Raw genomic sequence first — 57,227 nt, 5'->3', positions numbered from 1 at the left:
ACGCCCGGCACGAGCCGGCCGTTCTCGATATGGGCGGGAACGTAGGTCGAATCCGGCGCGGCGCCGGAGAAATGCGCAAGGCCGACCAGCCCGGCGATCACCAGCACGATCGCGGCGAGCGCAAGGCGCGCGACGATGGCGACCGGCCAGGACGATCGTGCGAACAGGCCGGACCGCGTGGCGGCCAGGAACAACGCATAGACGGCAAAGGGGATGAGGAAGATTCCGATCTCGGTCAGAACCGGCCGGATCATGATGAATAGATCCGCTCATACAGCACACGCAGCATTCCGGCCGTCGCACCCCAGATGTAGCGCTCCGCGAACGGCATGGCGTAGTAAAAGCGCTCCATGCCGCGGAATTCCTTGCTGTGCACCTGGTGGTTCGCCGGGTTCATCAGGAAGGATAGCGGCACCTCGAAGGCGTCATCAACCTCGGAATGGTTGATGGTGAGCTCGAAGCCCGGCCGGACCCTCGCGACCGTCGGCAGGATGCGGAAGCCGAAAGCGGTGCCGTAGAGATCGAGATAGCCGATCGGCTCGACGAAGTCTCTGGACAGGCCGACCTCCTCCTCGGCCTCGCGCAGCGCCGCATCGAGCGGCGAGTTATCGGTCGCGTCGATCTTGCCGCCGGGGAAAGCGATCTGGCCGGCGTGGTCGTTGAGATGCGCCGAGCGCTGCGTCAGCAGGACGGTCGGCTCGGGATGGTCGACCACGGCGATCAGGACCGCGGCGGGGCGCACCGGCTGCTCGCGCGCGACGATCTCGAGCATCTTGTCGGTGCCGGGATCGCCCGAGGCGGGGATGACGTTCGGATCGTAGAGGCCGGGCGGCACGTCGAAGCCGAGCTTCGCCCTGGATCGGGCGAAGAAATCCTCCGCGCCGATCACGACCGGACCGCTCTTCAGGATAAGCTTGCTCAAAGCGCGGCCCTCACCTGCTCCGCATCGGCCATGGCGAAGAATTCGCCGGCCGACTCGACGCCGAACATCGGCTGGCCATCGACCATCCGCTCCTCACCCATGTCAACCAGATCGTAGTAGAGCGCGCGGGTGACCTTGGCCCAGAGATCGGCGCGGACATGCAGGTATGGCGTCAGCCCGCCGTCACTGGCCTGCTCGAAACGCAGCCGGTGCGCGGCGTCGCAGGTGACCCAGTCGTCGACATTGGTGCGGAAGCTGAGCACGCGATGGTTGTCCTCGCCGCTCCTGAGCATCTCGACCGCCATGAACGGCGCGTCGTCGACGCGAATGCCGACCTTCTCCACCGGCGTGACCAGGAAATGCTTGTCGCCCTCGCGCTTGAGGATGGTCGAGAACAGGCGGACCAGGGCGTGACGGCCGATTGGCGTGCCCATGTAGAACCAGGTACCATCTGATGCGATTCGGATGTCGAGATCGCCGCAAAACGGCGGATTCCACAGATGCACCGGAGGCAGGCCCTTTTTGGCGCCTTCGGCATTGGCTGCACTTGTGGCGGCGGCAGTCAGCCCCTCTAGACCTCGATCGGCGCTCTGCCCTTGCTTCGCCATGGTTTGCCCTGACTCTGTCATTTGGCACGATTGGTGCAGGTTTACGTTGTACCCGGGTGCGCGGTTCCACTCCGGAATAGTCCGGTGCGGAGGTCGCCACTTCGTGATGCCCTACATATCCCTAAGCCGATAAGGTGGGGATAGGTTAATTCAACGAATACATGGCCTTCCTGCAAGTCTAGCATAGGGCCCATGTGCGACTTGTGATGATCTGACGACGCAAGCGAGCCGCGTGGCGGACTTTAAGGAGCTGACGGATGGCGGAAAGTGTCGAGAAGCTGGAAGACGGAATCGTCCGTTCGGCCGAGCAGGTGTCGGGCCAGATTCGCGCGGCGAAAGAGGCGATCGCCTCCGTCATCTTCGGCCAGGATCGCGTGATCGAGAACACGCTCGTCACCATCCTCTCCGGCGGCCATGCGCTGCTGATCGGCGTGCCCGGCCTTGCCAAGACCAAGCTGGTCGAGACGCTCGGCGTCACGCTCGGTCTCGATGCCAAGCGCATCCAATTCACGCCCGACCTGATGCCGTCGGATATTCTCGGCGCCGAAGTGCTCGACGAGAGCACCGCGGGAAAACGCTCGTTCCGCTTCATCGCCGGTCCCGTCTTCGCGCAGCTGTTGATGGCCGACGAGATCAACCGCGCCAGCCCGCGCACCCAGTCGGCGCTGCTGCAGGCGATGCAGGAGCAGCACATCACCGTGGCCGGCGCGCGTCATGATCTGCCGAAACCGTTCCACGTGCTCGCGACGCAAAATCCGCTGGAGCAGGAAGGCACCTATCCGCTGCCGGAAGCCCAGCTCGACCGTTTCCTGATGGAGATCGACGTCGATTATCCCGATCGCGACGCCGAGCGCCGCATCCTGTTCGAGACCACCGGCGCCGAGGAGACGCTGGCAAAGGCATCATTGACGGCGGATGCGCTGATCACGGCGCAGCGGCTGGTGCGCCGCCTGCCGGTCGGCGATTCCGTGGTTGAAGCCATCCTCTCGCTGGTGCGTTCCGCCCGTCCGGGCCCTGACAGCGGCGAGGCCGGCAAGTTCATTGCCTGGGGTCCCGGCCCGCGCGCCAGCCAGTCGCTCATGCTCGCCGTGCGCGCCCGCGCGCTGATCGACGGACGTCTCGCGCCTTCGGTCGACGACGTGCTCGACCTCGCCGAACCCATTCTGAAGCACCGCATGGCATTGACGTTCCAGGCGCGCGCCGAGGGGCGCACGATTCCGGACGTGATCAAGCAATTGAAGACACGGATCGGTTGATGGCCGCAGAGACCGGGCACACAGCGAAGGAGATCATTGCGATCCGACGTGCCGATGGCGAAAGCCGTACGCTCGCCGCTTCGCTGCCGCGCCTGGTGCTCGAGGCCCGCCGCATCGCCGCCAACGTCATCCACGGCCTGCACGGACGGCGCCGCGCCGGCTCCGGCGAGAACTTCTGGCAATACCGCCGCTTCGTGTCGGGCGAGCCGTCGCAGAATGTCGACTGGCGCCGCTCAGCGCGTGACGACCATCTCTATGTCCGCGAGCTCGAATGGGAAGCGTCGCACACGGTCTGGATTTGGCCCGATCGTTCGCCGTCGATGGCCTTCGCCTCCAAGACCGCGCGTGAATCCAAGCTGGAGCGCACGCTGATCGTTGCCTTCGCGCTGGCCGAGCTGCTGGTCGCGGGCGGCGAGCGCGTCGGCATTCCCGGATTGATGGCGCCGACCGCAAGCAGCAGCGTGATCGACAAGATGGCGCAGGCGATGCTGCATGACGATGCCGACCGGCTGAGCCTGCCGCCATCCTTCGTCCCTGCCGCGCTCGCCGAGACGATCGTGCTGTCGGATTTCTGGTCGCCGATCGCGGAGATCAGGACGACGCTCGCAGGGCTCTCCGGCTCCGGCGCCCACGGCACGATGGTGCAGATCGTCGATCCCGCCGAAGAGTCGTTCCCCTATTCCGGACGCGTCGAGTTCGTCGAGCCGGAAGGCTTTGGCATGATCACCGCCGGCCGCGCCGAGAGCTGGGCGCAGGATTACACCGCGCGGCTCGCGCTGCACCGCGACCAGATCCGCGCCGAGACCAACAAGCTCGACTGGCTTTTCACGACGCACGCGACCGACCGCTCCGCCGCCGAGCTCCTGCTGTTCCTGCATGCCGGCATGCAGGTGAGCAAGTCGGGCGCCCGCACCACGACGATCAAGGCGGGGCCCGCCGCATGATGGGATTGCCGCTCGCCTTCACCGAACCGCTGCTGCTGATCGGCCTCGTCAGCCTGCCCGTGCTGTGGTGGCTCTTGCGCGTGATGCCGCCGCGGCCGCGCCGCATCGAGTTTCCGCCGACGCGCCTGTTGTTCGACATCGCACCAAGGGAAGAGACGCCCTCGCGGACGCCGTGGTGGCTGACCGCATTGCGGCTCCTGGCTGCGGCCCTCGTCATTTTCGCCGCCGCCGGCCCGATCTGGAATCCGCAAACAGGCCTCGCCGGCAGCAAGGCGCCGCTGATGATCATGTTCGACGACGGCTGGAGCGCCGCATCGCACTGGGACATCAGGGTCAAGGCCGCCGACGAGCTGATCGCCAATGCCGACAACGACCGCCGCGCGATCGCGCTGGTGCCGCTGTCCGAGCCGAACCGCGACATCACCCTGATGCCGGCGGGTGCTGCGCGCGTCGCGCTGCGCCAGCTCGCGCCAAAGCCCTATTCGATCGATCGCGTTGAAACCCTCACCGCGATCGACCGCTTCCTGAAGGCCACCGGCGACTGCGAGATCGCCTGGCTTTCGGACGGTGTCGATACCGGGCGCGGCGAGGACTTCGTGCAGGGCCTCGGCAAGACCATCGGAGATCGCAGCTTGACGGTGTTCGAAGGCGGCACGTCCTCCCCGCTGGCGCTGGTCGCCGCCGAGAACGCCGCCGCCAAGATGACGGTGAAGGTGCTGCGCACCGACAGCGGCATCGCGGCAGGCACCGTGCGCGCGCTGGACCAGAAGGCTTCGCCGATCGGCGAAGCCCGTTATTCGTTCGGCCCGCAGGACAAGGAAACCGAAGCCTCGTTCGACCTGCCGGTCGAGCTGCGCAACGACATCACGCGGCTCGACATATCGGGCGAGCGCTCGGCCGGCGCGGTGCAGTTGCTCGACAAGCGCTGGCGCCGCCGCGCCATCGGCATCGTCACCGGCACGACCAGCGAAACCGCGCAGCCGCTGCTGGCGCCGACCTTCTACCTCACCCGCGCGCTGGCACCGTTCGCCGATGTGCGGCTCGCCGACCGCGGCTCGCCGCAGCAGGGCATCACGCAATTCCTCGACCAGAAGCTGCCGATGATCATCCTCGCCGATGTCGGGACCGTCGCCCCCGAAATCCGCGAGCGCCTCAACGCCTGGATCGATCAGGGCGGCGTGCTGGTGCGGTTCGCCGGCCCTCGCCTCGCGCAGGCCGAGGACGATCTGGTTCCGGTCAAGCTGCGCAAGGGCGGCCGCACCCTCGGCGGCAGCCTGACCTGGGAGAAGCCCCAGCATCTCGCATCCTTCGCCGCCGACGGTCCCTTTGCCGGCGTCGCGGTCCCCAAGGACGTCACCATCAGCCGGCAGGTCCTGGCCGAGCCCGACGCGGTGCTCGCCACCAAGAGCTGGGCCTCGCTGGAAGACGGAACGCCGCTCGTCACGGGCGAGCATCGCGGCAAGGGCATGGTCAGCCTGTTCCATGTCAGCGCCGACATGCGCTGGTCGGATCTGCCGATGTCGGGCACCTTCGTCGAAATGCTGCGCCGGGTCGTCGACATGTCCGGCTACACCGCCAAGCCGGGCCCTGGCGTTGCCGGCGAAGCAACCACTGAGACAGTGGCGCCGCTGCACATCCTCGACGGCTTTGGCGCGTTCGGGCCGCCGCCGGCCACCGCAAAACCGTTGCCCGCGGATTATCGCGACCGCGCCACGCCCGATCATCCGCCCGGCTTCTACGGTCCGGCAGAAGGACCGCTCGCCGTGAACACGCTCGCCGCCTCCGACCGCATCGCCGCGCTGAACACCGCAAGCCTGCGTGCGCGGCACGCGACCTACACCAATGCCGAGCCGCGCGACCTGCGCGGCTGGCTGCTGTCGACCGCGCTCGCGCTGTTCCTGATCGATGCCATCATCGTCGCGGTCCTCGGCGGCGGCATCGCCGCGCTGCTGCGCCGGCGCGCCGCGACAGCCATGATCGTGTTCGGGCTGGCGCTTGCAGGCGCCGTGTCACTCGTGCCCGCGCCCTCGCATGCCGACAGCGCCTCCGACGAGTTCGCGATGAAGGCGGTGTCGCAGACCCGCCTCGCCTATGTCGTCACCGGTAATGCCGACGTCGATTCCATCGTCAAGGCCGGCATGTCCGGGCTGACGCAGTTTCTGGCGCAGCGCACCGCGCTCGAGGCCGGCGATCCCGTCGGCATCGATCCCGGCCGCGACGAGCTCGCCTTCTTCCCGCTGATCTACTGGCCGATCGTGCCCGGCGCGCCCAAGCCGCCGCAGGATGCCATCAACAAGATCGACGCCTACATGAAGCAGGGCGGCACCGTGCTGTTCGACACCCGCGACGCGATCGAAGCGCCGCCGGGCGAGAACGGTGCCGCGCAGACCCCGGCCATGCAGACGCTGCGCGAGATCCTGTCGTCGCTGGACGTGCCCGAGCTCGAACCGGTGCCGCGCGAGCACGTGCTGACCAAGACCTTTTATTTGCTGCGCGACTTCCCCGGCCGCTTCAGCACCGGCCAGACCTGGGTCGAGGCCTTGCCGCGCGACGAGGACGAGGACAGCGCGCAGCGGCCGGCCCGCGGCGGCGACGGCGTGTCGCCGATCATCATCACCTCGAACGATCTGGCCGGCGCCTGGGCCCAGCGGCTCGACGGCCAGTTCATGCTGCCGATGGCCGGCGGCGACGCCCGCCAGCGCGAATTCGCCTACCGCGCCGGCGCCAACATTGTGATGTACACGCTGACCGGCAACTACAAGGCCGACCAGGTGCACGCACCGGCCCTGATCGAACGGTTGGGGCAATAGAGATGCACGTCACGAGCTTGAGCCACACGCCCCGTCATTCCGGGATGGTCCGAAGGACCAGACCCGGAATCTCGAGATTCCGGGTTCGATGCTTCGCATCGCCCCGGAATGACGTTGATAGGTTTGTCCGATGAATTACGGCATCGCTTTCACGCCGCTTGTTCCCGCGATCGTCCTGTGGCTCGCGCTGGCCGCGATCGTCGTCGTTGCGCTCGTGCTGCTCGTGTCGCGCGCGCGCGGCGCCGCCGTGCGCGTGGCCGCGCTGGCACTGTTCCTGCTGGCGCTCGCTAATCCCTCGTTCACGCGCGAGGACCGCGATCCGCTCACCTCGGTCGCCGCCGTCGTCGTCGACAAGAGCCCGAGCCAGAATTTCGGCAACCGCAACAAGGAAGCCGCGCAGGCGCAGGAAGCGCTGATCGACAGCCTGAAGAAGATCAAGGGCCTCGAGGTCCGCGTCGTCGACGCCGGACAGGCCGACGGCGAAACCGACGGCACGAAGCTGTTCGGCGCCCTCGCCTCCGCACTGTCGGACGTGCCGGTCGACCGCGTCGCCGGCGCATTCCTGATCACCGACGGCCGGGTCCACGACATTCCGGCCAACGCCGCCGGGCTCGGCTTCCAGGCGCCGGTGCAGGCGCTGATCACCGGGCAGAAGGACGAGCGCGACCGCCGCATCGCGATCACCGCGGCGCCGCGCTTCGGCATCGTCGGGCAGAGCCAGACCATCACCTACCGCCTCGACGACCAGGGCGTCACCGGCGAACGCGCCAAGGTCACGATCCGCAGGGACGGCGAGGTCCTGAGCGAGCGCACGCTATCGAGCGGCCAGAGCGCGAGCGTCGACGTCGATATCAAGCATGCCGGCCCGAACATCGTCGAGATCGAGGCCTCGCCGCTCGAGCGCGAGCTGACGCCGGTGAATAACCGCGCGGTCGTCGCCATCGACGGCGTGCGCGACAAGCTGCGCGTGCTGCTGGTCTCGGGCGAGCCGCATTCCGGCGAGCGGACCTGGCGCAATCTGCTCAAGTCCGACGCCAGCGTCGATCTCGTGCACTTCACCATCCTGCGTCCGCCGGAGAAGCAGGACGGCACGCCGATCAACGAATTGTCGCTGATCGCGTTTCCGACCCGCGAGCTGTTCCAGCAGAAGATCAACGAATTCCAGCTGATCATCTTCGACCGCTACGCCCGCCAGGGGGTGCTGCCGATCGCCTATTTCGACAACATCGCGCGCTACGTCCGCGCGGGCGGCGCGGTGCTGGTCTCGGCCGGCCCCGACTATGCCTCCAACACCAGCATCTGGCGCACGCCGCTGGATTCGGTGCTGCCGGCAGAGCCCGTCGGCGTGACCGAGAAGCCGTTCTATGCGCATCTGTCCGAGATCGGCAAACGCCATCCCGTCACGCGCGGCCTCGAAGGCTCCGCCTCCGAGCCGCCGCACTGGAGCCGCTTCTTCCGCACCGTCGACACCCGCAACGCCGTCAACCCGCCTGTCATGACCGGCGTCGACGGCAAGCCTCTCTTGTTCCTGTCGCGCTTCGGCGAGGGCCGCGTCGCGCTGCTGCTGTCCGACCACATCTGGCTGTGGGCGCGCGGCTATGAAGGCGGCGGTCCGCATCTCGACCTGCTCAGGCGGATGTCGCACTGGCTGATGAAGCAGCCGGACCTCGATGAAGAGGCGCTGCGCCTCCAGGTGCAGGGCAAGGACCTCGTGGTGGTGCGCCAGACCATGTCGGACAGCGTCCAGCCGGTCAGCGTGACGTCGCCGTCGGGCGTGTCGCAGGACCTGACGCTCAGTCCCGGCGATCCCGGCGAGTGGCGCGCCAGGCTGCCGGCGAGCGAGCTCGGCCTGTGGCAGGCCACCGACGGCACGCTGAAGGCGCTGATCAATGTCGGCCCGACCAATCCGAAGGAGTTTTCGGAAGTCACCTCCACCACCGACACCCTGAAGCCGCTGACGCAGGCGACCGGCGGCAACGCCGTGCGCGTGGTCGACGGCAGCAGCGTCGAGTTGCCGCGCATCGTGCCGGTGCGCTCGACGAGCGTCTTCGCCGGCGACGGCTGGATGGGCGTCAGGATGCGCGACGCCAGCGTGGTGAAGGGCGTCGGCGTGCTGCCGATCTTCGCCGGCCTGATTGGACTGCTGCTGCTGCTCGGCGCGTTTGCTGCGACGTGGGTGCGCGAAGGGCGCTGACGATCAGCGCTCTCTCCGTTCCCTCCGCCCTGTGGAGGCGGAATATCGCATGTGAGCTTGGCGGGGTCTGAGCAAGCGCCTCGTCCTTCGAGACGACCGCTTCGCCGTCTCCTCAGGATGAGGCTGAGCGGCAGCTTTGCTTGTCCAAATTGCAGCCACGCACTCCGACCTCATCCTGAGGGCCCGCCGCAGGCGGGCGTCTCGAAGGATGGGCCACAGGCAAGCTGCCTAGTTGCCGGAACGACACATCGGGTTGGCTGTCTGCGACAGCCGTCGGACCACGGTTGACATCCACTGATCGATCAGGCGATGTTACATTATAACATCGCGGCATCAGGGGATTGGTGCCTCGCGATGTGGGGTGGCTTTTCCAGATGAAGTGGTTCCGGTCAAATATCAGGCACGGCGCCCGGCTCGCGTTGTTCGCGATGCTGGTGCAGCTCGCGCTGACATTCGGCCATAGCCATTGGTTCGCCCAGGCGGCTCCTCTCGCCCAGTCCTCGCTTCAGCAGATCGACAGCGGCAAGAGCATTGCCTCGATCGACCGCGCCGCGGTCGAGAAGCAATCACCCGGGGTCCCCGACCGGGAGCAGCCGGGCGAGGACAATTGCGCGATCTGCGCCGTCGTCGCGATGGCGGGCACCGTGGTGTCCGCAACGCCACCTCTGTTGCTGCTGCCGCAGGCGATCGACCTGCTCTACCGCACCACTGATGCCGAATTCCTTCATCTGAAATCGGCCGGCACGGCGTTCCAGCCCCGCGCCCCTCCCGCGTCCTGACTTCCAACATTGCTTGATCACGCCCGGCTCGCCGCTTTCAGGCGAATGTCCGGGAGCAGTTGAAGTCGAATTCCGTCGCGCTGCGACGGCAGGCCGCCACCGATCAACGCCAAAGCCTTCGGACGGCGCCTGACTGGAATCAGGACCATGTCATTTGAATTGCGACGCGCGCAGCGTCTGGGTGGAGCAAGCCTGCTCCTGCTCGGCACCGCCGCCACCTCGGCATTCGCCCAAGAACCTGCACAAGTTAAGTCCTCGACCGAGATCCCGTCCGTCACCGTGACCGCCCCGAGCCCCATCGTGCGCAGGGTGGTGCCGACCCGCAGCCCGGTCCGCGTCGCGCGCTCCGGGCGATCGCGTAGCCAGCAGCGCACGGCGGAAGCCACGCCGGCCGCGCCTGCCGCAGCTCAACAGGGCGTGCTGCCTATTGTGACCAACCAGTTTGCCACCGTCACCGTGGTACCGAACGAGGAAATCCGCCGCGAGGGCGGCGGCCAGCTCGGCGACCTCCTGTTCTCCAAGCCCGGCATCACCGGCTCGAGCTTTGCGCCCGGCGCCTCCAGCCGGCCGATCATCCGCGGCCTCGACGTCAACCGCGTCGGCATCGTCGAGAACGGCACCAATGCGAACGGTGCGTCCGATCTCGGCGAGGATCATTTCGTGCCGATCGATCCGCTCGCGACCAACCAGATCGAGGTGGTGCGCGGGCCGGCGGCCTTGCGCTACGGCTCGACCTCGATCGGCGGCGTCGTCAGCGCCACCAACAACCGGATTCCGGATGGGCTGCCGTCCTGCGCGCCATCGTTCCAGACTTACGGCCTGCCGACCAAGGCGCCGCTTGCAGCGGCCGCAACATCGCCTTGCGTCACCGCCGAAACACGCACCGCGTTCAGCTCGGTCGATCGCGGTGTCGAGAGCGGCGTGCTGCTCGATACCGGCGGCGGCAATTTTGCGTTCCATGCCGACGCCTATGGCCGCACGACGTCGGACTATGCGATCCCCGGCTATCCCTATCTGAACGACCCGTCGCAGCCCGTGAACGGCCGCCAGCCCAACTCGGCGACGCGTTCGGACGGCGCCTCGATCGGCGGCTCCTACTTCTTCCAGGGCGGCTATATCGGCGCGTCGATCACGCAGAACGACTCGCTCTACCACATCCCCGGCATCGACGGCGCCGACCACAACACCCGGATCGACGGCCACCAGACCAAGATCAACGTCAAGGGCGAATACCACCCCGACGCGGCCGCGATCGACGCCGTGCGCTTCTGGGCGGGCGCGACCGACTACCGGCACAACGAGATCGGCCTCGCCGATCCCGCCGATCTCAACAGCGACGGCATCAGGCAGACCTTCACCAACAAGGAGCAGGAGATCCGCACCGAGGTGCAGCTGATGCCGTTCAACGCGCGCTTCGCCGAGGTGACGACGGCGCTGGGCTTCCAGGTCGGGCATCAGGAGCTGACCGCGCCGAGCCCGGACAATCCCGGCACGCTGTTCAACGGATTGTGGGACCCGAACAACAACACGCGCGTTGCCGGTTACGCCTTCAACGAATTCAAGTTCACGGAGGCGACGCGGGCGCAGATCGCCGGCCGCATCGAGCATGTCGAGCTGCACGGCACGACGCCGAACTTCCCGGCGGATTACCTGCCCGACGGCACGCCGCAGGTGGGCATTGCGCGCAATCCGTCCTTCACGCCGAAGAGCGGCAGCATCGGCCTGTTGCAGGACCTGCCGGGCGGCATGGTCGGCAGCATCACCGCGCAATATGTCGAGCGCGCGCCGAAGGCGGCCGAGCTGTTTTCCCGCGGCGCCCATGACGCAACCGCGACGTTCGACATCGGCAATCCGAACCTCACCATCGAGACCGCGAAGTCGGTCGAGGTCGGCGTGCGCAAGGCGACGGGGCCGTTCCGCTTCGAGGCGACCGTCTACTACACGCACTTCGACAATTTCATCTATCGCCGCCTCACCGGCGTGATGTGCGACGACGATTTTGCGTCCTGCGGCACGCCGGGCGCCGAGTTGAACCAGGCGGTCTACTCGCAACGCAATGCGAATTTCCGCGGCGGCGAGTTCCAGTCGCAGCGCGATGTCGGTGCATTCCGGGGCGGCATCTGGGGCATCGAGAACCAGCTCGACTTCGTCCGCGCCACCTTCACCGACGGCACCAACGTGCCGCGCATTCCACCGTTGCGGATGGGCGGCGGCGTGTTCTGGCGCGACGACAACTGGCTGATGCGTGTCAATCTGCTGCACGCCTTCGCGCAGAACGACGTCGCCGTGATCGCGGAGACGCCGACGGCGGGTTATAATTTGTTGAAGGCCGAGGTCAGCTACAAGACCAAGCTCGACCGCAACTGGTTCGGTGCGCGCGAGATGATGGCCGGCATCGTCGGCAACAATCTCCTCAACGCGAACATCCGCAACTCGGTGTCCTACACCAAGGACGAGGTCCTGATGCCCGGCATCGGCGTGCGGGCGTTCGCCAATTTCAAGTTCTAGGCTTGAAGTTCCGGCTTTGGCTGCAGTCGGGGCCCAAGGGCCCCGGCTGCAGGTGCAGTTGCGACCGACGCGTCTTCGGCGCGTCGCAGTGCCAGCGTGTCGAAGCCGCTCAGGCCGCGCGTGCGGACGGATGTTCCGACCGCCGCTCCAGCATCGCGGTCGAGGCGCGCAGATTGTCCAGCCGGGCCCGCAGCGACAAAGCAAGCATGGGATAGGTTTCGCTGCCGGGATCGGCATTTCCGGCCTTGCGTTCCTCGTCCCGGATATCGGCCTCGAGCATCTGGATACGCCAGCGCAGGTCGGAGATGAGCGCATGGAGGTGAAGGGACGCAGCTGCGTCGGAACGGAACGTCGGTTGCATGTTATCGCCTCAATCTGGGACAGACCCAATTGCGGGGCTGCGGTTTCTTGCAGGCTCAGCAAATGGGATGCCAGGATCAGCTCGCGACGTTGGGGAAATTCTCGCGTCTTACGGGGCTCCCAGCCGCTTCTCGAAGCGCCATTGGTCTTTGGGGAAAGGCCCGTTCGACGTCTCCGAAAACATCACGAACCTGCCGGCGTTGCGCCAGCCGCTCTTTTCGTAGAACCGCGCAGCGCGCGCATTGCCGACCGCACATGCGAGCCACGCCAGCTCCACACCGCGCGCGGCGAGCCGGGCCTCGGCGTCGGCGATCAGTGCAGCAGCCACACCCGCGCCGTGCGCCTCGAACGACACGAAGAGCTGGTACAATTCGTCGCCCCTGATGGCGCAGAAGCCCAAAGGCGTGCCGGCCGGGCCGACGACGCTGATGTTGGGAAGCATGACCGCGAGCCGATCGCGAAAATTCGGGAGGGTGCGGAGGCGGACCAGCTCGGGCGGCGCAAGCGAGGCATGCGATCCATGCCAGGTGTCGTGCCACAGCTGCGCGAGATGATCGATCTCACCGGCCTCAGCGGGACGCACCTGCATCGTCGAAACTCCATAAGAGAGTGTCGTAGCTACCCTGCCCGCGCCTTGCTCCAGTCCGGACCGACCTGTCCCGACACGCCCTCGAAGGCGCCGTCGACGAGCTCGAACACCAGGACGCGCGCGGCGTCGACCGGGCCCGGCATGGTGATGCGGCCCTTGGTGACCTGCTTGAATCCGATGCGGCTGTAATAGGGCTCGTCGCCGACCAGCAGCACCAGGCGGTGACCTTTCTCCTTCGCGTCCTTCAGCGCGCGCTCCATCAGGAGACGGCCGATGCCGCGGTCGCGGAACGGCGGCTCGACGGTGAGCGGTCCGAGCAGCAGCGCCGGCGTCTCGCCGACCAGGATTGGCAACTGCCGGACAGAGCCGACCAGGAGCGTGCCGATGCGGGCGGTGAAGGACAGTTCGAGCAGATGGTCGACGTGCTCACGGATGCGGTAGGCGCTGAGCACGAAGCGGCCGGGGCCGAAGGTGCGTTCGTGCAGCCGCTCGATCGCCTGGGCGTCGCCGGCAGCTTCAGGAAGGATGGTGAGCGAGAGATCGGTCATGGCAGCATGCGTCTTCGAGCGAATTGGGCCCCGGTTCGCGTCAGGAAAACGCGTCAATGTCAGACGCGGGATAACATCTCGGCGCGCCGCGGTCCATCGGGCTCGTGGGCGATAAACTCCCGTGCCGGGCCGCGGCTGAGGACGGCCGCGAACAGCAGCGTCCAGAGCGACAGCATCAGGGCCGGGATGACGTAATACTGCGTGAAGACCGGATGCGTGGCAAAGAACGCCAGATTCAGCGCGAGATTGCTTGCCACCAGCAACGCGAGTTTGCGGACGCCATCATCGCCAGCGAAGCGCCACAATAGCGCGGTCCCGACGCAGGCGATCACGATCAGCGGGAACTGGGTGTCGCGGAGATAGGCCAGCAGCACGGCGGGGTCGAGGCTCGGCGGCGCAGTATCCTGACCGCCATAGGCCGAGACCAGCGGATGGCCCGAATTGACCAGGTTCGCCACAAACACCGGCAACAGCCCGACGAGGGACGAAAGGCCAAGCACGAGGCCCGACACGAACGTCTCGCGGTTACGCCAGATCAGGAACGACAATCCGAAGAACAGGAAATAGCCGGCCGACAGAACGACGTTCGCGATCCGGAAGCTCGCGGACAGGCCGAGCAGGACGCCGATGGCCGCGACCATCAGCACGCGGCGCCTCCCCTCGTCGACGAACAGCCGCGCGGTAAGCAGACCTGCGAGGGCGCAGACGACAATGGTCGGCGCCATCGAATAGCTCGCCTTGGTCGGATTGATCATGAAGTAGATCGAGAGCGCGCCGAACAACGCGGCTGATGTCAACGACAACGGCTCCCGCGCGCGCCACAGCCCGTACAGCGCAACGGCCGCGATGATGAAATTCGCCGCCATATAGAGCGGAATGACCTGGAACCCCTCCGGGAACAGCGCCAGCACGAAGCCCGTGCCCGGCGGCGGCGTCATCACCCATTTGCTGCCGTCGGCAGTCTGGGTGTGGCAGGGTGCCCGCGTCGGTTCGTTCCAGTTCGGAAAATCGATGCTGCGCAGCTTGGCCGCGAGATAGCCGTCGGTTTCACGGGCGAGGCTGGTGTCGAGCCCTTGCCAGCCGAAGCGCTGGAACAGATGCGCCTGCCTGAGATAGCAGATGTCGTCATAGACGCCGCGGCTCTCGTTCCAATGCGAGATCAGCCTGATGTTGCTGGCCAGAATTGCCAGAAACACAATTGAAAAAAATACTTTAACAGCTCTGATCGGCATTCGCCGGGCCGCCCCCGCAGCTTGAAATGGCCCGCTGCCTGTACAGGAAAAGCCTCGGCAAGTATAGCAAAGGCGGGCAGTCAGGAGGTGAGGCAGACGTGGCCGACATGGGCTTGGGTACGGGTATAAATACGGACTTGGCTTCGGCCGACACGTACCGGGACGGTGCCGCCGCACCGCCGGCCGCTGCGGCACGGATCCTGCTCATCATTCCCTGCTTCAACGAGGAGGCCTCGGTCGGCGGTCTGCTGAGCGAGATCGCGGCAACCGGCTGCGGCTACCACACCCTGGTTGTCGACGACGGCTCGTCTGACGCGACGTCCGCGGTGGCAAGCCGCCGCTCGCCGGTCGCCCGCCTCGCGCAGAATCTCGGCATCGGCGGCGCCGTGCAGACCGGCATCAAATACGCGGCGCGTCAGGATTTCGATTTCTGCATCCAGATCGACGGCGACGGCCAGCATGATCCGCGCGCCATCGAGACGCTGCTGGACGCCCATCGCAAGGACCCGACCAACATCACCATCGGAAGCCGCTTCATCGACCATGCCGGCTTCTGCTCGACGCGGATGCGGCGCGCCGGCATCAGGATGATCGTGCTTGCGCTCAACGGTCTGTTCAGCGGCGGCGGCCGCATCACCGATCCGACCAGCGGCATGCGGCTGATGGATCGTTCCGCCATCGCCTTCTTCGCAAAAGCCTATCCGACGGATTTTCCGGAGCCGATCTCGCTGGCCTGGGCGATGCGCGCGGGACTGACGGTCAAAGAGGTTCCCGTGGAGATGCGGGCGCGGGAGACCGGCGCCAGCTCGATCGATGGATTGAAGTCGGCGAGCTACATGATCCGCGTCCTCGGCTATATCCTGCTCGCGCGTCTCGTGAGATCGCGATGACGCCGGGCAGCTCCCCTCCGATTTGCACTCCCATCACAGCGCCAAACATTTTGAGGACGCAGCCGTGACAGATGCCCTTCCGAGTCCAGAGACGGTCGTCGTCATCTCGGCCTTTGCGCTGATCTACATGCTGGTGCTGCTGCGCAAGACGCTGCAAGGCAAGTTCGATCTCTATGACTTCCTGATGCTGTCCATGGTGGCGATCATCCCCGCGGGCTTCGCGCTGTTTCCGACGCTGGCCTATCTCGTCAGCCACCTGACCGGTGTCGTGTTTCCGTTCGTCGTGATGTTCGGCGCGCTGTTCCTGGTGGTGTTCGCCTTCATGCACAACATGACGGCGCGACTGCACCGGCTGGAGCGGCAGAACTGCGCGCTGATCCAGGAGCAGAGCCTGATGGCGCTGGAGATGAAGGCTAAGGAGAGCGGCCAGAACGGCGGCTGAGTGCTCAACGCCGAATTTCTTCAGCGCCACGTCGCGGTCGGCGGCTTGCCGTCAAGCACTTCCGCGAGCCGTTGCCGCGTCCCGTGCGTGGTGCCCTCGGGCAGCGCCGTGATCGCGAAGAAGCCGCATTCGACGATCTCGTGGTTGGGCGCGGGCAGGCGATCCTGCCTGAACTGCCTGACGACGTAGACCGCGACGTGGTCGCGGCGGGAGACGTGGTTGTTGAGGAAGATACCGTGCAGCACGGCATCACCCGTGAGATCGATATCGCCCTCCTCCTTGAGCTCGCGCCGCATCGCCTGCTCCATGGTCTCGCCGAGATCGACGCCGCCGCCGGGCAGATACCAGCCGGCGATGTAGCTGTGCCTGACCAGGAACACCCGGTTCTCGGAATCCAGCACCACGGCGCGGACGCCGAGCGTCATGCCGCGGACCAGCAGGAAATAGGCGTGAAAGATCCGCCGCAGCAGCGGCTCGAATTTCCGTCGGATACCGTTCAGACGATCCCCCATCAGGCTCCCAAACAAACTCCCGAGAAAACTCCCAAGAAAATTCCCAACAGGCCCCGGTCCGGGCCCCGCTTGCACAGTGCCCGCGACCTTGCCATTACAGCGGACGAATAGCGAGGCAATCGCGCGCCATGACTCACCACACGTTGGCTCCCTACACGCTCGCCCACCTGTCCGACCCGCATCTGCCGCCAATGCCGAAGCCGCGGCTGATCGAGCTCGCGGGCAAGCGCGCTCTCGGCTATGTCAACTGGACGCGCAACCGCCACAAGTACCAGCGCCGCGAGGTGCTCGACGCGCTGGTTGCCGATGTCCACGCGCAGACGCCCGACCACATCGCGGTCACGGGAGATCTCGTCAATCTGGCGCTGGAGGCGGAGTTCGCGCCGGCGCGCGCCTGGCTCGACGGCGTCGGTCCGCCCGACCGCGTCACCACCATTCCCGGCAATCACGACGCCTATGTGCGCGCCACCTCTCACCGCTTCGGCGAGACCTTTGCACCCTATCTTGCGGGCGACGACGGCCGCATCGGCTTTCCCGGCGTGCGCCGGCGCGGGCCGCTCGCGCTGATCAGCCTGTCCACGGCGGTGCCGACCCTGCCGCTGATGGCGACGGGCACGCTCGGCCGCGATCAGCTCGCAGCCCTCGAAGCGGTCCTCGACCGCCTCGCAGCCGAGGACGTCTTCCGCGTGCTGCTGGTGCATCATCCCCTGAAGTCCGGCACGCGCCAGAAGCGGATGACCGACGCGGCCGCGCTGCTGGCACTGATCAGGCGCCACGGCGTCGAGCTGATCCTGCACGGGCACGACCACATTCATTCGACGATGTGGTTCGAGGGCCCCAACGGCAACATCCCCGCGATCGGCGTGCCGTCGGCCTCCGCGCTCGCCCACGGGCGCTACCCGGCGGCCGCGTATAACCTGTTCACGATCGAGAAGGACAATGCCGGCTGGCGCTGCGAGCAGACGGTGCGGGGCCTCGGGTCCGGATTTCAGATCCGGCAGATCAAGCAGGCACGGCTGATTTAGTTCACCAACGGAAAAACCGTCACCAGCTCCGCAGGGCCGCAACCACGGCGATGCCGAACAGCGCGGCGGCACCGAGCACGAACCCGAACACGAACGGCCATACCCGCGAACGGCGCGGCGGCGGGGCGACCTCGGGCTTCGGCTCGGGCAACACCACCATGGCATGCTCGCGCTCGATCATGCGGCGGGCGACGTAGTCCGTCACGGCTTCGACGATCACGGCGGTGTCGTGCGATTCGGCGAGCACGATGCGGCCGAAGCGGGTGTCCTGAACGAAGCGGTACTGCCGCTTGTCGCGCCCCATCATGATGTGCGCGACGACATCGATCCAGAGTCTCGGCGTATCGCCCTGGCTGATGCCGCGGTCGAACAGGTCGATCTGGTCGGGCACCTGCGCGAACAGGGGATCGAGCGCGTCGTTGAGGATCTCCAGCCGCGCCAGCTCCGCATCGCGCAAATCGACGACCACGCCGGTCCGGTCGGCGGCCTCGATCCGTGCGCGCAGCAGAGCATCGCGCAGCCGCACCGGGCGCGGCTGGCTGGGCTGGGTCCCGCTGGTCTCGGGCTCTGACATTGTCGGCCTCGTCCTCACTTGCCGCCATTAACCTATCAGCAACCACACCCTCCGCAAAGGGTCCACAATTCCAGAGGCTTACGCCGCCCACAACCGGTTCGCCTGTGCCAAAAACAGACGATCCCACCCGGCTTGCGCCGGATGGGACCCTCCGTCCTTGGACGTCTTCTTAGATTTTAGGTCGGCGGCCGGGCGTCAGGCCGAGACCCGCGACGGCTCTTCCACGATCGAGAAGCGGACGCCGGCCTTGTGGCGGCTCTCTTCCGACACTTCCCTCCAGCAGTCCTCGGCTTCCTTGCGGGACTTGAAGGGGCCTTTGACCTGGGCAGAGCCTTCCACGAGCTTGTGGAAGTTCATCGAACCGAACTCGCCGCCGATCACCCAGAAATTGCTGTTGGTCATTGTCGCTCTCCTCTCAAGCGTTCTGCGTTTAGCCGAACTGGTTCATCGTATTGTGGGCGCCGCCCGCCTTCAGGGCGGCTTCGCCCGCGAAGTATTCCTTGTGGTCGTCGCCGATGTCGGAGCCGGCCATGTTCTGGTGCTTGGCGCAGGCGATGCCCTGACGGATCTCGGCGCGCTGCACGTTCTTGACGTAGCCGAGCATGCCCTGCTCGCCGAAATATTCCTTCGCCAGATTGTCGGTCGAGAGCGCAGCCGTGTGATAGGTCGGCAACGTGATCAGGTGATGGAAGATGCCGGCGCGCTTGGCCGAATCCGCCTGGAAGGTGCGGATGCGCTCGTCGGCCTCGATGGCCAGCGGCGTATCGTCGTATTCCGGCTTCATCAGCTCGGCACGGTTGTACTTGCTGACGTCCTTGCCCGCTTCCTTCATCGCGTCGTAGACCTGCCAGCGGAAGTTGATGGTCCAGTTGAACGACGGCGAGTTGTTGTAGGCGAGCTTGGCGTTCGGAACGACCTTGCGGATGCGATCGACCATCTTGGCGATCTGCTCGATATGCGGCTTCTCGGTCTCGATCCAGAGCAGGTCGGCACCGTTCTGCAGCGAGGTGATGCTGTCGAGCACGCAGCGGTCTTCGCCCGTTCCGGCGCGGAACTGGTAGAGGTTGCTGGGCAGGCGCTTCGGACGCATCATCTTGCCGTTGCGGTTGATGATGACGTCGCCGTTGCGGGCGTTCTCCGGCGTGACTTCCTCGCAATCGAGGAAGCTGTTGTACTGGTCGCCGATGTCGCCCGGCTTGTGGCTGACCGCGATCTGCTGCGTCAGGCCGGCGCCGAGCGAGTCGGTGCGGGTCACGACGACGCCGTCTTCGATGCCGAGCTCGAGGAACGCATGGCGGCAGGCGCGGATCTTCGCCAGGAACACCTCGTGCGGCACGGTGACCTTGCCGTCCTGATGGCCGCACTGCTTCTCGTCCGAGACCTGGTTCTCGATCTGGAGCGCGCAGGCGCCCGCCTCGATCATCTTCTTGGCGAGCAGATAGGTCGCCTCGGCATTGCCGAAGCCGGCGTCGATGTCGGCGATGACGGGAACGACATGGGTCTGGAAGTTGTCGATCTTCTCGATCAGCGACTTCTCCTTCGCCTTGTCGCCTTCCTTCCGGGCGGCGTCGAGCTGGCGGAAGATGTCGTTGAGCTCGCGCGAGTCGGCCTGACGCAGGAAGGTGTAGAGCTCTTCGATCAGCGCCGGCACCGAGGTCTTCTCGTGCATGGACTGGTCGGGCAGCGGTCCGAACTCGGAGCGCAGCGCCGCGATCATCCAGCCCGACAGGTAGAGGTAACGGCGATCGGTCTTGCCGCCGAAATGCTTCTTGACCGAGATCAGCTTCTGCTGGGCGATGAAGCCGTGCCAGCAGCCCAGCGACTGGGTGTACTTGGTGGGATCGGCGTCATAGGCCGCCATATCGGCACGCATCAGCGCCGCGGTGTAGCGGGCGATGTCGAGGCCCGTCTTGAAGCGGTTCTGGAGGCGCATGCGCGCGACGGCCTCGGCCGACACGCCGTTCCAGGTCGGCTGCTTCTCGAGGAGCGCCTGGGCCGCGTCGAGTTCGCTCTGGTACGACGCCGGACCCTGGAGGGTGATGCCACGGGGCTGATAATTCATCTGTTCGATCCTTTCGCTGATGACAAAGCGCGAAGCCTTCTCACGACATTTTTGACAGTGCATTGCGAAATGCGTGTCATGAGCTAAACGCCAGAAAGAGAAGTTCGTACAGATGGCTTGTCTTCGAATGGTGATGTCATGTAACATCGGAACATGTAATAGATGTTATTTTGTAAATTTTGTAAAAAATATAGGTCATATATGCTGACCTTGCCGCCTCTGGAGATCTGACAATGCCCGCTGAGTCCGGGAAGAAACTGTTCGTCGGCCCGCGCTTTCGGCGGATCCGGCAGCAATTGGGGTTGTCGCAGACCCAGATCGCCGAGGGGCTCGGGATCTCGCCGAGCTACGTCAATCTGATCGAGCGCAACCAGCGCCCGGTGACGGCGCAGATCCTGCTGCGCCTGGCCGAGACCTATGACCTCGATTTGCGCGACCTCGCCACCGCCGACGAGGACCGCTTCTTCGCCGAGCTGAACGAGATCTTCTCCGACCCGCTGTTCCGTCAGATCGACGTTCCCAAGCAGGAACTGCGCGACCTCGCCGAACTCTGCCCCGGCGTCACCCATGCGCTGCAACGGCTCTATGCGGCCTATGCCGAGGCGCGCCAGGGCGAGACCCTGGCCGCGGCGCAGATGGCCGACCGCGACGTCGGCACGCGCTATGAGGCCAATCCGGTCGAGCGCGTGCGCGAGCTGATCGAGGCCAATCGCAACTATTTTCCGGAGCTGGAGCAGGCCGCGGAGACCCTTCGTGACGAATTGAACGTGCCGGCCGAGGGGCTCTATGCCGCGCTCGCCGCGCGCCTGCGCGAAAAACATTCGATCCAGACCCGCATCATGCCCGTCGACGTGATGCGCGAGACGCTCAGGCGTTTCGACCGCCATCGCCGCCAGCTCCTGATCTCGGAGCTGGTCGATCCGCCCGGCCGCGCCTTCCAGCTCGCCTTCCAGCTGGGCTTGGGTGAATGCGCGCAAGCCCTCGAGACCATCATCGGCCGTGCCGGCCCGCTCGACGACGCGCCGCGGCGGCTGTTCCGCATCACGCTCGGCAATTACTTTGCCGCCGCCGTGATGATGCCCTACCCGACATTCCTGGCGGCGGCAGAAGCGCTCAACTACGACATCCATGTGCTGGCGCAGCGCTTCAATTCCGGCTTCGAGCAGGTCTGCCATCGCCTCACCACCCTGCAACGGCCGAACGCGCGCGGCATTCCGTTCTTCCTCTTGCGCGTCGACAATGCCGGCAACGTGTCGAAACGCTTCTCCTCCGGAACGTTCCCGTTCTCGAAATTCGGCGGCACCTGTCCGTTGTGGAACGTGCACTCGACCTTCGACACGCCCGATCGCCTGCTCAAGCAGGTGATCGAGCTCTCCGACGGCACGCGCTATTTCTCGATCGCGCAGATGGTGCGCCGCCCCGTCGCGCCGCATCCGCTGCCGCAGCCGCGCTTCGCCATCGGCCTCGGCTGCGAGATCCGTCACGCCGCCCGCCTCGTCTACGCCTCCGGCATGGACCTGGAGAAAACGGAGGGCACACCGATCGGCGTCAACTGCCGCCTCTGCGAACGCGAAAACTGCGCCCAGCGCGCCGAACCGCCGATCACGCGCACGCTGATCTTGGACGAGACGACGCGGCGGGTGTCGAGCTTCGCGTTCTCGAATGCGCGGGAGTTGTGAGACTCACCGCTGTCATGCCCCGCCTAGTGCGCAATTGCGCACGGGGGGCGGGGCATCCAGTACGCCGCGGCCCGTCGGCTCAATCACTGCTGTCACGGAGTACTGGATTGCCCGCCTTCGCGGGCAATGACAGCTGAATGATTGGCGACAGCCCGCCCTCACGCCAGCGTATGCACGATCACCGGCCCCGCAGCGGCACTCGCATGCCCTGCCAGCAGCGGCCCCAGATCCTTCTCGATCCAGGCGATCGCGCGCCGGTTCGCCTCCTCCGCCTGCTCGAACTTGTCGAAGATGGAGATCGCGGTGACCGTGTCGTCACCGGCATAGACGACGTAATAGGCGCGGAAACCGTCGACGTCGCTGATGATCGGAACGGCCCCGTCCTTGATGCGGCGCGCCAGCTCTTCCGCGCTCCCGCTCTTCGCCTTGGCCTGACGGATGGCGGCATACATGGCATCCTCCTACCGGCTGTCTGGACCTGCGGACCAGTTGCCCGCACCGCATGTTACGCCGAAGCGCGCGGCCGATCCACGCTTGGTTAATCCCGCGCTAATCCGCCCCGGCGATCTGCAACCAACGATTAAGCACGCCTCAACATCGGTGCCTTAGTCTCGCCGCACTCACTTTTCGCAAACGGCGACGACCTATTCTGCCGGGGGAAGTGACATCAGGGGGTTCATCATGCGCGTTGCGCTGCTGCTGACCGCGACCGTTATGGGCGCGCTCTTCGCCAATCCATCCATTGCCGGATCGCTCGACGCATCGGCCGGGGCCGCGCAGGCGCTGCCGTCGGGCTTCCAGAGCTACCGGGGCTACATGTTCGACCTGTCGGAGAATTCCGACCGCAAGGATGTCGACAAGCTCACCGAGAACCTGAAGAGCCAGATCGACGTCGTCGAATCCGCCGGCCTGTCGCCGCGCGTGCTGCGCTTCTTCCGCACCGTCCCGATCATCGCGAGCGAGCTGGCCTGCCTCGACGAAGGCGCCGCAACCGCCTGCTACGGCCGCGTCACCCCGAACGTCGAACGCCCCGTGCCGCGGGCGCTGACGGTGTGGGACCATGCCACGCAGCGCTGGACCAATCCCAATGCCGTCGACCTCGCGGTCGATTCAGGCCTCGGCGTGATCATGCTGCGGCCGGACATGATGCGCTACGAGAAGGAGGCCGTGCTGCTGCACGAGCTGCTGCACGCCTATCACGCCCGGCTGTTGCCGGACGGCTACGCCAACAAGGGCGTGATCGGCTATTACGCCCTGGCCAAGTCCAAGGACCTGCTGCCCAAGGACTCCTATGCGATGAAGAATCCCATGGAATTCTTTGCCGTGACCGCCAGCATCTTCCTGGCCGGCAAGAGCGACTTCCACGACCCGAAGTCGCGCGATGCGCTCAAGGAGAAGATGCCGGACTATTACAAATATCTGGTCGGCGTGTTCGGCTTCGACCCCGACCCGGCACCGTCGAGCGGCCCGGTTGCCTCGCTGAAGTAAGGCAGGCGTAGCACTCGCGCGCCAGACCACCGCAAAAGCCGCGCGAAAATGCGCGGCTTTTTTGTTTTGGTAACCGGAAGCTGCGGATGACGCACCGCCGGGAATTGCCAAGGCGGGGCCCGATCTGCATAGTCCCGCCCGCATCGATACCGTTTTCGAAGAGGATAGAACAACATGGCGGACGCCGACCTGGATGTCGTGATCCGGCAACTGGCCAGACAGCTGCATACGGGCCTTTTGACCCGCGCCAAGGAGCGGCGGGATCGCTTCAACGGCCTTGCGGCCAAGGCCAAGGGCAAGGAGACCGGCGACCGCTTCAAGATGATGGCCAAGGCCACGATGGAGCAGGCCACCACTGCGGCCAAGCGGCTCCAGATGTCCGCCGACAACGTCGCCGACAGCTACGCCCGCGCCATGCGCCTCGCCGCCAGCACGCCGGTCGCGGTGAAGGTGGAGAAGGCGAAGCCTGAGAAGAAGGCCAAGGCGAAGAAGGCGAAAGCCAAGAAGGCGAAGTAGGCGCACTTTCTTCCTTCTCCCCTTGCGGGAGAAGGTGGCGCGAAGCGCCGGATGAGGGGTTCTCTCCACTCGCAATACTGTTCGTGAGGATGGAGACCCCTCACCCGTCTCGCCGCTGCGCGGCGAGCCACCCTCTCCCGCAAGGGGAGAGGGCAAATCGGCGAATGCGGCTTTGGAATCTCACCTTCTCGGCGCGACAACATGGGGCGGCTCGGCACTGGCGAGCTCGGCGAGTTTTGCGCGCGCCGCATCGCGGGTGCGGTTGTCCTTGCCGACCGGCAGTGCAAGTGCGGCTTCGAAATCGGCGCGCGCGTCGTCGGACTGGCCGCGGGCCAGGAATGCGAGGCCACGGTCGAGGCGGGACTGCGCATCCGACGGGTCGAGGCGGACCGCCGTGTTGTAGCTCAGGATGGCGCGATCGAGATCGCCGGTGGCGGCGAGCGCCAGGCCACGCTGGTGATAGGGCGCGGCGCGCCTGGGATCATGCGCGATCGCCTCGTCGTAATCCTCGATGGCAAGCTCCAGGTCGCCGTTCTGCCGGCGCGCCTCCGCCCGGTCGCGATAGAGCGAGGCGCGATTGGGATTGAGATGGATGGCCTCGTCGAAATCGGCGATCGCCCGCCTGAAGTCGCCGTGGCGTAGCGCGATCCGCCCACGCCCCTCATAGGCGAAAGCGATCAGCGATCCCCGCAGCGGCGAGAAGCCGATCACGGCCGAGCAGACGTCGGGCTCGTCCTCGTCCCCGCAATTGACGACCGTGTGCGTGGACAGGCCAATGAGCACGCCCAGGACGATCAGCAATGGTACCGCAGCTTTGGTCATCTTCGACCGTGGCAGGCAGAGGGCCGGCCACGCATCCCCTTTCGAAGGAACAGTCTCGCCGTGGTGTTAACACCGGCCGGGACCATCCTGTGTGCGCCAGGTCACAAAGCCGGGCGCAATTTCCGGCCGGTTCCGCGTCAGCCCCAGGGACCAGGAGAAGGACCTCGTGAGGACGAGCGGCCCCACGGGCTCCGCGGCGGATAGTTTTCGTTGGCGCCGAGCGACGGCGCCGCCTGCGCGCCGAGCTCGGCCGCGAGCTGCTGGAGCGCTGCGATGCGGTTCTGCGTCGAGGGATGGGTGGTGAAGAGATTGTCCACGCCGTGGCCCGACAGCGGATTGATGATGAACATGTGCGCGGTCGCGGGATTTCGTTCCGCCTCGAAGTTCGGCACCTGATGTGCGGCGCCTTCGATCTTCACCAGCGCCGAAGCCAGCCACATCGGCTGGCCGACGATGCGCGCACCGAGATTGTCCGCGGCGTATTCGCGCGTGCGGCTGATCGCCATTTGCACCAGCATGGCGCCGAGCGGCGCCAGGATCATCATCAGGATCGAGCCGACGATGCCCGGGCCGTTGTTGTTGCGATTGCCGCCGAAGAACATGCCGAACTGCGCCAGCATGGAGATCGCGCCCGCGAGAGTCGCGGTAATGGTCATCAGCAGCGTGTCGTGATTTTTGATATGGGCAAGCTCATGCGCAATGACGCCGGCAAGCTCCTCGCGGCTGAGCTGGTGCATCAGGCCGGTGGTGACGGCGACGGCAGCATTCTGGGGATTGCGCCCGGTCGCAAACGCATTGGGTTGCGCCTCGTCCATCACGAACACGCGCGGCATCGGCAGGCCCGCGCGGCCCGCAAGCTCGGCCACGAGCCCGACCAGTTCCGGCGCGCTGGCGCGGTCGACCTGATGCGCGCCGTACATCGAAAGCACCGCGCGGTCGGAGTTCCAGTAGGCGAAGAGATTGGTGGCCGCGGCAATGACGAGCGCGATCATGGCGCCGGATGCACCGCCGATCAGGTAGCCCACGCCCATGAACAGGGCGGTGAGGCCTGCGAGCAGCATTGCGGTACGAAGGTAGTTCATGGCCGTCTCCTGGAGCGGCCGCGGGCGAGCCTCCGGCCGGCCCCCTCGAAGTATGGATGCTGCCGGCCCCTGCAAGGGTTCGTGCGTCGCCGGGCCGCAGATGCGTGGGCCGCCGCCAGCCTTTCCCCTGTCGCTAAACCTTGAGCGGGATTTGCGCAAAAACACCCGCGGACGCTTAGCAACCTGGAAAGTGCAGCGTCGGCAAAATGCACGGTAACCGGGCACGCTGCGCGGCCCTTGCGCATTGACCGGTTCCAGTTGGTTTTCCGTCAGCAAGGTGACGTCATGATGGACCGCTCGCGCGCCGCTTCCGTCGACCCCGCATCCGCTCCCGCTGCTCATGAGAGCAAGACCGACGCGAAAGGATTGCAGGAGGCACTGCACGAGCAGCTCTTCGCCAATGACGAGCCCAGCCACGCGCCCGAGCCGCAGACAGCGTCGGAGTCAGGGCAGCGCTGGCCGCATCTGCGGCGCGGCGCCAAGGTCGCCATCGGGCTTGCCATCATTGCCGTGTTCGGCTGGCTGCCGCTGCGCGCGATCTGGGAGAATTCGAGCGTCGAGGCGGTGCTGAATTCCCGCCTCGTCACCCTGCGCACGCCGATCGGCGGCCGCGTCGCAGCCGCCCAGCGCGTGGCCGACCAGGCCAAGCTCGAGGCCGGAACCGTGGTCCTGCGCGTCGTGAATTCGCGCGGCGATCGCACGCGGCTCGACGATCTGCGGCGGCAGAAGTCGCGCCTGGAGAATGAGCGGCCGAGCCTTGCCGCAAAACTCGCCTCGGCCCGGGCGTCACAAAAGGATCTGGCCCGGCAGGCCACGCAGTTCCGCGAGGGACGCGTGCTCCAGCTCGAGGCGCGCATCGCCGAGATCCAGACCTCGATCGAAGCGGCAGGAGCGCGGCGGGAAGAAGCCAGCGCCGCCGTCGAGCGCGCGTCCTCGCTGGCGAAATCCGGCAACGTCTCGACCGTCGAGCTGGCGCGACTGACGCGCGAGCTTTCGGTGTCACAGCAGACCGAGCTCGGCGCGCGCAAGCGCCTGGACGCCGCCAAGGTCGAGCTTGCCGCGGCACAGAACGGCTCATTCCTCGGCGACAGCTATAACGACCGGCCAAGCTCGGTGCAGCGCGAGGAGGAGATGCGGCAGCGCGCCGGCGACCTCGAGGCCGATCTTGCACGCACCGACACCGAGATCGCCTGGCTCGCCAACGAGATCATCATCGAGGAGGTCCGCTTCGCCGATCTCTCCGAAGCCAACATCACGACACCGGTCGCGGGCCGCGTCTGGGAGATGATGACCTCGCCGGGCGAGGACGTGCAGGCCGGCCAACCGCTGCTCAAGGTGCTCGATTGCAGCGGCGCGGTCATCACCGCCAACGTCACCGAGAGCGTCTACAACCGCTTGCAGCTCGGCGACCGCGCCAGCTTCGAGCCCAATGACGGCGGCGCACCGATCTCCGGCACCGTGGTCAATTTGACCGGCGCCGCCGGCGCGCCCGCCAATCTCGCCATCAATCCGGATGCGCTGAGCAAGGAGCCCTATCGCGTGACGGTGGCGCCTCGCGATGCCGCGTCCCACGCCTGCACCGTGGGGCGCACCGGCCGCGTGGTATTCAACCGGCACGAGACCGCGTTGTGATGATGGCATTGTCGCCCGGCCTCATCACGCTCGGCGCGTTCATGGCGATCGTGCCGCTGCTGAAGCGCGACAGCACGATGGCGCGTTCGTTCCTGGCGGCCGTCTCGCTGGTCTTCCTGCTCCGCTATCTCCATTGGCGGGTCACGGCGACGCTCCCACCGCCGCATCTGACGGCTGATGCCGTGATCGGCTATCCCTTCATGCTGCTGGAAGCGGCCTCGCTCGTCGCGGTCGCGCTGTCGCTGCTGTTCCTGAGCCGGACCATCGACCGCACCAAGGCGGCCCGGATCGATGGCCGCGCCACCGATCCGCACGCGCCGCTGATCGACGTCTTCATCTGCACCTACAACGAGGAGCGGTCGATCCTCGAGCGCACCATCATCGGCGCGACCGGCATGGCGTACGGCAATTACCGCGTCTGGGTGCTGGACGACGGCCGGCGGCCATGGCTGCGGCGCCTTTCGAGCGAGCTCGGCTGCCATTACCTGACGCGGCCGGACAACCACCATGCCAAGGCCGGCAACATCAACAACGCGCTCAAACACGTCGGCACGCTTCCGGAGCAGCCGGACTTCGTCGCCATTCTCGACGCCGACTTCGTGCCGCGGCCCGATTTCCTCGCGCGAACCATCTCGCTCATGGACGATGCTTCGGTCGGCGTGGTGCAGACACCGCAGCACTTCATCAATCCCGATCCGATCCAGACCAACCTCGCCGCGACCGACGTCTGGCCCGACGAGCAGCGCTTCTTCTTCGATATCCTGATGCCGGCAAAGGACGCCTGGGGCGTCGCCTTCTGCTGCGGCACCTCCTCCCTCATTCGCTATTCCGGGCTGATGCGGATCGGCGGCTTTCCGACCGACTCCGTGACGGAGGACTATCTCGTCACGCTGCGCCTGAAGGAATTCGGCCTCACCACGATCTATCTCAACGAGCGGCTGACGATCGGACTCGCGCCGGAGGGGCTGAAGGAATACATCACCCAGCGCGCCCGCTGGTGCCTCGGTTTCATGCAGATCATCCGCGGCCGCAGCGGTCCGCTCTCGCGGGAATCGAAACTCGCCTTCATCGACCGGCTCTCGCTGGTCGATGCGTTCATGAGCTGGTCTGCGGTTTACACCTCGAAGGTGGCTGGCCTCGTGGTGCCCTGGCTGTTCCTGCTGTTCGGCATCAAGGCGGTGCAGGCGGACCTCACCGAGCTGTTGCGCTTCTTCCTGCCCTTCTATGTCTGGCACGGTCTCAGCATGGCCTGGCTGTCGCGCGGCCGTTCGCTCGCGATGATGACGGACGTCTCGCAACTGATCGCTGCGCCCGCCGTGCTCAAGGCGGTGGCAGCCGGCCTGTTGAGGCCGAAGGGGCACAAATTCAAGGTCACCGCGAAAGGCGGCGACCGCGACAGGCGTTTCGTCGAATGGCCGCTGCTGCGGCTCTATGGCAGTGCCCTCGTCATCACGCTCGCGGCCGTCGCCTATGCCTTCATCCTGCACCTGCGCGGCGAGAACATCGCCTATGGCGGACTGGCTCTGGCCTGGAGCCTCTACAACGCGTTCATCCTCGCCGTGGTCTGCTTCGTCTGCATCGAGCAGCCGCGCAAGCGCAAGGCGGAGCGCTTCGATCGCAACGAGCCGGTGCTGCTGCGCCAGGACGGCAGGTCGCATCTCGCGCGGCTCGCCGATATCTCGATTACCGGCGCCCGGCTGATCGATCCCGATCCGCCCCGCCCCGGCAGCACGATCGAATGCCGCATCTATGGCCGCGCGATCGCGGCCATCGTGGTGCGGCGGACCATCGATGGATTTGCGGTGCGGTTCGAGGAAGGCATGGACACGCGCGTGCATGCGATCCGGGCGTTCTATGCCGGCGAATATGTGCGCGCCTATCGCGGCGTCAGGGCGCTCCCGGTCGGCAAAGCGCTGCTGATGCGGCTGTTCGGGTGAGCCGCGCGGCGTCGATCGGCTCGCATTCCGTGCGCCGGCATGGCATGGAAAGGATGGCCTGAGGCCGTCACTTCACCTAGACTTCAGGCGAATCCACGCCTTCCCCTCCCCGCCGGAACCCTTATGCTCCAGACCCGATTTGTGATCGCGGCCGTCGCGCTCTTCGCATGCTGCGCCACCGCTTCCGCCCAGTTCGCGCCGCCGCCCGCAAGGCCTGCGGCGCCCAGGGCCACCGCGCCGTCGCCGCGCGCAGCGTCTTGCCATAACGGTGCGAGCTTCGATCGATTCCTGGCGGACGTGAAGAGCCAGGCTGTCGCCGCCGGCGTGTCGCAGCGGACGATATTGGAGGCCTCGCCGTATCTTGTCTACGATCAGGGCATCGTCAACCGCGATCGCGGCCAGCGCGTGTTCGGCCAGCTCTTCACCGAATTCGCCGGCCGCATGGCCGCGCCCTATCGCATGCAGAACGGCCAGCAGCACATCAAGAACCATGCGGCGGCGTTTGCGCGCGCGGAAAAGGAATACGGCGTGCCGCCGGCGGTGATCGCAGCGTTCTGGGGCCTCGAGAGCGACTTCGGCGTCAACATGGGCAATCTGCCGACGCTGAAATCGCTGGTGTCGCTGGCCTATGACTGCCGCCGCTCGGAGATGTTCGTCAACGAGACCATCGCCGCGCTGAAGATCATCGACCGCGGCGATCTGCATCCGGACGAGATGGTCGGCTCCTGGGCCGGCGAGCTCGGACAGACGCAATTCCTCCCCGTGCATTACGTCAACTACGCCGTCGACTATGACGGCGACGGGCGGCGCGATCTGTTGCGCAGCGAGGACGACGTGATCGGCTCGACCGCGAACTACATCGCCAACGGCCTGAAGTGGCGGCGCGGCGAGCCGTGGCTGGAAGAGATCAAGGTGCCGCAAAACCTGCCGTGGGATCAGACCGACCTCACGGTACAGCTGCCGCGCTCGAAATGGGCGCAGCTCGGGGTCAGCTATCCCGACGGCCGTCCGCTGCCGAACGACAATCTCGCCGCATCCGTGCTGCTGCCGATGGGACGCAACGGGCCGGCCTTCATGGCATACCCGAATTTCGCGGCCTACACCGAGTGGAATAATTCGCTGATCTATTCGACCACCGCGGGTTATCTCGCCACCCGCATCGCGGGCGCGGCACCGATGCGCAAGCCGACACAACCGGTCGCGCAACTGCCGTTCAACGAGCTCAAGCAATTGCAGCAGCTTCTGGTGCAGGCCGGCTTCAATGTCGGCAAGGTCGACGGCGTGCTGGGCCAGCAGAGCCGCGCCGCCGTGAAGGCGATGCAGATCAAGTTCGGCCTGCCCGCCGATTCCTGGCCGACGGCGGAGTTGCTGGCGCGGATGCGCGGCGGCACAGCGCAGGCGCAGCCGGGGGCAGTGGTGCGGTAAATAATCTATCCGTCGTCATTCCCCGCGAAGGCGGGGAATCCAGTACGCCGCGGCCTGTCGGTTCAATCACAGCTGCCTCGGAGTACTGGATCGCCCGGTCAAGCCGGGCGATGACACCGAGGGTGTGGCGGGCGATGACAGCGGGGGTGTGGCGCCGATAGCACCACGAGCAAACGGAGTAGAATTTTCGCACCGCACAAGCCGTTCTCGCGATTGTATTTTTCCATGAGGCTCCCATGTGAGTGGCTCAGGTTTCTCCTGAGATTTCCCACCATGAGAGCGAGCATCACATGTCCTTCCACGACGCCGTCGTCCCTTCCTATTTGCAAATGCTGAACAGCCTGACCGGCCTGCTTTCTAAAGCCGAGGCGCATTGCGCGGCGAAAAAGATCGACCCGAGCGTCCTGCTGGGATCCCGGCTCTTCCCGGACATGCTGCCGCTGTCGAAGCAGATCCAGCTCGTCAGCGATTTCGCCACTAAGGGCTGCGCGCGCCTGACCCACAGCGATGTACCCTCCAACCCCGACACCGAGACCACCTTCGCCGAACTGAAGCAGCGGCTCGCCAAGACGATCGACTACGTGAAGTCGTTCAAGCCCGAGCAGTTCGAGGGCGCCGAGGCCAAGGACGTCACCTTCCCGTCCGGTCCCAACAAGACGACCACGATGAAGGGCCAGCAATTCCTGAGCGCGTTCTCGCTGCCGAACTTCTATTTCCACGCCGCGACCGCCCACGGCATTTTGCGTCACAACGGCGTCGAGATCGGCAAGCGCGATTTCCTCGGCGCGAACTGAGGGTCGCAGGCCATGGCAGCGCAAATCTGCTGCCATGGCCGGGATTGCACATGAATCATGCTACGCGGGCCCTGCCGCGTAGCTCGCCTGCACTTTCCGTATGGCTCCTCCCTTGCGCCCGATGTCGCGATGCACAAGTGTTCGTCATCTCTCATCGCCTGGAAGCATTCCCATGAGCCGTCCGACCAAATTGTTTGAGACCTACAAGCTCGGCCCGATCACGCTGGCCAACCGCTTCGTGATGGCGCCGCTGACGCGCAACCGCGCCGCGCCCGGCACGTTCGTACCTGGTACGCTTGCCGCGGACTATTACAGTCAGCGCGCGTCCGCGGGCCTCCTGGTCACCGAAGCGAGCCAGATCTCACAGCAGGGCCAGGGCTACCAGGATACACCCGGCATCTACTCAAAGGACCAGGTCGCCGGCTGGCGCAAGGTCACCGACCGTGTGCATGAGCGCGGCGGCAAGATCTTCATCCAGCTCTGGCATGTCGGCCGCATCTCGCATGTCGATCTCCAGGCCAATGGCGCAGCCCCCGTGGCGCCGAGCGCGATCCGCGCCAAGGGCAAGACCTTCGTGAACGGCACCTTTGCCGACGTCTCCGAGCCGCGCGCGCTCGAGCTCTCGGAAATTCCTGAAATCATCGACGACTTCAAGCGTGCGACTAGAAATGCGCTGGAGGCCGGCTTCGACGGCGTCGAGATCCACGGCGCCAACGGCTATCTGCTCGACCAGTTCGCCAGGGACGGCGCCAACAAGCGCACCGATGCCTATGGCGGCTCCATCGAGAACCGCGCGCGGCTGATGCTCGAGGTCTCCAAAGCAGTTGCCGCTGAAGCCGGCGCCGAGCGCACCGGCATCCGCATCTCACCGGTGACGCCGGCCAACGACCTCACCGACAGCAATCCGCAAGCCCTGTTCGATCACATCGTCGACGGCCTCAGCGCGCTCAAGCTGGTCTATCTCCATGTCGTCGAAGGCGCCACCGGCGGTCCGCGCGACATCGCACCGTTCGACTATGCAAGCCTGCGCAAGCGCTTCGCCGGCGCCTACATCGCCAACAACGGCTACGATTTCGATCTCGCCAGCAAGGTGCTGGAGGCCAACGCGGCCGATCTCATCGCCTTCGGCAAGCCGTTCATCTCCAACCCCGACCTGGTCGAACGGCTGAAGCAGGGCGCGGCGCTGAACGACTGGGACAAGACCACGTTCTACGGCGGCGGCGCCAAGGGGTACACGGACTACCCGACGCTGGCGGCCGAGCCTGCGGAGTAAACTCCGCTCTCTCCTCCGTCATTGCGAGGAGCGTAGCGACGAAGCAATCCAGACTGCTTCCGCGGAACGATTCTGGATTGCTTCGCTGCGCTCGCAATGACGATGTGGAGACAGCGTGCCTAAACTCACAAAACAAAAAGGCCGGGATCGCTCCCGGCCTTTCGTGTTTGATGACGCTACGCGCCGCTTACTTGGCTTCCGCGCGCTTGGGCGGGGACGCCGGCCACGACTTGATCAGCGTGTCGTAGTCGACCGTCTCACCCTTCGGCTTCTCGTTGGCGAGCTTGCGCTGCGGAGCGATGGTGCCGTCCTTCTGGGCCTTGGCGTACCAGTACTCGGCCGTCTCCTTCTTGTGCAGCTTCGGACCGCAGGCGCCCTGCACGCCGGACTTCTCGAGGCGCTCCATGACGGAGTCCTGAGCGGCCGCGAGTGCATCCATCGCGGCCTGCGGCGTCTTCGCACCGGACGACGCATCACCGATGTTCTGCCACCACAGCTGCGCGAGCTTCGGATAGTCAGGCACGTTGTTGCCGGTCGGGGTCCACTGCACGCGCGCGGGCGAGCGGTAGAACTCGATCAGGCCGCCGAGCTTCGGCGCACGCTCGGTGAACGACTTGTCCCAGATGTCGGATTCACGGATGAAGGTGAGACCGACATGGCTCTTCTTCAGCGACACTGACTTGGAGACGATGAACTGGAGATAGAGCCAGGCCGCCTTGCGGCGGTCAGCCGGGGTCGACTTCAACAGCGTGAGCGAGCCGGCGTCCTGGTAGCCGAGCTTCATGCCTTCCTTCCAGTACGAGCCGTGCGGTGACGGAGCCATACGCCACTTCGGCGTACCGTCCGCGTTCATCACGGCGATGCCCGGCTTCACCATGTCGGCGGTGAAGGCGGTGTACCAGAACATCTGCTGGGCGATGTTGCCCTGAGCCGGCACCGGACCCGACTCGGAGAAGGTCATGCCCTGGGCCTGCGGCGGAGCATACTTCTTCATCCACTCCAGATACTTGGTGATCGAGTAGACCGCGGCCGGACCGTTGGTGTCGCCGCCGCGCTCCACGCTCGAGCCGACCGGACGGCAGCCTTCCATGCGGATGCCCCATTCGTCGACCGGCAGACCGTTCGGAATGCCCTTGTCACCGTTGCCGGCCATTGACAGCCAGGCGTCGGTGAAACGCCATCCGAGCGACGGGTCCTTCTTGCCATAGTCCATATGGCCGTAGACCTTGACGCCGTTGATCTCCTTGACGTCGTTGGTGAAGAACTCGGCGATGTCTTCATAGGCGGACCAGTTCACGGGCACGCCGAGCTCGTAGCCATACTTGGCCTTGAACTTGGCCTTGTAGTCCGGGTTGGTGAACCAGTCGTAGCGGAACCAGTAGAGGTTGGCGAACTGCTGGTCGGGCAGCTGATAGAGCTTGCCGTCCGGCGCGGTGCCGAACGACTTGCCGATGAAGTCGTTGACGTCGAGCATCGGGTCGGTGACGTCCTTGCCCTCGCCGGTCATGTAGTCCGACAGCGCGATGGTCTGGCCGTAGCGGAAGTGCGTGCCGATCAGGTCGGAGTCGTTGATCCAGCCGTCATAGACGTTCTTGCCGGACTGCATCTGGGTCTGCAGCTTCTCGACGACGTCACCTTCCTGGATGAGGTCGTGCTTGAGCTTGATGCCGGTGAGCTCGGAGAACGCCTTGGCGAGCGTCTGCGCCTCGTATTCGTGGGTGGTGATGGTCTCGGAGACGACGTTGATCTCCATGCCCTTGAACGGTTCGGCGGCCTTCGCGAACCACTCCAGCTCCTTCTTCTGGTCGTCCTTCGACAGCGTCGAGGGCTGGAATTCCGCAATCCACTTCTGGATCGTGGCATCGTCGGCGGCGCGGACCGGCGCCGAGACGGCGAACGACACCGCTACGATGGCGGCGGCGCTGGACATGGTCAGAAAGCTATTCTTGGTCAATGGACCTTTCCTTCTCCTAAACTGTCGCATGTTGTTCCTCCGTTGCAGCGACAAAATTTTATACAGGCCCGGGTTGCCCCCGGATCTGGCCGTCCCTTCGCGAGCTTCAGACCGTGCGAAAAATGAGCACGGCCGTGGCCAGCGAAATCCCACTTGCGAGCCATAGGCTCGAAATCTCAAAACCTTCCTCGCCGATCGGCAGGGTGGCGAGTGTGTCGGTGCCCGCGAAGGCGATCCACAGAAGGTGGATGACGGCCGCCGCGATCAGGGAGATGAACAGGCGGTCGCCCCGCGTCGTCGGAATGCTGAGCACGCCGACGCGCTCGGCTTCGGGATAGACCGCGGCGAGGTACGTCATGACCGCGAGGGTGCAGGCGAGCGCGGCGAAGAAGATCGCCGTCGGCAGCGTCCAGGCCATCCATGCGATAGATTCCATTGATGCCTCCTTACACGCGACCGAGCGCGAAACCGCTCGCGATGTAATTGCGGACGAACCAGATCACGAGTGCGCCCGGGATGATGGTCAGCACGCCGGCCGCCGCCAGCAGGCCCCAGTCCATGCCCGCAGCCGAAACCGTACGCGTCATGATCGCCGCGATGGGCTTTGCCTGCACCGAGGTCAGCGTCCGCGCGAGCAGGAGCTCGACCCAGGAGAACATGAAGCAGAAGAAGGCGGCGACGCCGATGCCGCTCGCGATCAGCGGCACCAGAATCTTGATGAAGAAGCGCGGGAAGGAATAGCCGTCGAGGAAGGCGGTCTCGTCGATCTCGCGCGGCACGCCGGACACGAAGCCTTCGAGAATCCACACCGCCAGCGGAACGTTGAAGATGCAGTGCGCGAGCGCGACCGCCCAGGGCGTATCGAACAGGCCGATCGCCGAATAGAGGTTGAAGAACGGCAGCGCATAGACCGCGGCCGGTGCCATGCGGTTCGACAGCAGCCAGAAGAACAGGTGCTTGTCGCCGAGAAATCGGTAGCGCGAGAAGGCGTAGGCCGCCGGCAGCGCCACCGAGATCGAGATGATCGTGTTGAGGACGACGTATTCCAGCGAGTTGATGTAGCCGGAATACCAGCTCTCATCGGTGAAGATGCGCTTGTAATGCTGGAGCGTCGGGGCATGCGGCCACAGCGTCATCGTCGAGACGATCTCGGCGTTGGTCTTGAAGCTCATGTTGACGAGCCAGTAGATCGGCAACAGCAGGAAGATCAGGAACAGCGCCATGATGACGCGGCGGCCGGGGATCGAGTGCATCAGGCCACTCCTTCCTTTGGCTTGAGCGCGGGTACGGGCTTGAGCCCGGCTGCAGGCTTAGGCTCCGTCGCCGGCTCGTTCTCCGCCTGGACTTTGCGTTCGGCGCCGGCATTGGTCATGACGGTGTAGAAGATCCAGCAGACGATCAGGATGATCAGGTTGTAAACGAGCGACAACGCGGCCGCCTTGCCGAGGTCGAACTGGCCAAGCGCGATCTTGACGAGCTCGATCGACACGAAGGTCGTGGAGTTGCCGGGCCCACCGCCCGTCACCACGAACGGCTCGGTGTAGATCATGAACGAGTCCATGAAGCGCAGCAGCACCGCGATCAGCAGCACGCGGTTCATCTTGGGCAGCTGGATCGCCTTGAACACCGCCCAGCGCGAGGCGCCGTCGATCTGGGCGGCCTGATAATAGGCCTCCGGGATCGACTTCAGACCGGCGTAACAGAGCAGCGCGACGAGGCTGGTCCAGTGCCAGACATCCATCACGATGACGGTGACCCAGGCGTCGATGTCGTTGGAGACGTAATTGTAGTCGAAGCCCATGGCGTTGAGGACATAGCCCATCAGACCGATGTCGGGCCGGCCGAAGATCTGCCAGATCGTGCCGACCACGTTCCACGGAATCAGCAACGGCAGCGCGAGGATGACGAGGCACGCCGCGACCGTCCAGCCCTGGCGCGGCATCGACAGCGCGACGACGATGCCAAGCGGTACCTCGATCGCGAGGATCACCATGGAGAAGAACAGATTGCGGCCGAGCGAGGCGAGGAAGCGGCCGCCGAGATCGGTCGAGGGATCGAGCAGCTCCTTGAACCAGCCGACGCCGTTCCAGAAGAATTGGTTGTTGCCGAAGGTGTCCTGCATCGAATAGTTCACGACCGTCATCAGCGGCAGCACCGCCGAGAAGGCCACGACCAGGAACACCGGCAGCACCAGGAACCAGGCTTTTTGGTTGACGGTCTTATCCATCAGGCGGCTCCCTCCACCAGAAGGCTGTCGGCATAGACGTGGATATGGGCCGGATCGAATTTCAGTCCGGCGGTCCCGTCCGAACTCGTGAAGCCCGCCGGTGCGCGCGCCGCGAGCTTGGCCTCGCCGACGCGGACGCGCGCGAAGCGGATGCGGCCGAGGTCGTCGATGCGCTCGATCTTCGCGGTGAGCAATCCGGGTGCGGGCGCGACGGCGTCGACGAACTCCGGACGCACGCCGATCTCGATCCTGGCGCCGGCAGGCAGATGGTCATAGCTGCGGTTGAGCGCGATGACATGGCCGTCGACCCTGGCCTCGCGTCCCCTCACCTCCGCCGGCAGGATGTTCATGCCGGGCGAGCCGATGAAGTAACCGACGAAGGTGTGCGCCGGCTTGTCGAACAGCTCGGCCGGCGTGCCGCTCTGCACCACGCGGCCGTCATGCATGACGACGACGGTGTCGGCGAAGGTCAGCGCCTCGGTCTGGTCGTGGGTGACGTAGATCATCGTGAGGTCGAGCTCGCGATGCAGCGCCTTCAGCTTGGAGCGGAGCTGCCATTTCAGCTCGGGATCGATCACGGTCAGCGGCTCGTCGAACAGCACGGCCGCGACATCGGAGCGGACGAGGCCGCGGCCGAGCGAGATCTTCTGCTTGGCATCGGCCGTGAGGCGGGTCGCCTTGCGGTTCAGATAGGGTTCGAGATCGAGCAGACGACCGATCTCGTGGACGCGCTTGTCGATCTCGGCCTTCGGCACGCCGCGGTTCTTCAGGGGAAACGCCAGGTTCTGCCCCACCGTCATGGTGTCGTAGATGACCGGAAACTGGAACACCTGGGCGATGTTGCGCTTCTGGGTTGACAGCGGTGTGATGTCCTCGCCGTCGAACAGGATTTTCCCCCGCGACGGCGTGATGATGCCGGAGATGACGTTGAGCAGCGTGGTCTTGCCGCAGCCGGACGGCCCGAGCAGCGCATAGGCGCCGCCCTGCCGCCAGGTCATGGTCACCGGCTTCAGCGCAAAGCTTTCCTGCGGCGCATCATTGCCGCCGTAGGAATGGGCGAGATCGACGAGGTCAATGCGAGCCATGGCGCATCCCCCTCAGGTAGCAGGCGCTGCGACGAGGCGATCGGCCGCGTCGAACACGAAGACATCATTCGGATCGAGCACGGCGTCAATGGTCTGGCCGGGCTCGAACTCGTGCACGCCGTGCAGCACCGCCACCCAGTTCGATCCGTCGCGGGTCAGATGCACGAAACTCTCCGAACCGGTGATCTCGGTCACCGTCACCGTGGCATGGAAGGCGTGGCGGTCGGCCTCGCCATTGGCGAGCGCAAGCTGGTGGGCGCGAAAGCCGACGCGATAGGCGCCGTCGGCCAGCGACGAATAGAGACCGGAGGCCGGCGAGGCCGTACCGCCGGCATAAGCGACCTGCCCGTTCTTCTTCTCGATGCCCACGAGATTGAGCGGCGGATCGGAAAAGACTTGCGCGACGCGAAGAGTCTGCGGCCGGCGATAGACGTTGGCGGTCTCGCCGATCTGGAGCGCCTGCCCTTCCCACATGCAGACCGTGTTGCCGCCCAGCAGCAGCGCCTCGGTCGGCTCGGTGGTGGCATAGACGAAGATCGCGCCGGAGGCCTCGAAGATGCGCGGCAGCTCGGCGCGCAGCTCCTCGCGAAGCTTGTAGTCCAGGTTGGCGAGCGGCTCGTCGAGCAGAACGAGATCGGCGCCCTTCACCAGCGCGCGCGCGATCGCGGTGCGCTGCTGCTGGCCACCGGAGAGCTGGAGCGGCGTGCGCTTCAGGAACGGTTCGAGCCGCAGCAGTTTTGCGGCCTCCGCAACACGCTGTTCGATCTCCGCGCGCGGCTTGCCCTGCACGCGCAAGGGCGAGGCGATGTTCTCGTAGACGGTCAGCGAGGGGTAGTTGATGAACTGCTGGTAGACCATGGCGACCGAACGCTGGCGCACGTCGGCGCCGGTGACGTCCTTGCCGTTGACCAGCAGCTTGCCCGTCGTCGGCTTGTCGAGGCCGGCGAGCAGCCGCATGATCGAGGTCTTGCCGGACAGCGTCGGCCCGAGCAGCACGTTGAGCGTGCCGCTCTCGAGCGTCAGCGAAACGTCGCGGATATGCGGTATCCCCTCGACGGTCCGGGTCACATGATCGAGCGTCACGCTCATGAGCGGCCTCCCGCTTCCAGCAGGGGACTTTGCGGCACAGCGTGGGTTGCAATCCAGTCGTTCAATGCAGAGATCTCGTCGGCAGATAGTCGCAGGCCAAGCTTGGAGCGGCGCCAGACGATGTCGTCCGCCGTGACGGCCCATTCGTTGGCGATGAGGTAGCGGACCTCGCGCTCGGTCAGCGTCGCGCCGAAGGCCTCGCCGAGGTCGGCGGCCGATTTGGCATCGCCGAGCAGCTTGATGGCGCGGGTACCGTAAGCACGGGCGAGACGGCGGGCGTGCTCGTGGCTGAGGAAGGGGTAGCCGCGCTGGAGCTCGGCGATCAGGCCGTCGACGTCGGACACGCCCATGTCGCCGCCGGGCAGCGGCCATTTGCCGGTCCAGCCTTCGCGCGCTTTCGCACTGCGAAGATAGGGCGCGAGCCGTTCCAGCGCCTCTTCGGCGAGCCGGCGGTAGGTCGTGATCTTGCCGCCATAGATCGAGAGCAGCGGCACGCCGCCGGGTGTGTCGAGCTCGAACACGTAGTCGCGCGTCGCCGCCTTGGCTTCGCTGGCGCCGTCGTCATAAAGCGGTCGCACACCGGAGTAGGTCCAGACCACGTCCTCTGACGTCACGGGCTTGGCCAGATACTCGCTCGCGGCGGCGCAGAGATACTGGATCTCCTCGGGCGTCGCTTTCACCTTGGCGGGATCGCCGTCATAATCACGGTCCGTCGTACCGATCAGCGTGAAGTCGTCCTGGTACGGGATCACGAAGATGATGCGGCCGTCCGCGTTCTGGAACATGTAGGCGCGGTCGTGGTCGTAGAGCTTCTTGACCACGATGTGCGAGCCCTGCACCAGCCGCACCTTGGCTTTGGCGTTCACGCCGGCGCCGCGGCCGAGCACGTCCTCGACCCAGGGGCCGCCGGCGTTGATCAACGCGCGGGCCTGGATCGACGACCGCTCGCCGGTCAGCGTGTTGACCATGCTGACCGTCCAGATGCCGTCGGACTGCTTGATGTCGGTCGCGCGGGTGCGGGTGCGGATCTCGGCGCCCTTGTCGGCGGCATCGCGCGCGTTGAGCACGACGAGACGGGCGTCATCGACGAAGCAGTCGGAATATTCGAACGCGCGAGAGTAGCGGTTCGGGATCAGCGGACGGCCGACTTCATCACGCCTGAGATCGACCGAGCGCGTCGCCGGCAGCAGGTGACGGCCGCCGATATGATCATAGAGAAAGAGGCCGAGGCGCAGCAGCCAGGCCGGGCGCAGGCCGGCGTGATGCGGCAAAACGAAACGCAGGGGACGGATGATATGGGGCGCGATGCCCCAGAGAATCTCGCGCTCGATCAGCGCCTCGCGGACCAGGCGAAACTCGTAATATTCGAGATAGCGCAGGCCACCGTGCACCAGCTTGGTCGACCAGGACGACGTCCCGCTCGCCAAATCGTTCATTTCGCACAGGAAAACCGTGTTGCCCCGGCCCACCGCATCGCGCGCGATGCCGCAGCCGTTAACACCGCCTCCGATAATGGCGAGGTCGAAAATACGCTCCAACAGACGCATCCCCCGGCGACCGCTCGTTCCTTCGAGCGACTACTTTCGTTTTTGATTAGATCACACCGAAAAACGAAAGCAAGATGAAAGAGGGGCGACAGGAAGTGAAAGCGGAACATTTTTTGTGGGCAGCGGGGTGAGGATATAGGCAGGCGCCATCCTCGGGGGAGCGACGGCCACAATTCAGCCGTGCACCGTCATGCCCGGGACTGTCCCGGGGCATCGACGTTCTTTGTGCTGCTGAAAGGCGTGGATGGCCGGGTCAAGCCCGGCCATGACGATGCGGGGGCTGTCGCGCTACCGCAGCCTGACCACCGGTGCACCCTCAGGCGCGGCGTCCGGCGTCTCGGCCGGGGAATCTTCGATATCCCCTGCGGCCTTCGGCATCGCCTCCATCACCTCGATGCCTTTGCTGTGGCAGATGGTGGCGAGGCGCTCGGGCAGTTCCTGGTCGGTCACGAAGGTCTGGATCTGGCTGATATGGGCGATGCGCACCGGGGCGCTGCGGCGAAGCTTGGTGGAGTCGGCCACCAGCATGACGCTGCGGGCATTGGCGATGATGGCTTGCGCCACCTGCACCTCGCGATAGTCGAAGTCGAGCAGCGCGCCCTCCTCGTCGATCGCGGACGCCCCGATGATGGCGTAGTCGACCTTGAACTGGCCGATCAGCTGCGTCGCGGTCGAGCCGACCACGGCGCCGTCGGCGCGCCGCACCGTGCCGCCGGCGACCACCACCTCGATGCGGGGATGGCGGTAGAGCAGCATCGCGACGTTGAGATTGTTGGTGATGACGAGGAGATCCTCGTGCGAGGTCAGCGCGCTCGCGACCTCCTCGGTCGTGGTGCCGATGTTGATGAAGAGCGAGCAGCCGTTCGGGATCAGCGAGGCGGCGGCAGCGCCGATCGCCTTCTTCTCGTCGGCGGCGACGAACCGTCTCGCTTCGTAGGCGAGGTTTTCCACGCCGGAGGCGATGATGGCGCCGCCATGGATGCGGGTCAGCGAGCGGCGCTCGCAGAGATCGTTGAGATCCTTGCGGATGGTCTGCGCCGAAACCTCGAACCGGCGCGCGAGCTCCTCGACCATGACGCGGCCGGAAGCGCGCGCGATATTGAGGATCTCGGCTTGGCGATGGGTCAATCCGGTCACGGCGATGGCCTCAAATCAGGATGCCGCATGGTGCGGCGGTTCGCGCGTGCGGTCAATGCGCGCGGCGATCACGGTTAACGGACGAAGCCTCTCACCACGCCATCGCAGCGGCGAGGCGCGCCAGCAGCGCCGGATCATCGTAAGCAGCAACGGAAGCGACCGCGCCGGCGGCAACAAGGTCAGCATGGCTGAGGCTGGTGCGCATCCCGATGGTCGGGATGCCGGCAGCCGCAGCCGATTGCACGCCGGAGCGGGAATCCTCGAACGCGATCGAGGCCTGCGCGCTGGCGCCGACGAAGCGCAACCCTTCCTGATACGGGAGCGGATGCGGCTTGCCGTGCGGCAGCTCGTCCCCGATGACGATCGCCTTGAACCGCGCCGTGATGCCGAGGCCCGAAAGCAACAGCTCCGCGTTGAGGCGCGGCGCGTTGGTCACGGCCACCATGGGAATGCCGGCTGCATCCGCACGGTCGAGCAGCGCCATCAGGCCCGGCAGCGGCTCGATCTGCCCGGCGACGAGCGTGCGGAAGACCTCTTCCTTCTCGCCGAGGATCTTGGCGCGCCGCTCCACCGTTTCGTCGGGCAGAAAGCGCTCGCCGATCGACGCATTGGCGAAGCCTTGCAGCTCCCTGGAGAAGCGCGCGTGATCGAACACATGGCCGCGCGGCCCGAGCACCTGGTTGAAGGCCTTCAAGTGCAGCGGGTCGGTGTTGGCGAGCGTGCCGTCGATGTCGAACAGCAATGCCTTGCCCATCATTTGCCCTCGCACTTGTCCTTGCATTTGCCCCTGCGCTTGCCCTTTGCCTTCGATCATTTCCGTACTTTCCCGAATGCACGACGCATCAATGCGAAACACGTATCAATGCAGCCCCGATCGCGCAATGACGCATGGACATGACCACCACGCGACACTCGACAAAGCCGCGCGCGGCTGCAACACTCCGTACAAGATCAAAAAGGAGGAAACGATGACGATCAACCGACGCGATCTGGCTCTCTCGACCCTTGCTCTCTCCGCGCTCGCCCTCACAGCACCGGCGCTGGCAGCCTCGGCGGATGAGGAAGCCGTGGCGAAAAAGGTCGAGGCCTTCCGCCTTGCCCAGATCGCGGCCGATCCCAAGGCGCTCGGCGCGCTCTGCGCCGACGATGTGAGTTACAGCCATTCCAGCGGCAAGGTCGAGGACAAGGCGACCTTCGTGACCAACGCCACCGACGGCAAGTCGAAATTCCTGTCGATCGAATACAAGGACCCGACCATCAAGGTCGTCGGCCCCGCTGCGATCGTGCGCTTCCACTGGGTGGCGGAACAGGAGATGGCGGCCGATGGGAAAAAAGTGCCGACCAACCTTCACATCCTGATGAACTGGCAGAAGCAGGGCGACGACTGGAAGCTGCTGTCGCGGGCCGCAACGAAGTTGTGATGCGATCGCTCACCCTCTCCCCTTTGCGGGAGAGGGCGGCATAGGCCGCCTTCTCTCCCGAGGGGAGAAGAAGGCAGCAGCATCGGGGCTGCAAAAAATTCCGACCACGCTTTCCGCGTCAGAAATCGCGTCACCTAGCGCAATGCAGCGTATTGCGACCTGAATCTCGACAAAATCAAGTGCGGCTGCAACAGTGGGCGCAAGATCAAGACCGGAGCATACGATGACACTGAATCGCGATCATGCCGCCACGACGGACCACGAGGCGGTGGCAAGAAACCTCGAGGCATTTCGTCTCGCCCAGATCGCGGCCGACCCGAAGGCACTCAGTGCGCTGTGCGCGGATGATCTGAGCTACAGCCACTCCAACGGCTTCCTCGAGGACAAGGCGGCCTTCGTCGCCAACGCCACCGACGGCAAGACGGAGTTCCTGTCGATTACGTACAAGGACCCGACCATCAAGATCGTCGGCCCCGTCGCGATCGTGCGCTTCCACTGGCTGGCCGAAATGATGACCGGCGGACAGAAAGTGGCAAACAGCCTTCATATTCTGATGAACTGGTTGAAGCAGGGCGACGATTGGAAGCTGTTGTCGCGCTCCGCAACGAAGTTGTGATGCGACTCTTGCCCTCTCCCCTTGCGGGAGAGGGCGGCTCGCCGCAGAGCGGCGAGACGGATGAGGGGTATTTCTCCGCGAACTCGTTTCTATTTGAATATGCGGAAATATACCCGTCATCCGGCGCTATAGCCGAAGCTTTGCTTCGGCGCTCTCTTCAGAACGGCCGCCGAGGGCGGCCTACGCCACCTTCTCCCACAAGGGGAGAAGGAAAAGTCAGCAGCATCAAGGGCTGCAAAAAATTCCGACCACGCTTCGCGCGTCAGAAGTCACCGGCAGAAGCCGCTTACGCCGCTTCCTTCACGTCGCCGTTAACCAGCTTGCGCGCAGCGCGCTCGGCTTCGCGCGCATTGCGGAAGAGCTGGCCTTCGAGGCGATTGAACTGGTGGGACGAGGCGAAGAAGCAGTATCCTCCGTGACCACGAACCACGATGCCCGCGGTCTCGGAATTAACTTCGATGATGTAGCTGTCCGGCATGGCCCGTTGATTCCTCAGTGCGGGCAAATAACGGCATGACTGCCCTTTGGTTCCTAGGGCAAATCAACCGGTTTCCACCCCGAATCGACGCGCTAATGGGTACGCGGCGACCTCATCCGTTTTATGACTGCTTCTTGGCAAAGCCGCGACGCGTTGACTCAGCCGCGCCGCGTTTGGCGCGCTGCAAGTTTTCGTGAGAGGGCAAAGCGCCGCGCGGGATTACGTCGCGATCGCCGTGTCGGTCGGGCGAACCGCCTGCGGGCGGCCGTGCTCGTCGATCGACACGTAGGTGAAATTGCCGTCGGTGACGAGGAACGGATGCTGCTCTCCACGACGCAGCGCCCAGGCTTCCAGGTGCACAGTGATCGACGTGCGCCCGACGCGGACGAGGTGGGCGTGAACCGAGACGAGATCGCCGACATAGACCGCCTTGCGAAAATTCATCGCCTCGATCGCGACGGTGACAGTGCGCGACTTCGCGACCTTCGAGGCGAACACGCCGCCGCCGACGTCCATCTGGCTGAGCAGCCAGCCACCGAAGATGTCGCCATTGGCGTTGGTGTCGGCGGGCATGGCCAGCGTGCGGATGCAGAGATCACCGCCCGGCCCGGTATTCGCTTGTTCGCTCATGCCTCTCTCACTTGAAACTGTCCCAGCCCGGATCGGGCGCAAAGCGCCCGCCGAATCGTTCGGCCAGCGCGCGCAAGGTGGATACGACATTTTCCACGCCGCGCGTGCGCGCATAATTCAGCGGGCCGCCGCGGAACGGTGCGTAACCCGTGCCGAAGATCATGGCGCCGTCGACCGCATCGGGATCGTCGACGATGCCTTCGCGCAACGCCGCGACGCAGACATTGGACATCGGCAGGACCAGGCGGTCGATCATCTGGTCGGTGATGCGCGGGCCGGTCTCGGGGAGCGGTTGCTTCTCCGCCTTGCCGTCCTTCCAGACGTAAAAGCCCCTGCCGGTCTTGCGGCCGAGCTCGCCCTTGGCGACCTTCTCGCGCAGCCAGGCCGGCGTCGGCGGCAAGAGATCGCCGAACCTGGTGCGCAGCATGTCGCCGACGTCGAGGCAGATGTCGAGCCCGACCTGGTCGGCGAGCTCGATCGGCCCCATCGGCATGCCGAACTGTTCGGCCGCAGCGTCGATCAAACGCTGGTCGGTCTTCTCGTCCAGCATCACCATCGCTTCCAGCATGTAGGGCGTCAGCGCGCGGTTGACGAGGAAGCCGGGCGAGCTCTTCACCGGCAGCGGCAGGCGGTCGATCGCACCGACGAAGGCGAGCGCTTCCTTGAGCACCTGCGCATCGTTGCCGTCGTGGCTGACGACCTCGACCAGTTGCAGCCGCGATACCGGGTTGAAGAAATGCAGGCCGACCAGCCGCTCCGGCCGCGCCAGCGTGGTGCGCAGATCCTGCAGCGGAATGCTCGACGTGTTGGTTGCGAGGATCGCGCCGGGCTTCATTCGCGGCTCGAGGCCGGCATAGACCTTCTGCTTCAGCTCGAGCTTTTCAGGCACCGCCTCGATGATGAGATCGGCGTTGCGGACGCCCTCACCGTCCATATCCGGGATCAGGCGGTCGAGCGCGTCACGCACGTCGGTCGGCTTGCGGATGATCTTGCCGTAGAGCTCGGCGGCGCGCTTCACCGCGCCCGCAATGGGCTCAGCCTTCATGTCGGCGAGCGAGACCCGCATCCCCTGCCCCGCGCACCAGGCCGCGATGTCGCCGCCCATCGCGCCGGCGCCGATGACATGAACACGCTTGACGGTGTTGCCGGGGCCTGCGGCCTTCTTCATCTGCTCGCGCAGGAAGAACACCCGGATCAGGTTTTGCGCGGTCGGCGTCACCATCAATTTGGCGAACGAGGCCTGCTCGGCCTTCAACATCGCAGCCTTGCTGCCGCCATGGGTCTCCCAGAGATCGATCAGCGCGTAGGGCGCCGGATAGTGCTCGCGGGACGCGGCCTTCGCCGCCTCCGAGCGCATGCGCTTGGCCAGAAGCCCGCGCACGGGACCGAAATTGGCCGCGCGCGCGAGAAAGCCGGGACGCGCCCGCTTCAGGCGGCCGAACAATGCATCCTTCACCGCGTGCGCGACATGGCGCTCCTGCGTCACGGTATCGACCAGGCCGAGCGATCTGGCGCGCCGCGCATCGATGGTGCGGCCGGTCAGCATCAGCGCCATCGACTGCGTCGGGTTGACCAGCGCGGTGAAACGCGCGGTGCCGCCGAGGCCCGGATGCAGGCCGAGCATCACCTCGGGGAAGCCGAAGCGCGCGCCGTCGATGGCGATGCGCGACTGACAGGCAAGCGCGACCTCGAGCCCGCCGCCGAGGCAGAAGCCGTGGATGACGGCGACCGTCGGCAGTTTTAGCGCTTCCAGATGATCGACGACGGCGTGCGCGGCACGGATGCGTGTCTCCACCATCTCGGGATCGCTGGCGCCACGGAATTCGTTGACGTCGGCGCCGGCGATGAAGCCGGACGGTTTTGCTGAGCGGACCACGAGGCCGGCGGGACGCTCGGTCTCGATCGCCGCGAGCACGGCGTCGAACTCCTCCATCACGTCGGAGGACAGCGTGTTGGCGCTCGCATCGGCGCGGTCGAACAGCAGCCAGGCGACGCCGTCGGCATCGCGCGTCAGCTTGAAGTGCTTGTACGGGCCGTCTGCCGCGGGCTGAGGCCCGAGCGTCAGGACGCGGTCGCCGAGCGCGGTCATGATCTTCGAGTCCATGGTCACACCGCCTCGATCAGCATGGCGCCGCCGAGCCCGCCGCCGATGCACTCGGTCGCAATTCCGCGTCGTGTGCCGAGCCGCTTCATCGCGTTGACGAGATGCAGCACGATGCGGTTACCGGAGGTGCCGACGGGATGGCCAAGCGAGATCGCGCCACCGTCGACATTGAGCTTCTCGCGATCGATCTCTCCGGCCGCGCCGTCGAGGCCCAAAATCTCGCGGCAGAACTTGTCGTCGTTCCAGGCGGCGAGACAGCCGAGCACCTGCGTGGCAAAGGCCTCGTTCAGCTCCCAGGTCTCGACGTCCTGGATGGTGAGGTCGTTGCGCTGGAGCAGCGGCGTCGCCGACATCACCGGACCGAGCCCCATGATAGCAGGATCGAGCGCGGCCCAGTTGCTGTCGACGATGACGGCCTTCGGCGTCAGCCTGTGCTTGGCCACGGCCTCGTCGGAGGCGAGGATCACCCAGGAGGCGCCGTCGGTGATCTGCGAGGAATTGCCGGCGGTGACCTGGCCCCAGGGGCGTTCGAACACCGGCCGGAGCTTTGCCAGCGTCTCGGCCGTCGAGTCCGGGCGGACTCCATCGTCACGGTCGAAGAATTTTCCGTCGCGGGAGAACGCCGTCTCGACCTCGCCCTTGAGAAAGCCCGCGCCTTGCGCATGTGCGAGCCGGCGATGGCTTTCGGCGGCATAGGCATCGGACTGCGCGCGGGTGATGCCGAAGAGATGGCCGACGACCTCGGCGGTCTGGCCCATGTTCAGCTCGGTGATGGGATCGGTCAGCCCGCGCTCGAGCCCGATGATCGGCTTGAGATCATGCGGACGCAGCCTGAAGGCTGCAGCGAGCTTCGCGGCCACGCCCTTGGCGGTGGCAAGGCCGGCGAACCAGCGCACCCCGGAATTCGGCCAGACCAGCGGGGCGTGGCTCAGCGCCTCGGTGCCGCCGGCGAGGACCATGTTGGCGTGGCCCTCGCGGATGTAGCGATAGGCCGTGTCGATCGACTGCATGCCGGAGCCGCAATTGATCTGCACGGTGAAGGCGACCATGTCCTCGCCCATGCCGAGCCGGAGCGCCGCGACGCGGGCCGGATTCATCTCGTCCGCGATCACGTTGACGCAGCCGAGGATGACCTGGTCGAAATCAGTTGCTGCAAACGGCTGGCGCGCCAGCAGCGGCCGGCCGCATTGCACGGCAAGGTCGACCGGCGTGAACGGCCCCGGCCCCGAGCGCGCTTTTAGAAACGGCGTCCGGCTGCCGTCGACGATGAAAACCGGTCGTGCCATCAGCTCGCCGCCCTCTGTTCACCGAGTTCCTGGAAGAACTGATGCACGTCGCCGGTTTTCCTGTAAATCGGCGACAGCGCCTCCGGCGCAAAATCGTCGACCTCGATCACTTTTGTGACGGCTTCGCGGGCCGCCGCGAGCTGCTCGCCCTCGGCCTGCGTGATCACGCCCTTGGCCACCGCGTCCTTCCAGTCGCTCATATGCGCCGCGCGCATGCGCTTGGCGATGGCATCGGTGCCTGCGACCAGCTTGAACGCGCGCTCGAGCCGGGCAAAGCCGCCGTCATCGTCGACATGGGCCAGATCCGGCGTGAGGCGCTCGCGCGCGGCCGAAGGCTCCAGCACGATGCCAGCGCATTGGTGCACGACACGGTCGGAGGGGCCGAGCACGCGGGCGCCGAAGGGTTGCACCACGAGCTTGAGGATGAGTGCGACAAAGCGGTTGGGCAAATTGGCGAGGATTTCCGCAAGCCGGGTCTCGATGGTCCTGAAGCCGGTCGCCATGCACCATTCCAGCGCCGCAAAGTCCTCCTTCTGGCGGCCCTCGTCCTGCCAGCGTTTGAGCGCGGCCGAGAGCAAGTACAGTTCGGAGAGGATATCGCCAAAGCGGGCCGACAGCATCTCCTTGCGCTTCAGCGCACCGCCGAGCGTGAGCAGCGCCATGTCGGCGCAGAGCGCGAACGCCGCGGAGTAACGCGCGAGCTGGCGATAGAATGGCGTGGCGTCGCCCGCATCAGGCGCAAGCGCGAAGGCGCCGAAGGTCCAGCTCCGGCCGAAGGCGCGGAGCAACGTATTGAAGCTGTGGCCGACATGCTTCCAGAATGCCTTGTCGAACGCGGCGAGCCCGCGTTCGCGGTCTGTGTCAGCCAGCGCATTCATCTCGTCGAGCAGAAAGGGATGCGCGCGGATCGCGCCCTGCCCAAACACGATGAGATTGCGTGTCAGGATGTTGGCGCCCTCGACCGTGATGCCCACGGGCACGGCGCGGTGGAGATTGCCGAGATAGTTTTGCGGACCGTCGATCACGGCCTTGCCGCCATGGATGTCCATGGCGTCGTCGACTGCGGTGCGCATCCGCTCGGTCGCATGCAGCTTCATGATGCCGGAGATGACGGCGGGATGGACGCCGGCATTCAGCGCCGCGCAGGTCAGCCGGCGCGCCGCGTCGAGCTGATAGGCGGTCGCGACGATGCGCGCGAGCGGCTCCTCGACGCCCTCGAACTTGGAGATGGAAATGCCGAACTGCTCGCGGATGCGGGCATAGGCGCCGGTGGTGCGCGCGGCGTAGGCGGCGCCCGCCGCCGACAGCGACGGCAGCGAGATGCCGCGGCCGGCCGCAAGCGCGGTCATCAGCATCTTCCAGCCCTGCCCCAGCCGCTCCTTGCCGCCGATGACATAGTCGAGCGGGATGAAGACGTCGCGGCCCCGGTTCGGACCGTTCTGGAAGACCTGCATCGACGGCAGATGGCGATGGCCGATCTCGACGCCCGGCAGATTGGTCGGGATCAGCGCCACGGTGATGCCGAGGTCCTTCTGGTCGCCGACGAGATGATCGGGATCGTAGGCCTTGAAGGCGAGACCGAGCAGCGTCGCGACCGGACCGAGCGTGATGTAGCGCTTGTGCCAGTTGAGCCTGAGGCCTGTGACCTCGCGGCCCTCGAACTCGCCCTTGCAGATGATGCCGGTGTCGACCATCGAGGCGGCATCGGAGCCGGCTTCCGGGCTGGTGAGACCGAAGCAGGGAACGTCGCGGCCATCGGCAAGACGCGGCAGCCAGCGCTCACGCTGCCCTTTCGTGCCGAAGTGCATCAGGAGCTCGCCGGGACCGAGCGAGTTCGGCACCATCACAGTGACCGCAGCGGCGATCGAGCGGGTCGAGATCTTGCGCACGACTTCCGAATGCGCGTACGGCGAGAAGCCGAGGCCACCGAACTCCTTCGGAATGATCATGCCGAAGAACTTTTCGCGCTTGACGAAGTGCCAGACATCCGGCGGCAGGTCGCGCCATTCCCAGAAGATCTTCCACTCGTCGAGCATGGCGCAGAGCTCATCGACGGGGCCGTTGAGGAAGGCCTGCTCCTCGTGGGTCAATTTAGCCGGCGGAATGCCGAGCAATTTCGACCAGTCGGGATTGCCCGTGAAGAGATCGGCGTCCCACCAGACGTCGCCCGCCTCCAGCGCCTCGCGCTCGGTGTCGGACATCGCCGGCAGCACGCCGCGCGCCCAGGAGAAGATCGGCTTTGTCAGGGTGTCGCGGCGGAAGCTCATGGCTGACCTCGTGCATCGGCGCGTTATCGGGCATTTTAGCGGAAAGTGGCCGGCGGAGGTGAACACTTCGCCCGCGAAATGATGCGAATTGACGCGGCCGGGCGGCCGCCCAGGGGCCATAACGGCCGGGGCGTGGTGGCAGTTCCGGGAGGGGGAAGCGTTGGGAAGACCGTAGCCCGGATGGAGCGGAGCGCAATCCGGGGCCGGTGCGACTGGAAAGAATGACCCGGATTTCGCGGAGCCTGTCATCGGGCGGCGCTTCGCGCCGACCCCGTTGGCTCCATCCGGGCTACAGGGCCGGCCTAATCCGGCCGGACCATCTCGAACATGTTTTCCGGCTTGATCTCGAAATAATCGCCGCGGCGGCCGGCGCGGACGATCGGCCGGGCGGCGGCGGTCTGGTAGACGCCGTCCTTGATCATGGCCTTGTCGATGTGGACGGCCACGACCTCGCCGAGCGTCAGCCAGGCGTCGGCCTCCTTGCCGTCGGCGCCCTTGAGGCGGACGATGTCGGACACCTTGCATTCGAAGGCGACGGGGCTCTCAGCCACGCGCGGCACGTTGACGAGCTTGCCGGGCACGGCGGTGAGCCCAGCGATCTCGAACTCGTCGACCTCGGGGCCGACATGCGCGGCGGTCGCGTTCATGTGTTTGGCGAGGTCCATTGTGGTGAGATTCCAGACGAACTCGCCGGTCTGCTTGATGTTCTCGACCGAGTCCTTCCAGTTGGTGGAGGAGAAGCCGATGATCGGGGGCACGTAGCAGAACGCGTTGAAGAAGCTGTAGGGCGCGAGGTTGACGTGGCCCTTGGTGTCACGCGACGAAATCCAGCCGATCGGCCGCGGCGCGATGATGGCGTTGAAGGGATCGTGCTTGAGGCCGTGGCCCTTGGAGGGCTCGTAGAAGTAGAGGTCTTTGTCGGTCACGCGCTGCTTCTCCGTTTCCGTCATTCCGGGGCGATGCGAAGCATCGAACTATGGTGCGCACTTGCGCACCTGAGAATCTCGAGATTCCGGGTTCGGTCCTGCGGACCGCCCCGGAATGACGGTGGAGCAGCTTATAGGAGGAAACTTCCCGCTCCGTCAGTGGCGCGGCGACAGACCCGCGATGACGAAATCGATCATCTGATCGATGGTCGGGCCCGGCTTGGTGGCGCACTGGGCGATCATCTGGGGGTGGAAGAAGCGAATCATCGCGGTGCAGGCGCACAGCGAGGCCAGCTGCAAATCGGGCGCCTCGAACTCGCCGGAGGCCACCCCTTGCGCGATCACCTGGCCGATCACCCCGGCAATGCACTCCATATGGGCGACGCAGACGTCCCAGTCCTCCTCCATCGCGATCGCGACCATCTCATGCAACTTGTTGTCGCCGACATAGCGCTCGGTGTTCATGCGGTGGATGGTGGTGAGCAGCTCGCGGAAGCGCGGAAGGACCGGGCCGGGCCGCGCCACGATCCGCTGCGCCTCCAGCTCGACCTCGCCCATCAAGGCCCGCGCCACCGACTGATGGATCGCCTTCTTCGATTCGAAGAAGCGATAGACATTGGCCGGGCTCATCCTGAGCTCCTTGGCGATGTCCCCGACCGTGGTCTTCTGGTAGCCGATCTGGCGGAACAGCCGCTCGGCCACCTCGAGAATACGATCCCGGGTGTCGCCTTCGATATGTTCCGCAACCAGTGTCATCTGTCAGGACTCGTCAATCCGCACTACTTCTCACTTATTCAGCCGCCTCAGCAAGCGGAATTGCTGAATGCTCATCGCTCCCATGCTGCGGCGCGGTAGGTTGTTCGGCAGAACCGGCCTCATCCAGGCTCTTCCTGAACCACAGGGCGTACAGGCCCGGCAGATACAAGAGCGTGAGGAAGGTCGCGACGAACAGGCCGCCCATGATGGTGATCGCCATCGGGCCCCAGAACGCCGAGCGCGACAGCGGGATCATGGCAAGGATCGCGGCGAGCGCCGTCAGCACCACCGGACGGGCGCGGCGGACGGTGGCCTCCACAATCGCCTCTCGGCGGGTCAGGCCATGCGAGACGTCGGTCTCGATCTGGTCGACCAGGATGACCGTGTTGCGCATGATCATGCCGGCGAGCGCGATCAGGCCGAGCAGCGCCACGAAGCCGAACGGGGCGTTGGCGACGTTGAGCCCGAAGGAGGCGCCGACGATGCCGAGCGGCGCGGTCAGGAACACCAGGATCAGGCGCGAGAAGCTCTGCAGCTGGAACATCAGCAGCGTCAGCATCACCATGACCATCAGCGGGAAGAGGATGAAGATCGAGGCGTTGCCCTTGGCGGATTCCTCGAACGCCCCGCCCGGCTCAATCCGGTAGGCCGGCTCGAGGTGGTCCTTGATCGCCTTCAGCTTCGGCGTGATCTGGCTGGTGACGTCGGGCGCCTGTACGCCGTCGACCACGTCGGAGCGCACGGTGATCGCCATGTCGCGGTTACGCCGCCACATGATCGGCTCCTCGTGGGCATATTCGATCTTGGCGATCTGCTGCAGCGGCACGGCCACGCCGTTGCGCGAGGTGATGGTGAGATCACCGACGCCGCCGAGATCGAGGCGTTCGGACGGGATCGCACGGGCGACCACGGCCACCTTCTCGATGCCGTCGCGGATGGTCGTGACCTGCGCGCCCGAGATCAGCATCGACAGCGCCTGCGAGACGTCCTGCGGGGTCAGGCCCATGGCGCGGGCACGATCCTGGTCGACGACGAGCTTGAGATAGGGCGACTGCTCGTTCCAGTCGAGCTGGACGTCCTTGACGCTCTTGTTCTGCCGCATGACGTCGCGGACCTGGTAGGCGATCTCGCGCACCTTGTTGGCGTCGGGGCCGATCACGCGGAACTGGACGGGGAAGCCGACCGGAGGACCGAAATTGAAACGGTCGACGCGCACGCGCGCCTCGGTCAGCATGCCCTCGGCAGCCGCATTCTCGATCTTGGCCTTGATGCGCTCGCGGGCCTCGACGCCCTTGGCGACGATGACGATCTCGGCAAAGGCCTCGTTGGGAAGCTGCGGGTTGAGGCCGAGCCAGAAGCGCGGCGAGCCCTGGCCGACATAGGACGTATAGGTCTCGATGTCCTTGTCGTCCTTGAGCAGCGTCTCGGCCTTCTTGACGGCCTTCTCGGTGACGTTGAAGGCCGTACCCTCGGGCAGACGGAGCTGGAGGAACAGCTCGGGCCGCTCCGACAGTGGGAAGAACTGCTGCTGGACATGGCCGAAGCCGACGATCGAGGCGATGAAGACGCCGACCGTCGCGGCCACCACGGTAATGCGGTGATTGACGCACCATTGCACGATGGCGCGCAGGCCGCGGTACATGCGGGTCTCGTAGACCGCGTGCGGATCGTGATTGTGATGCACCTTGATGTTGGGCAGCAGCATGACGCCGATATAGGGCGTGAAGATCACCGCCACGAACCACGACGCGACCAGCGCAATCGCCACGATCCAGAAGATGCTGCCGGCATATTCGCCGACCGCGGAATTGGCAAAGCCGATGGGGAGGAAGCCAGCGGCCGTGACCAGCGTTCCCGTGAGCATCGGAAACGCAGTGGATTCCCAGGCAAAGGACGCAGCCCGGAAGCGATCCCAGCCCTGCTCCATCTTCACCACCATCATCTCGACCGCGATGATGGCATCATCCACGAGCAGACCGAGCGCGATGATCAGTGCGCCGAGCGTGATGCGGTGCAGATCGAGCGACATCGTGTTCATGACGACGAAGACGATGCCGAGCACCAGCGGCACCGACAGCGCGACCACGATGCCGGTGCGCCAGCCGAGTGCCAGGAACGACACGAACAGAACGATGACGAGCGCTTCCATGAAGGAGTGCACGAACTCGCCGACGGCGTGCTCGACCACCTTGGGCTGGTCGGCGATGAGCTTGACGTCGATACCCTGCGGTACCGCCTTCATGAACTCAGCGGTGGCCTTCTCGACCTCCTTGCCGAGATCGAGGATGTTGGCGCCCTTGGCGGTGACGACACCGATGCCGATCGCGGCCTTGCCTTCCTGGCGCACGATGAAGCTCGGCGGGTCGACATAGCCGTGGGTGACGGTGGCGATATCGCCGAGGCGGAACACGCGGCCGTTGCTCTCGACCGGGGTTTCGGCGACGGCCTTGGCGCCGTCGAGCGCACCGGTGACGCGCAGCGGCACGCGCTGCGACGAGGTCTCGACCGTGCCCGCGGGCGTCACGTTGTTCTGCTTGGCAAGCGAATCGAATAGCGCCTGCGGCGTGATGCCGAGGGTGGCGAGCTTGGCGTGGCTGAATTCGACGAAGATGCGCTCGTCCTGGTTGCCGTAGACGTCGACCTTGGTGACGCCCGGCACCTTCAACAGGCGCTGGCGGAAGCCTTCGGAGACCTTCTTGAGCTGGGCATAGTCGGCGCCGTCGCCGGTCATCATGTAGAGGATGGAATCGACGTCGGAGAATTCGTCGTTGACGACGGGTCCCAGAATCCCCGAGGGCAGCTGGCCCTGCACGTCGGCGAGCTTCTTGCGCAGGAGATAAAAGAGATAGGGCACGTCCTTCGGCGGCGTGGAATCGCGGAAGGTGACCTGGAGCGCGGTGAAGGCCGGCTTGGAATAAGTCTGCACCTTCTCGAAGTAAGGCAGCTCCTGGATCTTCTTCTCGATGGGATCGGCGACCTGGGTCTGCATCTCCTGCGCGGTCGCGCCCGGCCAGATCACGGAGACGTTGACCACCTTCACCGTGAAGAACGGATCCTCGGCTCGCCCGAGCTTCTGATACGAGAAGAAGCCGGCGACGCCGAGTATGATCATCAGGAACAGGACCAGCGTCGGATGACTGACGGCCCAGGCCGAAAGGTTGAAGCGCTTCATCGCTCTCTCCGGAAGACGATCAATTGCAAAAAACGACAGCCACTCTTTTCAAACCGTCGTCGCGAGGCAGCGAAGCAATCCAGGGGGCTGGGCAGGTTCTGGATCGCTTCGCCGCTTCAGCCCCGGCATTTACGCTTGGGCCGAAACTCACCTCACACGACGTGACTCGTACGAACTTGCTAGAAAGACAGTGACGAGACGATCCGCACCCGCTGGCCCGGATCGAGCTTCTGCACGCCGAGGGCGACGATCTTGGCGCCCTCGTCCACACCGCTGGTAATGATGACGTCGTTGCTCTCGTAGGACTTCACCACGACAGGCTTCAGCGTGACGGAGCCATTGTCGTCGACGACGTAGAAGGACGGCTTGCCGCCTTCGTTGAACAGCGCCGAGAGCGGCAGCCGCGCGACGCGCTCGGTGGCGGCATCCGACAGCGTCAGCGTCGCGGTCATGCCGAGTGCGACCTTGTCGTCGGCCTCGGGCAGCGAGAACTTTGCAAGATAGGTGCGCGTGGCCGGATCGGCCGCCGGCGCGATCTCGCGCAGCCTCGCCGCATACTTCTTGTCCGGCTCCGACCAAAGAGTGACGCTGGCGACGCCCGACTTGGCGCGTCCAACCAGCGTCTCAGGGATCGCGACGACCGCTTCCTTCTCGGCAAAGCGGGCGACGCGGATCGAAGCCTGGCCCGCGGCGACCACCTGGCCGGGCTCGATCAGCGTTGCGGTGACGACGCCACGGGCGTCGGCAACGAGCGTCGCGTAGGAAAGAGAATTCTTGGTCAGCTCGACCGAGCGCTCGGCCCGGTTCAGGCGCGCGCGGGCCTCGTCGGCAGCGGCACGGCTCGAATCCATCTGGGCATCCGTGGTCCAGCCCTTGGCCTTCAAATCCTTGGCGCGCTGCTCGGCCGCGGCGGCCTGGGCCAGCACACCGGTCGCAGCGGTCTGCTCGGCGACGGACTGCTCGGCCTGGAGCTTCAGGTCGACCTCATCGAGGGTCGCGAGCGGCTGGCCGACCTCGACCGTCTGGCCGACCTCGACCAGGCGCTTGGCAACCTTGCCGGCGACGCGGAAACCGAGATCGCTCTCGATCCGGGGCCTGACGGTGCCGACGAAGCTGCGCTCCGGCGTCTCGGAGTCATAATGAGCCGTGGCGACCAGAACCGGCCGCGGCGGCTCGGCCTTTTCAGCGACGGTGTCATTGCACCCGCCCAGGGCGGCGGCCATGAGGGCCAGCGACACACCTGCCAAGAGCCTGGAATAGTTGGACAAAACTGAGCGGACGAACATCGGAGGACACTCCTGCGACTGCAATGAGAGGAATGTCGACTAATCACTGATAAAAGTCAATAATCGTCAGTCATCAGGAAAGCGTGATCGTTAAGGGGTGGTAAGGATTGGGGGAGGTCAGAGAGGTGCAATTGTAAGGTGGGCAACGGCGCGTTAGCGCCGTGCCCACGAACTATTGGTGGGCACGCTGCGCTTTGGCCACCCTACGGAACCGTTCACTCGGCCCTTACCGCCCCTGCTCGGCGAACTCGTGCTTGCTCTCGTGGCCGCCGACGAAGACCAGGATGCCGGCGAGCAGGGGCAGCACCGCGAGCACCAGCAAGCCGGTCGAGGTCTGCCCCGT

52 protein-coding genes (2 of these 52 running past the window's edge) are annotated in these 57,227 nt (G+C 65.5%); 19 read left to right on the top strand and 33 right to left on the bottom strand.

The features are described from left to right. The 3 genes in view from NLM25_RS10760 to NLM25_RS10750 are tightly spaced (each overlapping or abutting the next) and all read right to left on the bottom strand, a layout consistent with a single transcriptional unit that may run on beyond the window. A protein-coding gene (locus NLM25_RS10760; protein WP_254116859.1) for a DUF6111 family protein crosses the window boundary here: on the bottom strand, window positions 1–254 show its 5' portion. The gene continues 10 nt to the left of window position 1, outside the view; only the first 254 of its 264 coding nucleotides appear in the window; it begins with the start codon at window positions 252–254; the stop codon falls past the left edge of the window. Further along, on the bottom strand, window positions 251–922 hold the full coding sequence (locus tag NLM25_RS10755) for a CoA pyrophosphatase (RefSeq protein ID WP_254136925.1): 672 nt from the start codon (window positions 920–922) through the stop codon (window positions 251–253). The genes NLM25_RS10760 and NLM25_RS10755 overlap by 4 nt, the downstream gene beginning before the upstream one ends. Beyond that, window positions 919–1,530 carry a DUF1285 domain-containing protein gene (locus NLM25_RS10750; protein WP_254136924.1) on the bottom strand — a complete coding sequence of 204 codons (612 nt, stop codon included), beginning with the start codon at window positions 1,528–1,530 and terminating at the stop codon, window positions 919–921. Before NLM25_RS10750 ends, NLM25_RS10755 begins: the two co-directional genes overlap by 4 nt. 257 nt (window positions 1,531–1,787) lie before the next feature. Here NLM25_RS10750 and NLM25_RS10745 point away from each other — a divergent pair, with 257 nt between their 5' ends. From NLM25_RS10745 to NLM25_RS10720, 6 genes are all read left to right on the top strand, one after another. Then, window positions 1,788–2,786, top strand: a complete 999-nt coding sequence (locus NLM25_RS10745; protein WP_254136923.1) for a MoxR family ATPase — start codon at window positions 1,788–1,790, stop codon at window positions 2,784–2,786. Beyond that, a complete protein-coding gene (locus tag NLM25_RS10740) occupies window positions 2,786–3,730 on the top strand; it encodes a DUF58 domain-containing protein (RefSeq protein ID WP_254136922.1) in 945 nt (314 codons plus the stop codon). Before NLM25_RS10745 ends, NLM25_RS10740 begins: the two co-directional genes overlap by 1 nt. Further along, window positions 3,727–6,540, top strand: coding sequence for a DUF4159 domain-containing protein (locus NLM25_RS10735; protein WP_254116854.1), 2,814 nt, complete (start codon window positions 3,727–3,729; stop codon window positions 6,538–6,540). Before NLM25_RS10740 ends, NLM25_RS10735 begins: the two co-directional genes overlap by 4 nt. A gap of 130 nt (window positions 6,541–6,670) precedes the next feature. Next, window positions 6,671–8,734 carry a hypothetical protein gene (locus NLM25_RS10730; protein ID WP_254136921.1) on the top strand — a complete coding sequence of 688 codons (2,064 nt, stop codon included), beginning with the start codon at window positions 6,671–6,673 and terminating at the stop codon, window positions 8,732–8,734. A gap of 374 nt (window positions 8,735–9,108) precedes the next feature. Beyond that, window positions 9,109–9,513, top strand: coding sequence for a DUF2946 domain-containing protein (locus tag NLM25_RS10725; protein WP_254136920.1), 405 nt, complete (start codon window positions 9,109–9,111; stop codon window positions 9,511–9,513). A 147-nt stretch (window positions 9,514–9,660) separates the two neighbouring features. After that, window positions 9,661–12,021, top strand: coding sequence for a TonB-dependent receptor (locus NLM25_RS10720; RefSeq protein WP_254136919.1), 2,361 nt, complete (start codon window positions 9,661–9,663; stop codon window positions 12,019–12,021). 109 nt (window positions 12,022–12,130) lie between these two features. Here NLM25_RS10720 and NLM25_RS10715 read toward each other — a convergent pair whose 3' ends face one another. The 4 genes from NLM25_RS10715 to NLM25_RS10700 form a co-directional block, all read right to left on the bottom strand. Beyond that, window positions 12,131–12,382 carry a hypothetical protein gene (locus NLM25_RS10715; protein ID WP_254136918.1) on the bottom strand — a complete coding sequence of 84 codons (252 nt, stop codon included), beginning with the start codon at window positions 12,380–12,382 and terminating at the stop codon, window positions 12,131–12,133. A gap of 108 nt (window positions 12,383–12,490) precedes the next feature. Next, the gene (locus tag NLM25_RS10710; protein WP_254136917.1) at window positions 12,491–12,970 is read right to left on the bottom strand and encodes a GNAT family N-acetyltransferase; all 480 of its coding nucleotides are present in this window, start codon (window positions 12,968–12,970) and stop codon (window positions 12,491–12,493) included. Window positions 12,971–12,999: 29 nt separating this feature from the next. Then, entirely contained in the window at window positions 13,000–13,518 is a 519-nt protein-coding gene (locus NLM25_RS10705) for a GNAT family N-acetyltransferase (protein ID WP_254136916.1), read from the bottom strand. 59 nt (window positions 13,519–13,577) lie between these two features. Next, entirely contained in the window at window positions 13,578–14,714 is a 1,137-nt protein-coding gene (locus NLM25_RS10700) for a hypothetical protein (RefSeq protein WP_254136915.1), read from the bottom strand. Between the two features lie 143 nt (window positions 14,715–14,857). Here NLM25_RS10700 and NLM25_RS10695 point away from each other — a divergent pair, with 143 nt between their 5' ends. Further along, on the top strand, window positions 14,858–15,640 hold the full coding sequence (locus NLM25_RS10695) for a glycosyltransferase family 2 protein (RefSeq protein WP_254124202.1): 783 nt from the start codon (window positions 14,858–14,860) through the stop codon (window positions 15,638–15,640). A 64-nt stretch (window positions 15,641–15,704) separates the two neighbouring features. Further along, window positions 15,705–16,082, top strand: coding sequence for a DUF2304 domain-containing protein (locus tag NLM25_RS10690; RefSeq protein WP_254136914.1), 378 nt, complete (start codon window positions 15,705–15,707; stop codon window positions 16,080–16,082). A 20-nt stretch (window positions 16,083–16,102) separates the two neighbouring features. Here the strand turns inward: NLM25_RS10690 and NLM25_RS10685 are convergent, their stop codons facing one another. Further along, window positions 16,103–16,594 (bottom strand): NUDIX domain-containing protein, encoded by a 492-nt coding sequence (locus NLM25_RS10685; protein WP_254136913.1) that lies wholly within the window; start codon window positions 16,592–16,594, stop codon window positions 16,103–16,105. 143 nt (window positions 16,595–16,737) lie between these two features. Here NLM25_RS10685 and NLM25_RS10680 point away from each other — a divergent pair, with 143 nt between their 5' ends. Continuing rightward, complete coding sequence (locus NLM25_RS10680) at window positions 16,738–17,619, top strand: metallophosphoesterase (protein ID WP_254124201.1); 882 nt, start codon at window positions 16,738–16,740, stop codon at window positions 17,617–17,619. Between the two features lie 19 nt (window positions 17,620–17,638). Here the strand turns inward: NLM25_RS10680 and NLM25_RS10675 are convergent, their stop codons facing one another. The 3 genes from NLM25_RS10675 to NLM25_RS10665 form a co-directional block, all read right to left on the bottom strand. Then, the gene (locus NLM25_RS10675) at window positions 17,639–18,193 is read right to left on the bottom strand and encodes a hypothetical protein (RefSeq protein ID WP_254116844.1); all 555 of its coding nucleotides are present in this window, start codon (window positions 18,191–18,193) and stop codon (window positions 17,639–17,641) included. A 195-nt stretch (window positions 18,194–18,388) separates the two neighbouring features. After that, complete coding sequence (locus NLM25_RS10670; protein WP_212487936.1) at window positions 18,389–18,595, bottom strand: hypothetical protein; 207 nt, start codon at window positions 18,593–18,595, stop codon at window positions 18,389–18,391. Between the two features lie 28 nt (window positions 18,596–18,623). Further along, on the bottom strand, window positions 18,624–20,255 hold the full coding sequence (locus tag NLM25_RS10665; RefSeq protein WP_254136912.1) for an isocitrate lyase: 1,632 nt from the start codon (window positions 20,253–20,255) through the stop codon (window positions 18,624–18,626). Window positions 20,256–20,488: 233 nt separating this feature from the next. Between NLM25_RS10665 and NLM25_RS10660 the strand changes: the two genes are divergently transcribed. After that, window positions 20,489–21,934, top strand: coding sequence for a short-chain fatty acyl-CoA regulator family protein (locus tag NLM25_RS10660; RefSeq protein WP_254116841.1), 1,446 nt, complete (start codon window positions 20,489–20,491; stop codon window positions 21,932–21,934). Window positions 21,935–22,092: 158 nt separating this feature from the next. Here the strand turns inward: NLM25_RS10660 and NLM25_RS10655 are convergent, their stop codons facing one another. After that, the gene (locus tag NLM25_RS10655) at window positions 22,093–22,386 is read right to left on the bottom strand and encodes an antibiotic biosynthesis monooxygenase (protein ID WP_014497428.1); all 294 of its coding nucleotides are present in this window, start codon (window positions 22,384–22,386) and stop codon (window positions 22,093–22,095) included. A 229-nt stretch (window positions 22,387–22,615) separates the two neighbouring features. On the opposite strand from NLM25_RS10655, the gene NLM25_RS10650 reads away from it, so the two are divergent. Then, window positions 22,616–23,422 (top strand): hypothetical protein, encoded by an 807-nt coding sequence (locus NLM25_RS10650; protein WP_254136911.1) that lies wholly within the window; start codon window positions 22,616–22,618, stop codon window positions 23,420–23,422. A 174-nt stretch (window positions 23,423–23,596) separates the two neighbouring features. Next, window positions 23,597–23,938: a hypothetical protein gene (locus NLM25_RS10645; RefSeq protein ID WP_254136910.1), complete on the top strand. Its 342-nt coding sequence runs from the start codon at window positions 23,597–23,599 to the stop codon at window positions 23,936–23,938. Window positions 23,939–24,118: 180 nt separating this feature from the next. On the opposite strand, the gene NLM25_RS10640 is transcribed toward NLM25_RS10645, so the two are convergent. Both NLM25_RS10640 and htpX read right to left on the bottom strand, forming a co-directional pair. Continuing rightward, the gene (locus NLM25_RS10640) at window positions 24,119–24,760 is read right to left on the bottom strand and encodes a tetratricopeptide repeat protein (RefSeq protein ID WP_254136909.1); all 642 of its coding nucleotides are present in this window, start codon (window positions 24,758–24,760) and stop codon (window positions 24,119–24,121) included. Between the two features lie 137 nt (window positions 24,761–24,897). After that, entirely contained in the window at window positions 24,898–25,842 is a 945-nt protein-coding gene (gene htpX / locus NLM25_RS10635; RefSeq protein ID WP_254136908.1) for a zinc metalloprotease HtpX, read from the bottom strand. 285 nt (window positions 25,843–26,127) lie between these two features. On the opposite strand from htpX, the gene NLM25_RS10630 reads away from it, so the two are divergent. The 5 genes from NLM25_RS10630 (at window position 26,128) to NLM25_RS10610 (ending at window position 32,903) form a co-directional block, all read left to right on the top strand. Continuing rightward, window positions 26,128–27,474, top strand: coding sequence for an HlyD family secretion protein (locus tag NLM25_RS10630; protein WP_254136907.1), 1,347 nt, complete (start codon window positions 26,128–26,130; stop codon window positions 27,472–27,474). Beyond that, window positions 27,474–29,411: a glycosyltransferase gene (locus tag NLM25_RS10625; RefSeq protein ID WP_254136906.1), complete on the top strand. Its 1,938-nt coding sequence runs from the start codon at window positions 27,474–27,476 to the stop codon at window positions 29,409–29,411. Before NLM25_RS10630 ends, NLM25_RS10625 begins: the two co-directional genes overlap by 1 nt. 123 nt (window positions 29,412–29,534) lie before the next feature. Then, window positions 29,535–30,836 (top strand): lytic murein transglycosylase, encoded by a 1,302-nt coding sequence (locus NLM25_RS10620; RefSeq protein ID WP_254136905.1) that lies wholly within the window; start codon window positions 29,535–29,537, stop codon window positions 30,834–30,836. 290 nt (window positions 30,837–31,126) lie between these two features. Further along, window positions 31,127–31,630 carry a DUF1993 family protein gene (locus tag NLM25_RS10615; RefSeq protein ID WP_254136904.1) on the top strand — a complete coding sequence of 168 codons (504 nt, stop codon included), beginning with the start codon at window positions 31,127–31,129 and terminating at the stop codon, window positions 31,628–31,630. A 172-nt stretch (window positions 31,631–31,802) separates the two neighbouring features. Further along, a complete protein-coding gene (locus NLM25_RS10610; protein WP_254136903.1) occupies window positions 31,803–32,903 on the top strand; it encodes an alkene reductase in 1,101 nt (366 codons plus the stop codon). A 187-nt stretch (window positions 32,904–33,090) separates the two neighbouring features. On the opposite strand, the gene NLM25_RS10605 is transcribed toward NLM25_RS10610, so the two are convergent. The 9 genes from NLM25_RS10605 to NLM25_RS10565 all read right to left on the bottom strand — a co-directional run bounded on the left by NLM25_RS10605 (window position 33,091) and on the right by NLM25_RS10565 (window position 42,699). Beyond that, window positions 33,091–34,833 (bottom strand): ABC transporter substrate-binding protein, encoded by a 1,743-nt coding sequence (locus NLM25_RS10605; protein ID WP_254141152.1) that lies wholly within the window; start codon window positions 34,831–34,833, stop codon window positions 33,091–33,093. Window positions 34,834–34,963: 130 nt separating this feature from the next. After that, a complete protein-coding gene (locus NLM25_RS10600; protein ID WP_254136902.1) occupies window positions 34,964–35,293 on the bottom strand; it encodes a DUF2160 domain-containing protein in 330 nt (109 codons plus the stop codon). A gap of 10 nt (window positions 35,294–35,303) precedes the next feature. Further along, window positions 35,304–36,110 carry a carbohydrate ABC transporter permease gene (locus tag NLM25_RS10595; protein WP_254116830.1) on the bottom strand — a complete coding sequence of 269 codons (807 nt, stop codon included), beginning with the start codon at window positions 36,108–36,110 and terminating at the stop codon, window positions 35,304–35,306. Next, entirely contained in the window at window positions 36,110–37,084 is a 975-nt protein-coding gene (locus NLM25_RS10590) for a carbohydrate ABC transporter permease (protein ID WP_254116829.1), read from the bottom strand. Before NLM25_RS10590 ends, NLM25_RS10595 begins: the two co-directional genes overlap by 1 nt. Beyond that, window positions 37,084–38,169: an ABC transporter ATP-binding protein gene (locus NLM25_RS10585; RefSeq protein WP_254136901.1), complete on the bottom strand. Its 1,086-nt coding sequence runs from the start codon at window positions 38,167–38,169 to the stop codon at window positions 37,084–37,086. Before NLM25_RS10585 ends, NLM25_RS10590 begins: the two co-directional genes overlap by 1 nt. 12 nt (window positions 38,170–38,181) lie before the next feature. Continuing rightward, entirely contained in the window at window positions 38,182–39,258 is a 1,077-nt protein-coding gene (locus NLM25_RS10580; RefSeq protein WP_254136900.1) for an ABC transporter ATP-binding protein, read from the bottom strand. Next, the gene (glpD, locus tag NLM25_RS10575) at window positions 39,255–40,805 is read right to left on the bottom strand and encodes a glycerol-3-phosphate dehydrogenase (protein WP_254136899.1); all 1,551 of its coding nucleotides are present in this window, start codon (window positions 40,803–40,805) and stop codon (window positions 39,255–39,257) included. The genes NLM25_RS10580 and glpD overlap by 4 nt, the downstream gene beginning before the upstream one ends. Before the next feature lie 288 nt (window positions 40,806–41,093). Then, window positions 41,094–41,942, bottom strand: a complete 849-nt coding sequence (locus NLM25_RS10570) for a DeoR/GlpR family DNA-binding transcription regulator (RefSeq protein WP_254136898.1) — start codon at window positions 41,940–41,942, stop codon at window positions 41,094–41,096. A 91-nt stretch (window positions 41,943–42,033) separates the two neighbouring features. Continuing rightward, window positions 42,034–42,699 (bottom strand): HAD family phosphatase, encoded by a 666-nt coding sequence (locus tag NLM25_RS10565; RefSeq protein WP_254136897.1) that lies wholly within the window; start codon window positions 42,697–42,699, stop codon window positions 42,034–42,036. 211 nt (window positions 42,700–42,910) lie between these two features. Between NLM25_RS10565 and NLM25_RS10560 the strand changes: the two genes are divergently transcribed. Beyond that, window positions 42,911–43,363, top strand: a complete 453-nt coding sequence (locus NLM25_RS10560; RefSeq protein WP_254116823.1) for a nuclear transport factor 2 family protein — start codon at window positions 42,911–42,913, stop codon at window positions 43,361–43,363. A gap of 223 nt (window positions 43,364–43,586) precedes the next feature. Continuing rightward, window positions 43,587–43,979, top strand: coding sequence for a nuclear transport factor 2 family protein (locus NLM25_RS10555; RefSeq protein ID WP_254116822.1), 393 nt, complete (start codon window positions 43,587–43,589; stop codon window positions 43,977–43,979). 286 nt (window positions 43,980–44,265) lie between these two features. Here NLM25_RS10555 and NLM25_RS10550 read toward each other — a convergent pair whose 3' ends face one another. From NLM25_RS10550 to NLM25_RS10505, 10 genes are all read right to left on the bottom strand, one after another. Further along, the gene (locus NLM25_RS10550; RefSeq protein WP_212237565.1) at window positions 44,266–44,457 is read right to left on the bottom strand and encodes a hypothetical protein; all 192 of its coding nucleotides are present in this window, start codon (window positions 44,455–44,457) and stop codon (window positions 44,266–44,268) included. Between the two features lie 219 nt (window positions 44,458–44,676). After that, window positions 44,677–45,087: an acyl-CoA thioesterase gene (locus tag NLM25_RS10545; protein ID WP_254116821.1), complete on the bottom strand. Its 411-nt coding sequence runs from the start codon at window positions 45,085–45,087 to the stop codon at window positions 44,677–44,679. 7 nt (window positions 45,088–45,094) lie between these two features. Next, window positions 45,095–47,191, bottom strand: a complete 2,097-nt coding sequence (locus tag NLM25_RS10540) for a 3-hydroxyacyl-CoA dehydrogenase NAD-binding domain-containing protein (RefSeq protein WP_254136896.1) — start codon at window positions 47,189–47,191, stop codon at window positions 45,095–45,097. A gap of 2 nt (window positions 47,192–47,193) precedes the next feature. Beyond that, window positions 47,194–48,477, bottom strand: coding sequence for an acetyl-CoA C-acetyltransferase (locus NLM25_RS10535; protein ID WP_254136895.1), 1,284 nt, complete (start codon window positions 48,475–48,477; stop codon window positions 47,194–47,196). After that, on the bottom strand, window positions 48,477–50,744 hold the full coding sequence (locus NLM25_RS10530; protein ID WP_254136894.1) for an acyl-CoA dehydrogenase: 2,268 nt from the start codon (window positions 50,742–50,744) through the stop codon (window positions 48,477–48,479). Before NLM25_RS10530 ends, NLM25_RS10535 begins: the two co-directional genes overlap by 1 nt. 302 nt (window positions 50,745–51,046) lie before the next feature. Continuing rightward, window positions 51,047–51,670: a flavin reductase family protein gene (locus NLM25_RS10525; protein WP_092028987.1), complete on the bottom strand. Its 624-nt coding sequence runs from the start codon at window positions 51,668–51,670 to the stop codon at window positions 51,047–51,049. Window positions 51,671–51,826: 156 nt separating this feature from the next. Then, window positions 51,827–52,426: a TetR/AcrR family transcriptional regulator gene (locus tag NLM25_RS10520; protein WP_254116817.1), complete on the bottom strand. Its 600-nt coding sequence runs from the start codon at window positions 52,424–52,426 to the stop codon at window positions 51,827–51,829. A 34-nt stretch (window positions 52,427–52,460) separates the two neighbouring features. Next, window positions 52,461–55,598 carry an efflux RND transporter permease subunit gene (locus tag NLM25_RS10515; protein WP_254136893.1) on the bottom strand — a complete coding sequence of 1,046 codons (3,138 nt, stop codon included), beginning with the start codon at window positions 55,596–55,598 and terminating at the stop codon, window positions 52,461–52,463. A 179-nt stretch (window positions 55,599–55,777) separates the two neighbouring features. Further along, entirely contained in the window at window positions 55,778–56,884 is a 1,107-nt protein-coding gene (locus NLM25_RS10510) for an efflux RND transporter periplasmic adaptor subunit (RefSeq protein ID WP_254116815.1), read from the bottom strand. A gap of 226 nt (window positions 56,885–57,110) precedes the next feature. After that, window positions 57,111–57,227, bottom strand: partial view of an MFS transporter gene (locus tag NLM25_RS10505; RefSeq protein ID WP_254136892.1) — the final stretch only. It continues 1,215 nt past the right edge of the window; 117 of the gene's 1,332 nt are visible here — the last part of the coding sequence; its start codon lies off the right edge, out of view; its stop codon occupies window positions 57,111–57,113.

The organism is Bradyrhizobium sp. CCGB01 (assembly GCF_024199795.1).
Lineage (GTDB): Bacteria > Pseudomonadota > Alphaproteobacteria > Rhizobiales > Xanthobacteraceae > Bradyrhizobium.
This window is presented reverse-complemented; position numbering and strand designations above follow the sequence as displayed.

Bases quoted from the DNA above. Each gene is read 5' to 3' on its own strand.
- NLM25_RS10750 (WP_254136924.1), bottom strand. From the start codon at position 1,530: ATGGCGAAGCAAGGGCAGAGCGCCGATCGAGGTCTAGAGGGGCTGACT.
- NLM25_RS10745 (WP_254136923.1), top strand. From the start codon at position 1,788: ATGGCGGAAAGTGTCGAGAAGCTGGAAGACGGAATCGTCCGTTCGGCC.
- NLM25_RS10740 (WP_254136922.1), top strand. From the start codon at position 2,786: ATGGCCGCAGAGACCGGGCACACAGCGAAGGAGATCATTGCGATCCGA.
- NLM25_RS10735 (WP_254116854.1), top strand. From the start codon at position 3,727: ATGATGGGATTGCCGCTCGCCTTCACCGAACCGCTGCTGCTGATCGGC.
- NLM25_RS10730 (WP_254136921.1), top strand. From the start codon at position 6,671: ATGAATTACGGCATCGCTTTCACGCCGCTTGTTCCCGCGATCGTCCTG.
- NLM25_RS10725 (WP_254136920.1), top strand. From the start codon at position 9,109: ATGAAGTGGTTCCGGTCAAATATCAGGCACGGCGCCCGGCTCGCGTTG.
- NLM25_RS10720 (WP_254136919.1), top strand. From the start codon at position 9,661: ATGTCATTTGAATTGCGACGCGCGCAGCGTCTGGGTGGAGCAAGCCTG.
- NLM25_RS10715 (WP_254136918.1), bottom strand. From the start codon at position 12,382: ATGCAACCGACGTTCCGTTCCGACGCAGCTGCGTCCCTTCACCTCCAT.
- NLM25_RS10710 (WP_254136917.1), bottom strand. From the start codon at position 12,970: ATGCAGGTGCGTCCCGCTGAGGCCGGTGAGATCGATCATCTCGCGCAG.
- NLM25_RS10705 (WP_254136916.1), bottom strand. From the start codon at position 13,518: ATGACCGATCTCTCGCTCACCATCCTTCCTGAAGCTGCCGGCGACGCC.
- NLM25_RS10695 (WP_254124202.1), top strand. From the start codon at position 14,858: ATGGGCTTGGGTACGGGTATAAATACGGACTTGGCTTCGGCCGACACG.
- NLM25_RS10685 (WP_254136913.1), bottom strand. From the start codon at position 16,594: ATGGGGGATCGTCTGAACGGTATCCGACGGAAATTCGAGCCGCTGCTG.
- NLM25_RS10675 (WP_254116844.1), bottom strand. From the start codon at position 18,193: ATGTCAGAGCCCGAGACCAGCGGGACCCAGCCCAGCCAGCCGCGCCCG.
- NLM25_RS10670 (WP_212487936.1), bottom strand. From the start codon at position 18,595: ATGACCAACAGCAATTTCTGGGTGATCGGCGGCGAGTTCGGTTCGATG.
- NLM25_RS10665 (WP_254136912.1), bottom strand. From the start codon at position 20,255: ATGAATTATCAGCCCCGTGGCATCACCCTCCAGGGTCCGGCGTCGTAC.
- NLM25_RS10660 (WP_254116841.1), top strand. From the start codon at position 20,489: ATGCCCGCTGAGTCCGGGAAGAAACTGTTCGTCGGCCCGCGCTTTCGG.
- NLM25_RS10655 (WP_014497428.1), bottom strand. From the start codon at position 22,386: ATGTATGCCGCCATCCGTCAGGCCAAGGCGAAGAGCGGGAGCGCGGAA.
- NLM25_RS10650 (WP_254136911.1), top strand. From the start codon at position 22,616: ATGCGCGTTGCGCTGCTGCTGACCGCGACCGTTATGGGCGCGCTCTTC.
- NLM25_RS10645 (WP_254136910.1), top strand. From the start codon at position 23,597: ATGGCGGACGCCGACCTGGATGTCGTGATCCGGCAACTGGCCAGACAG.
- NLM25_RS10640 (WP_254136909.1), bottom strand. From the start codon at position 24,760: ATGACCAAAGCTGCGGTACCATTGCTGATCGTCCTGGGCGTGCTCATT.
- htpX (WP_254136908.1), bottom strand. From the start codon at position 25,842: ATGAACTACCTTCGTACCGCAATGCTGCTCGCAGGCCTCACCGCCCTG.
- NLM25_RS10630 (WP_254136907.1), top strand. From the start codon at position 26,128: ATGATGGACCGCTCGCGCGCCGCTTCCGTCGACCCCGCATCCGCTCCC.
- NLM25_RS10625 (WP_254136906.1), top strand. From the start codon at position 27,474: ATGATGGCATTGTCGCCCGGCCTCATCACGCTCGGCGCGTTCATGGCG.
- NLM25_RS10620 (WP_254136905.1), top strand. From the start codon at position 29,535: ATGCTCCAGACCCGATTTGTGATCGCGGCCGTCGCGCTCTTCGCATGC.
- NLM25_RS10615 (WP_254136904.1), top strand. From the start codon at position 31,127: ATGTCCTTCCACGACGCCGTCGTCCCTTCCTATTTGCAAATGCTGAAC.
- NLM25_RS10610 (WP_254136903.1), top strand. From the start codon at position 31,803: ATGAGCCGTCCGACCAAATTGTTTGAGACCTACAAGCTCGGCCCGATC.
- NLM25_RS10605 (WP_254141152.1), bottom strand. From the start codon at position 34,833: ATGTCCAGCGCCGCCGCCATCGTAGCGGTGTCGTTCGCCGTCTCGGCG.
- NLM25_RS10600 (WP_254136902.1), bottom strand. From the start codon at position 35,293: ATGGAATCTATCGCATGGATGGCCTGGACGCTGCCGACGGCGATCTTC.
- NLM25_RS10595 (WP_254116830.1), bottom strand. From the start codon at position 36,110: ATGCACTCGATCCCCGGCCGCCGCGTCATCATGGCGCTGTTCCTGATC.
- NLM25_RS10590 (WP_254116829.1), bottom strand. From the start codon at position 37,084: ATGGATAAGACCGTCAACCAAAAAGCCTGGTTCCTGGTGCTGCCGGTG.
- NLM25_RS10585 (WP_254136901.1), bottom strand. From the start codon at position 38,169: ATGGCTCGCATTGACCTCGTCGATCTCGCCCATTCCTACGGCGGCAAT.
- NLM25_RS10580 (WP_254136900.1), bottom strand. From the start codon at position 39,258: ATGAGCGTGACGCTCGATCATGTGACCCGGACCGTCGAGGGGATACCG.
- glpD (WP_254136899.1), bottom strand. From the start codon at position 40,805: ATGCGTCTGTTGGAGCGTATTTTCGACCTCGCCATTATCGGAGGCGGT.
- NLM25_RS10565 (WP_254136897.1), bottom strand. From the start codon at position 42,699: ATGATGGGCAAGGCATTGCTGTTCGACATCGACGGCACGCTCGCCAAC.
- NLM25_RS10560 (WP_254116823.1), top strand. From the start codon at position 42,911: ATGACGATCAACCGACGCGATCTGGCTCTCTCGACCCTTGCTCTCTCC.
- NLM25_RS10555 (WP_254116822.1), top strand. From the start codon at position 43,587: ATGACACTGAATCGCGATCATGCCGCCACGACGGACCACGAGGCGGTG.
- NLM25_RS10550 (WP_212237565.1), bottom strand. From the start codon at position 44,457: ATGCCGGACAGCTACATCATCGAAGTTAATTCCGAGACCGCGGGCATC.
- NLM25_RS10545 (WP_254116821.1), bottom strand. From the start codon at position 45,087: ATGAGCGAACAAGCGAATACCGGGCCGGGCGGTGATCTCTGCATCCGC.
- NLM25_RS10540 (WP_254136896.1), bottom strand. From the start codon at position 47,191: ATGGACTCGAAGATCATGACCGCGCTCGGCGACCGCGTCCTGACGCTC.
- NLM25_RS10535 (WP_254136895.1), bottom strand. From the start codon at position 48,477: ATGGCACGACCGGTTTTCATCGTCGACGGCAGCCGGACGCCGTTTCTA.
- NLM25_RS10530 (WP_254136894.1), bottom strand. From the start codon at position 50,744: ATGAGCTTCCGCCGCGACACCCTGACAAAGCCGATCTTCTCCTGGGCG.
- NLM25_RS10520 (WP_254116817.1), bottom strand. From the start codon at position 52,426: ATGACACTGGTTGCGGAACATATCGAAGGCGACACCCGGGATCGTATT.
- NLM25_RS10515 (WP_254136893.1), bottom strand. From the start codon at position 55,598: ATGAAGCGCTTCAACCTTTCGGCCTGGGCCGTCAGTCATCCGACGCTG.
- NLM25_RS10510 (WP_254116815.1), bottom strand. From the start codon at position 56,884: ATGTTCGTCCGCTCAGTTTTGTCCAACTATTCCAGGCTCTTGGCAGGT.